This window comes from Streptomyces sp. NPDC025793, from assembly GCF_055558375.1.
On the sequence record NZ_JBVHMR010000002.1, the window covers coordinates 605,182 to 662,563 of the forward strand.

46 protein-coding genes, 1 tRNA gene and 2 pseudogenes (1 of these 49 cut by a window edge) are annotated in these 57,382 nt (G+C 71.7%); 34 read left to right on the forward strand and 15 right to left on the reverse strand.

Annotation, left to right across the window (positions count from 1 at the left end; all coding sequences use genetic code 11):
* Positions 1-147: 147 nt before the first annotated feature.
* Positions 148-2,472: a transglycosylase domain-containing protein gene (locus ACZ4MF_RS06625; RefSeq protein WP_467490399.1), complete on the reverse strand. Its 2,325-nt coding sequence runs from the start codon at positions 2,470-2,472 to the stop codon at positions 148-150.
* 493 nt (positions 2,473-2,965) lie between these two features.
* Here ACZ4MF_RS06625 and wblA point away from each other — a divergent pair, with 493 nt between their 5' ends.
* Positions 2,966-3,304 carry a transcriptional regulator WblA gene (wblA, locus tag ACZ4MF_RS06630; RefSeq protein ID WP_067046754.1) on the forward strand — a complete coding sequence of 113 codons (339 nt, stop codon included), beginning with the start codon at positions 2,966-2,968 and terminating at the stop codon, positions 3,302-3,304.
* Positions 3,305-3,656: 352 nt separating this feature from the next.
* Here wblA and bagB read toward each other — a convergent pair whose 3' ends face one another.
* Both bagB and bagA read right to left on the reverse strand, forming a co-directional pair.
* The gene (gene bagB / locus ACZ4MF_RS06635) at positions 3,657-5,039 is read right to left on the reverse strand and encodes an ATPase BagB (RefSeq protein WP_467490401.1); all 1,383 of its coding nucleotides are present in this window, start codon (positions 5,037-5,039) and stop codon (positions 3,657-3,659) included.
* Positions 5,036-6,013, reverse strand: a complete 978-nt coding sequence (gene bagA, locus ACZ4MF_RS06640) for an ATPase BagA (protein WP_467490403.1) — start codon at positions 6,011-6,013, stop codon at positions 5,036-5,038. The genes bagB and bagA overlap by 4 nt, the downstream gene beginning before the upstream one ends.
* A 96-nt stretch (positions 6,014-6,109) precedes the next feature.
* On the opposite strand from bagA, the gene ACZ4MF_RS06645 reads away from it, so the two are divergent.
* From ACZ4MF_RS06645 to ACZ4MF_RS06660, 4 genes are read left to right on the forward strand one after another with little or no spacing between them, the layout of a single operon-like run.
* Positions 6,110-6,268, forward strand: coding sequence for a DUF4177 domain-containing protein (locus ACZ4MF_RS06645; RefSeq protein WP_356029377.1), 159 nt, complete (start codon positions 6,110-6,112; stop codon positions 6,266-6,268).
* Positions 6,265-6,729: a RidA family protein gene (locus tag ACZ4MF_RS06650; protein ID WP_356029376.1), complete on the forward strand. Its 465-nt coding sequence runs from the start codon at positions 6,265-6,267 to the stop codon at positions 6,727-6,729. The genes ACZ4MF_RS06645 and ACZ4MF_RS06650 overlap by 4 nt, the downstream gene beginning before the upstream one ends.
* Positions 6,730-6,786: 57 nt before the next feature.
* Positions 6,787-7,671, forward strand: coding sequence for an NUDIX hydrolase (locus ACZ4MF_RS06655; protein WP_467490405.1), 885 nt, complete (start codon positions 6,787-6,789; stop codon positions 7,669-7,671).
* The gene (locus tag ACZ4MF_RS06660; RefSeq protein WP_356029371.1) at positions 7,668-8,498 is read left to right on the forward strand and encodes an MBL fold metallo-hydrolase; all 831 of its coding nucleotides are present in this window, start codon (positions 7,668-7,670) and stop codon (positions 8,496-8,498) included. The genes ACZ4MF_RS06655 and ACZ4MF_RS06660 overlap by 4 nt, the downstream gene beginning before the upstream one ends.
* A gap of 18 nt (positions 8,499-8,516) precedes the next feature.
* Here the strand turns inward: ACZ4MF_RS06660 and ACZ4MF_RS06665 are convergent, their stop codons facing one another.
* Positions 8,517-9,359 (reverse strand): nucleotidyltransferase domain-containing protein, encoded by an 843-nt coding sequence (locus tag ACZ4MF_RS06665; protein ID WP_467490407.1) that lies wholly within the window; start codon positions 9,357-9,359, stop codon positions 8,517-8,519.
* Between the two features lie 94 nt (positions 9,360-9,453).
* Positions 9,454-10,128 carry a Crp/Fnr family transcriptional regulator gene (locus ACZ4MF_RS06670; protein ID WP_014674022.1) on the reverse strand — a complete coding sequence of 225 codons (675 nt, stop codon included), beginning with the start codon at positions 10,126-10,128 and terminating at the stop codon, positions 9,454-9,456.
* Between the two features lie 333 nt (positions 10,129-10,461).
* Here ACZ4MF_RS06670 and nth point away from each other — a divergent pair, with 333 nt between their 5' ends.
* From nth to ACZ4MF_RS06685, 3 genes are all read left to right on the forward strand, one after another.
* Positions 10,462-11,259, forward strand: a complete 798-nt coding sequence (gene nth, locus ACZ4MF_RS06675; protein WP_467490688.1) for an endonuclease III — start codon at positions 10,462-10,464, stop codon at positions 11,257-11,259.
* A 76-nt stretch (positions 11,260-11,335) separates the two neighbouring features.
* Complete coding sequence (locus tag ACZ4MF_RS06680; RefSeq protein WP_467490409.1) at positions 11,336-12,031, forward strand: NUDIX hydrolase; 696 nt, start codon at positions 11,336-11,338, stop codon at positions 12,029-12,031.
* Between the two features lie 13 nt (positions 12,032-12,044).
* Positions 12,045-13,244 carry a MarP family serine protease gene (locus ACZ4MF_RS06685; protein ID WP_467490411.1) on the forward strand — a complete coding sequence of 400 codons (1,200 nt, stop codon included), beginning with the start codon at positions 12,045-12,047 and terminating at the stop codon, positions 13,242-13,244.
* 411 nt (positions 13,245-13,655) lie between these two features.
* On the opposite strand, the gene ACZ4MF_RS06690 is transcribed toward ACZ4MF_RS06685, so the two are convergent.
* From ACZ4MF_RS06690 to ACZ4MF_RS06710, 5 genes and pseudogenes are all read right to left on the reverse strand, one after another.
* Positions 13,656-14,588 carry an alpha/beta fold hydrolase gene (locus ACZ4MF_RS06690; protein WP_356029361.1) on the reverse strand — a complete coding sequence of 311 codons (933 nt, stop codon included), beginning with the start codon at positions 14,586-14,588 and terminating at the stop codon, positions 13,656-13,658.
* The gene (locus ACZ4MF_RS06695; RefSeq protein WP_467490413.1) at positions 14,585-15,073 is read right to left on the reverse strand and encodes a phage holin family protein; all 489 of its coding nucleotides are present in this window, start codon (positions 15,071-15,073) and stop codon (positions 14,585-14,587) included. Before ACZ4MF_RS06695 ends, ACZ4MF_RS06690 begins: the two co-directional genes overlap by 4 nt.
* A gap of 125 nt (positions 15,074-15,198) precedes the next feature.
* Positions 15,199-16,641, reverse strand: coding sequence for a Na+/H+ antiporter NhaA (gene nhaA, locus ACZ4MF_RS06700; protein WP_467490415.1), 1,443 nt, complete (start codon positions 16,639-16,641; stop codon positions 15,199-15,201).
* 233 nt (positions 16,642-16,874) lie between these two features.
* Positions 16,875-18,830, reverse strand: coding sequence for an acetate--CoA ligase (gene acs, locus ACZ4MF_RS06705; RefSeq protein ID WP_467490417.1), 1,956 nt, complete (start codon positions 18,828-18,830; stop codon positions 16,875-16,877).
* Between the two features lie 116 nt (positions 18,831-18,946).
* Positions 18,947-20,179 (reverse strand): annotated as a pseudogene (locus ACZ4MF_RS06710) (carbonic anhydrase); the annotation flags it as partial.
* A gap of 482 nt (positions 20,180-20,661) precedes the next feature.
* Here ACZ4MF_RS06710 and ACZ4MF_RS06715 point away from each other — a divergent pair.
* Positions 20,662-21,927 carry a polysaccharide deacetylase family protein gene (locus ACZ4MF_RS06715; protein WP_467490419.1) on the forward strand — a complete coding sequence of 422 codons (1,266 nt, stop codon included), beginning with the start codon at positions 20,662-20,664 and terminating at the stop codon, positions 21,925-21,927.
* Positions 21,928-21,951: 24 nt separating this feature from the next.
* Here ACZ4MF_RS06715 and ACZ4MF_RS06720 read toward each other — a convergent pair whose 3' ends face one another.
* A complete protein-coding gene (locus ACZ4MF_RS06720) occupies positions 21,952-22,944 on the reverse strand; it encodes an ATP-binding protein (RefSeq protein ID WP_467490421.1) in 993 nt (330 codons plus the stop codon).
* Positions 22,945-23,044: 100 nt separating this feature from the next.
* On the opposite strand from ACZ4MF_RS06720, the gene ACZ4MF_RS06725 reads away from it, so the two are divergent.
* Complete coding sequence (locus tag ACZ4MF_RS06725) at positions 23,045-23,869, forward strand: Fic family protein (protein WP_467490423.1); 825 nt, start codon at positions 23,045-23,047, stop codon at positions 23,867-23,869.
* Positions 23,870-24,238: 369 nt separating this feature from the next.
* Here the strand turns inward: ACZ4MF_RS06725 and ACZ4MF_RS06730 are convergent, their stop codons facing one another.
* Entirely contained in the window at positions 24,239-25,069 is an 831-nt protein-coding gene (locus ACZ4MF_RS06730; protein WP_467490425.1) for an HAD family hydrolase, read from the reverse strand.
* Positions 25,070-25,663: 594 nt separating this feature from the next.
* Between ACZ4MF_RS06730 and ssd the strand changes: the two genes are divergently transcribed.
* The 7 genes and pseudogenes from ssd to ACZ4MF_RS06765 all read left to right on the forward strand — a co-directional run.
* On the forward strand, positions 25,664-26,770 hold the full coding sequence (ssd, locus tag ACZ4MF_RS06735) for a septum site-determining protein Ssd (RefSeq protein ID WP_467490427.1): 1,107 nt from the start codon (positions 25,664-25,666) through the stop codon (positions 26,768-26,770).
* Positions 26,767-27,984, forward strand: coding sequence for a TadA family conjugal transfer-associated ATPase (locus tag ACZ4MF_RS06740; protein WP_467490429.1), 1,218 nt, complete (start codon positions 26,767-26,769; stop codon positions 27,982-27,984). The genes ssd and ACZ4MF_RS06740 overlap by 4 nt, the downstream gene beginning before the upstream one ends.
* 77 nt (positions 27,985-28,061) lie before the next feature.
* Positions 28,062-28,907 (forward strand): type II secretion system F family protein, encoded by an 846-nt coding sequence (locus tag ACZ4MF_RS06745; RefSeq protein WP_467490690.1) that lies wholly within the window; start codon positions 28,062-28,064, stop codon positions 28,905-28,907.
* A gap of 62 nt (positions 28,908-28,969) precedes the next feature.
* Complete coding sequence (locus tag ACZ4MF_RS06750; protein WP_467490431.1) at positions 28,970-29,749, forward strand: type II secretion system F family protein; 780 nt, start codon at positions 28,970-28,972, stop codon at positions 29,747-29,749.
* A gap of 71 nt (positions 29,750-29,820) precedes the next feature.
* On the forward strand, positions 29,821-30,021 hold the full coding sequence (locus ACZ4MF_RS06755; RefSeq protein ID WP_356029337.1) for a DUF4244 domain-containing protein: 201 nt from the start codon (positions 29,821-29,823) through the stop codon (positions 30,019-30,021).
* Positions 30,022-30,043: 22 nt separating this feature from the next.
* Entirely contained in the window at positions 30,044-30,382 is a 339-nt protein-coding gene (locus ACZ4MF_RS06760; RefSeq protein WP_467490433.1) for a TadE family type IV pilus minor pilin, read from the forward strand.
* A gap of 101 nt (positions 30,383-30,483) precedes the next feature.
* A pseudogene (locus tag ACZ4MF_RS06765) lies at positions 30,484-30,792 on the forward strand (Rv3654c family TadE-like protein); the annotation flags it as partial.
* On the opposite strand, the gene ACZ4MF_RS06770 reads toward ACZ4MF_RS06765, so the two are convergent.
* Positions 30,758-33,334 carry a DEAD/DEAH box helicase gene (locus ACZ4MF_RS06770; RefSeq protein WP_467490435.1) on the reverse strand — a complete coding sequence of 859 codons (2,577 nt, stop codon included), beginning with the start codon at positions 33,332-33,334 and terminating at the stop codon, positions 30,758-30,760. The pseudogene ACZ4MF_RS06765 and the gene ACZ4MF_RS06770 overlap by 35 nt on opposite strands.
* Positions 33,335-33,416: 82 nt before the next feature.
* Between ACZ4MF_RS06770 and bldG the strand changes: the two genes are divergently transcribed.
* The 11 genes from bldG to ACZ4MF_RS06825 all read left to right on the forward strand — a co-directional run bounded on the left by bldG (position 33,417) and on the right by ACZ4MF_RS06825 (position 49,751).
* Positions 33,417-33,758 (forward strand): anti-sigma factor antagonist BldG, encoded by a 342-nt coding sequence (gene bldG, locus ACZ4MF_RS06775; RefSeq protein WP_023547751.1) that lies wholly within the window; start codon positions 33,417-33,419, stop codon positions 33,756-33,758.
* A gap of 158 nt (positions 33,759-33,916) precedes the next feature.
* Positions 33,917-34,345: an ATP-binding protein gene (locus ACZ4MF_RS06780; protein ID WP_467490438.1), complete on the forward strand. Its 429-nt coding sequence runs from the start codon at positions 33,917-33,919 to the stop codon at positions 34,343-34,345.
* 271 nt (positions 34,346-34,616) lie between these two features.
* On the forward strand, positions 34,617-37,019 hold the full coding sequence (locus ACZ4MF_RS06785) for a sodium-translocating pyrophosphatase (protein WP_467490440.1): 2,403 nt from the start codon (positions 34,617-34,619) through the stop codon (positions 37,017-37,019).
* Between the two features lie 268 nt (positions 37,020-37,287).
* Positions 37,288-37,917, forward strand: a complete 630-nt coding sequence (locus ACZ4MF_RS06790; protein ID WP_467490442.1) for a small secreted protein — start codon at positions 37,288-37,290, stop codon at positions 37,915-37,917.
* A 20-nt stretch (positions 37,918-37,937) separates the two neighbouring features.
* Complete coding sequence (locus ACZ4MF_RS06795; RefSeq protein WP_467490444.1) at positions 37,938-39,467, forward strand: DUF7059 domain-containing protein; 1,530 nt, start codon at positions 37,938-37,940, stop codon at positions 39,465-39,467.
* Between the two features lie 276 nt (positions 39,468-39,743).
* Positions 39,744-39,941, forward strand: a complete 198-nt coding sequence (locus ACZ4MF_RS06800; protein WP_467490446.1) for a hypothetical protein — start codon at positions 39,744-39,746, stop codon at positions 39,939-39,941.
* Between the two features lie 268 nt (positions 39,942-40,209).
* Entirely contained in the window at positions 40,210-43,068 is a 2,859-nt protein-coding gene (gene topA, locus ACZ4MF_RS06805; RefSeq protein ID WP_467490447.1) for a type I DNA topoisomerase, read from the forward strand.
* Between the two features lie 156 nt (positions 43,069-43,224).
* Positions 43,225-46,398, forward strand: coding sequence for a dTMP kinase (tmk, locus tag ACZ4MF_RS06810; RefSeq protein ID WP_467490448.1), 3,174 nt, complete (start codon positions 43,225-43,227; stop codon positions 46,396-46,398).
* A gap of 172 nt (positions 46,399-46,570) precedes the next feature.
* Positions 46,571-47,776, forward strand: coding sequence for a DNA polymerase III subunit delta' (locus tag ACZ4MF_RS06815; RefSeq protein ID WP_467490450.1), 1,206 nt, complete (start codon positions 46,571-46,573; stop codon positions 47,774-47,776).
* 163 nt (positions 47,777-47,939) lie between these two features.
* The gene (locus tag ACZ4MF_RS06820) at positions 47,940-49,544 is read left to right on the forward strand and encodes an alpha/beta hydrolase (protein WP_467490452.1); all 1,605 of its coding nucleotides are present in this window, start codon (positions 47,940-47,942) and stop codon (positions 49,542-49,544) included.
* 130 nt (positions 49,545-49,674) lie between these two features.
* A tRNA-Thr gene (locus tag ACZ4MF_RS06825) sits at positions 49,675-49,751 on the forward strand.
* Positions 49,752-49,851: 100 nt separating this feature from the next.
* On the opposite strand, the gene ACZ4MF_RS06830 is transcribed toward ACZ4MF_RS06825, so the two are convergent.
* Positions 49,852-51,045 (reverse strand): tyrosine-type recombinase/integrase, encoded by a 1,194-nt coding sequence (locus tag ACZ4MF_RS06830; protein ID WP_467490454.1) that lies wholly within the window; start codon positions 51,043-51,045, stop codon positions 49,852-49,854.
* The gene (locus ACZ4MF_RS06835; protein WP_467490456.1) at positions 51,026-51,574 is read right to left on the reverse strand and encodes a helix-turn-helix domain-containing protein; all 549 of its coding nucleotides are present in this window, start codon (positions 51,572-51,574) and stop codon (positions 51,026-51,028) included. The genes ACZ4MF_RS06830 and ACZ4MF_RS06835 overlap by 20 nt, the downstream gene beginning before the upstream one ends.
* A gap of 117 nt (positions 51,575-51,691) precedes the next feature.
* Between ACZ4MF_RS06835 and ACZ4MF_RS06840 the strand changes: the two genes are divergently transcribed.
* The 6 genes in view from ACZ4MF_RS06840 to ACZ4MF_RS06865 are tightly spaced (at most 7 nt apart) and all read left to right on the forward strand, a layout consistent with a single transcriptional unit that may run on beyond the window.
* Positions 51,692-51,904: a helix-turn-helix transcriptional regulator gene (locus tag ACZ4MF_RS06840; RefSeq protein ID WP_467490458.1), complete on the forward strand. Its 213-nt coding sequence runs from the start codon at positions 51,692-51,694 to the stop codon at positions 51,902-51,904.
* A complete protein-coding gene (locus ACZ4MF_RS06845; RefSeq protein WP_467490460.1) occupies positions 51,901-52,176 on the forward strand; it encodes a DUF2742 domain-containing protein in 276 nt (91 codons plus the stop codon). Before ACZ4MF_RS06840 ends, ACZ4MF_RS06845 begins: the two co-directional genes overlap by 4 nt.
* Positions 52,166-53,449, forward strand: a complete 1,284-nt coding sequence (locus tag ACZ4MF_RS06850; RefSeq protein WP_467490462.1) for a hypothetical protein — start codon at positions 52,166-52,168, stop codon at positions 53,447-53,449. The genes ACZ4MF_RS06845 and ACZ4MF_RS06850 overlap by 11 nt, the downstream gene beginning before the upstream one ends.
* Positions 53,450-53,456: 7 nt before the next feature.
* A complete protein-coding gene (locus ACZ4MF_RS06855) occupies positions 53,457-53,624 on the forward strand; it encodes a hypothetical protein (RefSeq protein WP_467490464.1) in 168 nt (55 codons plus the stop codon).
* Complete coding sequence (locus tag ACZ4MF_RS06860) at positions 53,621-53,995, forward strand: hypothetical protein (RefSeq protein ID WP_467490466.1); 375 nt, start codon at positions 53,621-53,623, stop codon at positions 53,993-53,995. The genes ACZ4MF_RS06855 and ACZ4MF_RS06860 overlap by 4 nt, the downstream gene beginning before the upstream one ends.
* Positions 53,988-57,382: the 5' portion of a phage tail tape measure protein gene (locus tag ACZ4MF_RS06865; protein WP_467490468.1), read on the forward strand. 1,828 nt of this gene lie beyond the right edge of the window; the window shows 3,395 of its 5,223 coding nt (coding positions 1-3,395); its start codon is at positions 53,988-53,990; the stop codon falls past the right edge of the window. Before ACZ4MF_RS06860 ends, ACZ4MF_RS06865 begins: the two co-directional genes overlap by 8 nt.

The following is a 57,382-nucleotide window of genomic DNA, read 5'->3' on the forward strand; positions in this document are numbered from 1 at the left end:
GCGGGCCGTTCTCGAGGGCTGTGCCGCCCGTTGGCCCGGGGGCCGAAGGCCCGCGGGACCGCGTTCGGCGGGGGGGCGGCGCCCCTTGGCCCGCGGGGTGCGGCCCCGCCGCCGTACGCGTGCACGTACCTGCCGGTCACGGCCCGCCTAGGGCCAGACGCCGCCGTTCCCGGTTCCGTTGTTCCCGCCGTTGCCCTGGCCCTGGATGAAGCCGCCGGGGAGGGAGAAGGTCGGGGCGGGGACGGGGCCGCCGGTCGTGGCGCCCGTGGTGCCGCCGTCAGCCGTGCCGCCGTTTGTCAGTCCGCCGATCAGGCCGCCGATTCCCCCCGTGCTGCCCCCGTTCCTGCCCCCGTTGGCCCCCCCTTGGCCTTTTCCCTGACCGTCCCCCTTGCCCTTGTTGTCGTCGGGGATGTCGATCAGGTTGAAGTCCGGGGCGGGCTTGCCCGCCAGCGCGCCGGTCATCATGTCGCGCCAGATCGGGCCGGGCACCTGGCCGCCGTAGACCTTGTCGTACGGGACGCCGCCGATGGTGATGTTGGTCATCTGGCGCTTGTGGGCCGGGTCGCCGACCCAGACCGCGCCCGCCATGTTCGGGGTGTAGCCGACGAACCAGGCCGCGTAGCGCTGGTCCGTCGTACCCGTCTTGCCCGCGCTCGGGCGGTCGCCGAGGCCGGCCTCCTGGCCGGTGCCGTCCTCGACCACGCCCTTGAGGAGCGTGCTGACCGTGTCCGCGGTCTTCTGGGACATCGCGCGCGAGCAGGCCGTCTTCGGCACCGGCAGCGACTTCACCTCGCTGCCGACCTTCTGGGTGATCGACATGATGGCGACCGGGGTGCAGTACGTCCCGCGCGAGGCGAAGGTGGCGTACGCGCTCGCCATCGTCAGCGGGGACATCTCCTGGGTGCCGAGCGCGATCGAGGGGGCCTGGTCGATCTTGCGGCCGTCGGCGCGGGCCACGCCCATCTTCTGCGCCATCTGCGTCACCGGGCAGATGCCGATGTCGCTGATCAGCTGCACGTAGTAGGTGTTGACCGACTTGGCGGTCGCTTCCTTCATGCCCATCGGGCCGTGCTCCGACTTGTTCTCGTTCGTGAGCTTGTCCGGGTTGTTCGGGTCGGTGCGCCAGACCTTGCCGTCGCACGCCTGCACGGGGCTCGGGTACGGCATCTCGTACGGCGACGAGTACTGCTGCGTCGGGGGCTTGCCGCCCTCGATCGCGGCCGCCGCGACGATCGGCTTGAACGTCGAACCGGGCTGATAGCCGGCGCCGCCGCCCATGCCCTGGTTGACGGACAGGTTGATCTGCGTCTCGTTCTTGCCGAAGCCGTACGGGCGGGACTGGCCCATCGCCAGGATCTTGCCGGTCCCGGGCTCGACGATGGTGGCGGCCGTGGCCACCGGGTCGGTCTGGTAGACGTGGTTCCTGACGGACGCCTGTACGGAGTCCTGGGCCTGCGGGTCGAGCGTCGTACGGATCGTCAGACCGCCCTGGTTCCACAGCTTCGCGCGGGCCTCCTTGGTCTTGCCGAAGGACGGGTCGGTCAGGACGACGTCGCGCACGTAGTCGCAGAAGAAGCCGGCGCCGCGGACCGCGGTGATGCAGCCGTTCTTCGGCTGGCTCGGGTGCAGCCCGAGCGGCTCCTCCTTGGCCTGGTCGGCCTCCTTCTGGGAGATGTCGCCGACCTCGGCCATGCGCTGGAGGACGGTGTTGCGGCGCTTGGTGGCCTCCGCCTCGTCGTTGCCCGGGTCGTAGCGGCTCGGGGACTGTACGATGCCCGCGAGCAGCGCCGACTCCTGGAGGCTCAGGTCCTTGGCGTGCTTGGAGAAGTACCGCTCGGAGGCGGCCTCGACGCCGTAGGCCTGTTCGCCGAAGAAGGTGATGTTCAGGTAGTTCTCGAGGATCTTCTTCTTGCCGAGCTGGTCCTCGATCTGGATCGCGTACTTCAGCTCGCGGATCTTGCGGCCGATGGTCTGCTGGGTGGCCTCGGCGACCTTCGTCGGGTCGTCGCCGGCCTCCTCGATGAAGTAGTTCTTCACCAGTTGCTGGGTGAGCGTGGAGGCGCCCTGGGCGACCCCGCCGCTCTGCGCGTTCTTGTTCAGCGCGCGCAGCACGCCCTTCAGGTCGATCGCGCCGTGCTGGTAGAAGCGCGAGTCCTCGATCGCGACGATCGCCTTCTGCATGTACGGCGAGATGTCCTTGAGGTCGACCACCGTGCGGTCGCGGGAGTAGACCGACGCGATCTGGTTCCCCCGGTTGTCCAGGATCGTCGTGCGCTGGCTCAGCTGGGGGCTCTTGAGGTTGGCCGGGATCTCGTCGAAGCTCTGTACCGACCCCTTGGCCACGAGGCCGAGCGCGCCGGCCGCGGGCAGTGCGATGCCCGCCATCACGGCTCCGGCGAGCACACTGACACCGAGGAACTTGGCGGCCTGCTGTGTTGGCGACAGACCACCGCCCGAGCGCTTCTTTGGCATGAGGGCAGCCTAATCCGTACTTCTGAGCGTTCCGATGGAGCGCCCGCGTCACGGCACGGCAAAGCGAGACGTCTACCTTCTCAATCGCCGGACACGCGCGCAGGCCTTGGCCTAAGCTGCTCTCAACTGTCACAGCAGTGCGGTCACGTATCAATACGTCCGGCGACCCCGAATCGTTCCGGTCGTAACCCGGTTCTTCCACGGGGGCGTGCCCGGTTCTCTGAGGGGCACGTGTCCGAATCCGCCTCGTGTGTCATCTGGTGCCCGATGTAGCGCACCGCAGCTGTCCCGGTTTGCCGGGAGAGTCGCGTATGTCGCCAGCTCACTCCCGCGGGTGATCTGCCGCTTACCCATAGTCCGTTCGGGCCATTCAAGATTGGGCCCGAAGGGGGTGTTGCACTGTCCCCACCTTCCGTAACGTCCTCAACTGGCGGCGGTGAATATGCCGCTGCCGCCGTGGGGGAGCCTCGATTCGGGAGAGGACGGCGCCGGTATGGGCTGGGTAACCGACTGGAGTGCGCAGGCTGCCTGCCGCACTACCGATCCGGATGAACTGTTCGTTCAAGGAGCAGCGCAGAACAGGGCCAAGGCGGTGTGCACCGGATGTCCGGTACGCACCGAATGCCTGGCCGACGCGCTGGACAACCGCGTCGAATTCGGCGTGTGGGGAGGCATGACGGAGCGGGAACGCCGCGCACTGCTGCGCCGGCGGCCCACGGTGACGTCGTGGCGCAGGCTGCTGGAGACGGCCCGCTCGGAGTATGAGCGCGGCACCGGAATCGTGCCCCTCGACAGCGACGAGGTGTACGAGCACTACGCGGCCGTCAGCTGAGGACATGTCCCTCCGGCACACGCCCGGAGGAACAGCGTCGGACCGCGGCCACGGCCATGGCCACTGCCAGGGGGCTGTAGGGCCAGGGGGCTACAGGGCTACGGGGCCGGAAGGTCACGAGGCATAGGGCCGGCAAGCGCCGATCGGGCCTGGACCTGGGGACGCCGCGATCGGCCTGCGGCCCGCCTCGCCGTGAGAGACGCTTCGCGTGGCTGACGTGTGGTCCCGCGCGTCCGCGGACACGGCCCGCGGTCTCGCCGGGTGTCCAGCGGCCACGCCACATCATCCGTATGTGCTCATCTGCCTGTGCGTGTACGTGTCCGCTCGTGTACGACCCCTGTCGCGGGCTCCCTCACCGCTCACCCTCGGCGCCCTGCGCACCCGCCGCCAGCCGGGTGCCGATGTCGCGCAGGCCCGTGAGGTCGTGGACGTCGCCGGGCAGCGCGGGTACTTCGACGACCGCCACCTCGGGGTGACGGGCGGTGAAACGGCCACGCGTGCGCCGCTCGCGCGCGAGCAGCTGCATGCGATCGGCGTGCAGTCTCAGCAGACCCGCGGTGAGCCGGTCGACGGGGCGCTCCGCGTCGGCGGGGGAGCCTTCTTCGGGAGCAGGGGTGCCGCTCGCGGCCTCGGGCGCGGGAGATGATGCGGGAGATTGTGAACTGCCGTACGTGTCGGGAGAGTTACGAAGTCCAGCTTTCCCGCCCCCCTGATCGACAATGCGGGGGTCCTCAAGATTTTCCGCGGCGGCGAGCGCCCGCTCGGCCGACAGCCCGTCGGCCCCGCTCGCGTGGACGCGGTTGAGCACGAGGCCGACCAGCGGCATCCGCTCCGCTGCCAGCCGCTCCACGAAGTACGCCGCCTCGCGCAGCGCGTCCCGCTCCGGCGCCGCGACCACCAGGAACGCCGTACCGGGCGCCTGGAGCAGTTTGTACGTGGCGTCCGCGCGCGTGCGGAACCCGCCGAAGGTGGTGTCCATCGCGGCCACGAACGTCTGGACGTCCTTCAGCAGTTGACCGCCCAGCAGCTTGCCGAGCGTGCCGGTCATCATCGACATGCCGACGTTGAGGAAGGCCATGCCCGCGCGGCCGCCCAGCTTGGCCGGGGCCGTCAGCAGGCGGATGAGGCGGCCGTCCAGGAAGGAGCCGAGCCGCTTGGGCGCGTCCAGGAAGTCCAGCGCGGAGCGGGACGGCGGGGTGTCGACCACGATCAGGTCCCACTCGTCCTTCGCGCGCAGCTGGCCCAGCTTCTCCATCGCCATGTACTCCTGCGTGCCCGCGAAGCCCGCCGAGAGTGACTGGTAGAAGGGGTTGGACAGGATCGCGGCCGCCCGCTCGGGGTCCGCGTGCGCCTCCACGACCTCGTCGAAGGTGCGCTTCATGTCGAGCATCATGGCGTGCAGTTCGCCGTCGCCCTCGGTGCCCTTGACCCGGCGCGGGACGTTGTCGAGGGAGTCGATGCCCATCGACTGGGCCAGCCGGCGGGCCGGGTCGATGGTCAGCACGACGACCTTGCGGCCCCGCTCGGCGGCCCGCAGGCCGAGCGCCGCCGCGGTCGTCGTCTTGCCGACGCCGCCCGAGCCGCAGCACACCACGATCCGGGTCTTGGGGTCGTCGAGCAGCGGGTCGACGTCCAGCACGCGCGCGGGGGCGAGACGGTGGGCCCTGTCGGGCCCCTCGGCGGTCTCGTGCGCCTCGGGAGCCGTCTCGGGGGCCTCGGCCGGGTCCGCACTCATGACAACCCCTGCTTCCGCAGCTCGGTGGCGAGTTCGTACAGCCCCGCCAGGTCCACGCCCTCGGCCAGCAGCGGCAGTTCGCCCAGCGGCAGGCCCAGCTCGCCGAGGACCGCGCGCTGCTCCTGCTCCAGCGCGTACCGCTCGGCGTACTCCGACGCCTGCCGCAGCAGCGGGTCCACCAGTTTCTCTGCGTGACCGCCGCGCCGGGCCCCGCCGAGCCCCGCGGCCGAGAGGGCCTGTGCGACGGAAGAACGTCCCACGGTCCGTACGAGTTCCAGGTCGGCCGCGTCCAGCACCTCGGGCCGGACCATGTTCACGATGACGCGGCCCACCGGGAGCCGGGCCGCGCGGAGTTCGGCGATGCCGTCGGCGGTCTCCTGGACCGGCATCTCCTCCAGCAGCGCCACCAGGTGCACGGCCGTCTCCGGGGACTTCAGCACCCGCATCACGGCCTGCGCCTGATTGTGTATCGGGCCGATCTTCGCGAGGCCCGCCACCTCGTCGTTGACGTTCAGGAAGCGGGTGACGCGGCCTGTCGGCGGGGCGTCCATGACGACGTAGTCGTACGCGAACCTCCCGCTCTTGTCCTTGCGGCGCACCGCCTCGCACGCCTTGCCGGTCAGCAGGACGTCCCGGATGCCCGGCGCGACGGTGGTGGCGAAGTCGATGGCGCCGAGCTTCTTCAGGGCCCGGCCGGCTCCACCCAGCTTGTAGAACATCTGGAGGTAGTCCAGCAGGGCCAGTTCCGGATCGATCGCGAGCGCGTACACCTCCCCGCCGCCCGGAGCGACCGCGATCTTCCGCTCCTCGTACGGCAACGCCTCCGTCTCGAAGAGCTGGGCGATGCCCTGCCGGCCCTCGACCTCCACGAGAAGCGTCCGCTTCCCCTCGGTCGCGAGGGCCAGCGCGAGTGCGGCGGCGACCGTCGTCTTTCCGGTCCCGCCCTTGCCGCTGACGACCTGGAGCCTGCTCACGCCTTCGAGACTAACCAGTCCGGCCGACACTCACGCGAGAGGCTGTGGATAACGCAGGTCACGGCCCCTCCCGGCACAGCGGCTACAGTCGGCCCCATGACCAAGTGGGAATACGCAACCGTGCCACTGCTCGTCCATGCCACGAAGCAGATTCTGGACACCTGGGGCGAGGACGGCTGGGAGCTCGTCCAGGTCGTGCCCGGGCCCAACCCCGAGCAGCTCGTGGCCTACCTGAAGCGGGTGAAGCAGGCATGAGCGCGGTCGAGGCCAAGCTGGCCGCACTGGGCCTGACCCTGCCGGACGTCGTACCGCCGCTGGCCGCGTACCAGCCGGCCGTGCGGACCGGCGTGTACGTGTACACCGCGGGCCAGCTGCCGCTGGTCGAGGGCAAGCTGCCGGTCACCGGCAAGGTGGGCGCCGAGGTGACGGCGGAGGAGGCCAAGGACCTCGCCCGCGTGTGCGCGCTGAACGCGCTGGCGGCCGTGAAGTCCGTCGCCGGTGACCTCGACCGCATCGCGCGCGTGGTGAAGGTCGTCGGGTTCGTCGCCTCCGCGTCCGACTTCACCGGGCAGCCCGGTGTCGTCAACGGCGCGAGCGAACTGCTCGGCGAGGTGCTCGGCGAGAAGGGCGTGCACGCGCGCAGCGCGGTCGGCGTCGCGGTGCTCCCGCTGGACGCGCCGGTCGAGGTCGAGATCCAGGTCGAGCTGCTTCCGTAGGCCCGCTGACCTCGGGTACCTCTCGAACATTCGCCCTACACGGGATAGCCTCCGGCCATGGCGAACGGTCAGTGGTACCCCCCGGAGTGGCCGGACCGCATCCGCGCGCTCGCGGACGGCACCCTCACCCCGGTGTCCCCCCGGCGCGCGGCCACGGTGCTGCTCCTGAGAGACACCGGGGCCGGTCCGGTCGTCCACATGCTGCGCAGACGCGCCTCCATGGCCTTCGCCGGAGGCGCGTACGCGTATCCCGGGGGCGGTGTCGACCCGCGCGACGACGACCGTCAGGTGCGCTGGGCGGGCCCCACGCGCGCGTGGTGGGCGACGCGGCTCGGTGTCGACGAGGCGGGCGCCCAGGCGATCGTGTGCGCGGCCGTGCGCGAGACCTACGAGGAGGCGGGCGTCCTGCTCGCGGGGCCTGACGGGGACTCGGTCGTCGGCGACACCACCGGGGAGGACTGGGAGGCGGACCGGGCCGCGCTGGTCGCGCGCGAGCTGTCCTTCGCCGAGTTCCTCGACCGGCGCTCTCTGGTGCTGCGCTCGGACCTGCTGGGCGCCTGGACCCGCTGGATCACCCCGGAGTTCGAGTCCCGCCGCTACGACACCTGGTTCTTCGTGGCCGTCCTCCCGCAGGGGCAGCGCACCCGGAACGCCTCCACGGAGGCCGACCGCGCGGTGTGGATCCGCCCCGAGGAGGCCGCCGTCGGCTACGACAAGGGCGAGCTGCTGATGATGCCGCCCACCATCGCCACCCTGCGCCAGCTGCTGCCGTACGGCACCGCCGCCGAGGCGCTGGGCGCGGCCCCCGCGCGCGACATGACGCCGGTGATGGCGACGGCGCGTCTGCTGGGCGGCGAGATCGTCCTGTCCTGGCCGGGGCACGAGGAGTTCACCAAGCACGTCCCGACGACCCCCGGTCCGCCCGGAGGAGGCCCCGCATGACCGACGCAAGCACGCTGCCGGGCCAGCCCCGGGGCGCGGTGCTCTCCGGCCCCGCCACCGAACGGGCCGTCAACGTCCTCGCGCCCAACGCCTCCGCGATGACCCTGGACGGCACCAACACCTGGATCGTCGCCGAGCCCGGCTCCGACCTGGCCGTGGTGATCGACCCGGGCCCGCTGGACGACGGTCATCTGCGCGCGGTGGCCGACACCGCCGAGCAGGCCGGCCGGCGCATAGCCCTGACCCTGCTCACGCACGGCCACCCGGACCACGCCGAGGGCGCGGCCCGGTTCGCGGAACTGACCGGCACGCGCGTGCGTGCCCTCGACCCGGCGCTGCGCCTCGGCGACGAGGGCCTGGGCGCCGGGGACGTGATCACCGTCGGCGGCCTGGAGCTGAGGGTCGTCCCGACCCCCGGGCACACCGCGGACTCGCTGAGCTTCCATCTCCCGGCCGACCGGGCGGTCCTGACCGGCGACACCGTCCTCGGGCGCGGTACGACCGTCGTGGCGCACCCCGACGGCCGCCTGGGCGACTATCTGGACTCCCTGCGCCGACTGCGCTCCCTGACGGTGGACGACGGCGTCCACACGGTCCTGCCGGGCCACGGGCCGGTCCTGGAGGACGCCCAGGGCGCCGTCGAGTTCTACCTCGCCCACCGCGCCCACCGGCTCGCCCAGGTGGAGACGGCGGTGGAGGACGGCTACCGCACCCCGGCCGAGGTCGTCGCCCACGTCTACGCCGACGTGGACCGCTCCCTGTGGCCGGCGGCGGAACTGTCGGTGCGGGCCCAGCTGGACTACCTGACCGAACACGGCCTGATCTAGTCCTGTCCCCGGCCCGAGCTAGTCGGGCCGGGGTGCCTTGACGCCGTGCACGCGCGTGTACTCGGCGGCGAGCCAGGGGCCGAGGTCGTCCACGTACGTGCGCAGCACCTCGGGGTCGCCGACGGGTTCGCAGCCGTAGTCCGCCGCCGTGCGCAGCTGCGCGGCGCGCTGTGGGTAGTAGCCGCCGAACGCGTCGGCCATCTCGCGCAGGTCGCTGGTCCAGCCGTTCCAGCGGGGCATGACGAGGGTGAAGGCGGTGCGCACGAGGTGGCGGGAGATGAAGCGCACGAGGGGGCGCCGGGCCTCCTCGGTGTCCTCGGCGCCCGCGATCCGCTCCCGCCAGCGGGGCAGCCACCGGGCCAGGTCGCCGTTGGTCTCGCGGGCGAGCAGGGAGTCGGGCCGGTAACGCGGCAGGTACTCGGCGAGGTCGTCGCCGAGCAGCGGGGTGCACAGACAGGCCACGAACCAGCCCAGGTCGTACCGCTCCAGCTCGCTCAGCAGCCGGTCCCGGCCGTACAGCAGCGTGCCGACCCCGTCGATCTGCGGGAACTCCTTGTCGACGGCCTCGCCGAGCGCCCGTACGGCCGCCCGGTCGGCCTCGCCGGGCTCGTCCCGCAGGGCGATGAGCAGGTCCAGGTCGCTGCGCCCCACGCGCGCGGTGCCGCGCGGGATCGACCCGTAGAGGTACGCGCTGTGCAGGCGCGTGCCGAAGAGGTCCAGCACCCGGTCGCGCGCGACGGCCACGACCGGGCGGAAGGCGCCGGGCACGCGCGCGAGGGAGCCTTCGCGCGCGATGAAGCCCAGGTCGTCGAGGCCGGGACGCAGGGCGTCGAGACGGGGACGACGGATCGTTTCAGCCATGCGGCCACTGTCGCGCGCGTCCCTGTCCGGGGCAGCTGATTTTCGGGTACCGGACGGTGAACACCGCCTGTCCGGCACCCGACACCCACGAGACCTACCGGGAGCGCTTGGCGAGCCGCTCCACGTCCAGCAGGATCACGGCCCGCGCCTCCAGGCGGAGCCAGCCGCGCTGGGCGAAGTCCGCCAGGGCCTTGTTCACGGTCTCGCGCGAGGCGCCGACCAGCTGGGCCAGCTCCTCCTGCGTGAGGTCGTGGACGACGTGGATGCCTTCCTCGGACTGCACGCCGAAGCGGCGCGAGAGGTCCAGCAGGGCGCGGGCCACGCGGCCGGGGACGTCGGAGAAGACCAGGTCCGACATGGCGTCGTTGGTCTTGCGCAGTCGGCGCGCGACGGCGCGCAGCAGGGCGCCGGCCACCTCGGGGCGGGCGTTCAGCCAGGGCTGGAGGTCGCCGTGGCCGAGGCCGAGCAGCTTGACCTCGGTCAGCGCGGTCGCCGTGGCCGTACGGGGGCCCGGGTCGAACAGCGACAGCTCGCCGATCAGCTCACCGGGGCCGACGACGGCGAGCATGTTCTCCCGGCCGTCGGGGGAGGTGCGGTGCAGCTTGACCTTGCCCTCGGTGACGACGTACAGCCGGTCGCCCGGGTCGCCCTCGTGGAACAGCGAGTCACCGCGCGCGAGGGTCACCTCACTCATGGAGGCGCGGAGCTCCGCGGCCTGCTCGTCGTCGAGCGCCGCGAAGAGCGGGTTGCGCCGCAGAACGTCGTCCACGAGTTCTCTCCCTTGTCGACCTGCTCAGGGGATCTTGCTCCCCCGTGTACCAGGGGACCGTGCTCCCCATTTTGCCGGACGGTCCAAACAGTGTGATCTGTCACAAGGATGCCGCACAGGTGTGCCCGGGTAAGCGTCAGGGGTCCAATCGGGGGCCGATCTTCCGGGTCCGGGGCGGATGTCGGTGGCGGGCTCTAGGCTGGCCGGGTGTCCAAATCACCGGTGAGAGCACAGGCCAAGGGGGCATAGCGGGTGGTTGTACGTCGTGATTCCGCTGTGGGCGAACAGAGCTCCGGCGGCAGCAAGAAAACCGGAAAAACGGTCAAAAAGGTCATCCCTGTAAAGCCCGTCACCAAGGAGGAGTCCCGCACGGCCCTGGTCCGCCGCGCCCGCCGCATCAACCGCGAGCTGGCCGAGGTGTACCCGTACGCCCACCCGGAGCTGGACTTCGAGAACCCCTTCCAGCTGCTCGTCGCCACGGTCCTGTCCGCCCAGACCACCGACCTGCGCGTCAACCAGACGACCCCGGCGCTCTTCGCCGCGTACCCGACCCCCGAGGACCTCGCCGCCGCGAACCCGGAGGAGGTCGAGGAGATCCTGCGCCCCTGCGGGTTCTTCCGGGCCAAGACCCGGTCGGTCATAGGCCTTTCCAAGGCCCTCGCCGAGGACTTCGGCGGCGAGGTGCCCGGACGCCTCGAAGACCTCGTCACACTGCCCGGAGTCGGCCGCAAGACCGCGTTCGTCGTGCTCGGCAACGCTTTCGGGCGGCCCGGGATCACCGTCGACACCCACTTCCAGCGGCTCGTACGGCGCTGGCGGTGGACCGAGGAGACCGACCCGGACAAGATCGAGGCCGAGGTCGGCGCGCTCTTCCCGAAGAGCGACTGGACCGATCTGTCCCACCACGTGATCTGGCACGGCCGCCGGATCTGCCACGCCCGCAAGCCCGCCTGCGGCGCCTGCCCGATCGCCCCGCTCTGCCCGGCCTACGGCGAGGGCGAGACCGATCCGGAGAAGGCGAAGAAGCTGCTGAAGTACGAGAAGGGCGGCTTCCCCGGCCAGCGCCTCAACCCTCCGCAGGCGTACCTCGACGCGGGCGGGCGGCCGGCCCCGCCGCTGGGGGCCGCGTGACGGAGCGATCCCGCCGCGTGGCGGAACGATCTCGGGGCCCTCGGGCGTTGTACCGGGCAGGGGCGAGGGGGTGGCGATGACGACGGCTGGTGAGGCGCGGGGCGGTGCGGTGACGCTCAGCAAGGACGGACTGCCGGACTGGCTGGCGCCGGTGGTGAAGGCGGCCGAGACGGTCGAGCCGCTCCAGCTGAGCCGCTTCCTGCCGCCGGAGAACGGCTCGGGGCGGCAGTCCGCCGTGCTGGTCCTGTTCGGCGAGGGCGAGGGAGGGCCCGAGCTGCTGCTCATGGAGCGCGCCGGCTCGCTGCGTTCGCACGCCGGGCAGCCGTCCTTCCCGGGCGGCGCGCTCGACCCCGAGGACGGCGATCCGCGCGCCGACGGGCCGCTCAGAGCCGCGCTGCGCGAGGCCGAGGAGGAGACCGGCCTCGACCCGTCCGGCGTCCAGCTCTTCGGCGTGCTGCCCGCGCTCTACATCCCGGTCAGCGGCTTCGTCGTCACGCCCGTGCTCGGCTGGTGGCGCGAGCCCAGCCCGGTCGGCGTCGTCGACCCGAACGAGACGGCACGGGTCTTCACGGTCCCCGTGGCGGATCTCACGGACCCCGCCAACCGCGCCACCGCCGTCCACCCCAGCGGGCACCGAGGCCCGGCATTTCTGGTCGAATCGGCCCTCGTGTGGGGCTTCACGGCCGGCGTGATCGACCGTCTGCTGCACTACGCGGGCTGGGAGCGCGCCTGGGACAGAGAGAAGCGGGTCCCGCTCGACTGGCGGTCATGACAGGGTGTCGTCCGTGAATGTGCTGGACATCCTGTTGCTGCTCGCGGCCGTGTGGTTCGCGATCGTGGGCTACCGCCAGGGCTTCGTCGTCGGCATCCTGTCGGTGATCGGCTTCCTCGGGGGCGGTGCCGCCGCCGTGTACGCGCTGCCCGTCATCTGGGACGCCGTGACCGACAAGGCGAACGTCGGCACCACCGCGGCCGTGGTCGCCGTGGTCGTCATCATCGTCTGCGCCTCCGTCGGCCAGGCCCTGACCACCCACCTCGGCAACAAGCTGCGCCGGCACATCACCTGGTCCCCGGCCCGCGCCCTGGACGCCACCGGCGGCGCGCTCGTCAACGTCGTCGCGATGCTGCTGGTCGCCTGGGTGATCGGTTCCGCCCTCGCCGGTACGACGCTGCCGACGTTCGGCAAGGAGGTGCGCAGCTCCAAGGTGCTGCTCGGCGTCTCCCGGGCGCTGCCCGCGCAGGCGAACACCTGGTTCGCGGACTTCTCCTCCGTCCTCGCGCAGAACGGCTTCCCGCAGGTCTTCAGCCCGTTCGCCAACGAGCCGATCAACGACGTCCGGCCGCCCGACCCGGCCCTCGCCGGCAGCCCGGTCGCCACCCGGGCCGAGCGCTCCATCGTCAAGGTCACCGGCACCGCGCAGAGCTGCGGCAAGGTCCTGGAGGGCACCGGCTTCGTCTTCGCCGACCGCCGCGTCATGACCAACGCCCACGTGGTCGGCGGGGTCGACGCGCCGACCGTGCAGATCGGCGGCGAGGGCCGCAAGTACGACGCCAAGGTCGTCCTGTACGACTGGAAGCGCGACATCGCGGTACTCGACGTACCGGACCTGAGGGCGACCGCGCTGCGGTTCTCCGGCCAGGAGGCGTCCGGCGGCGAGGGCGCGATCGTCGCGGGCTTCCCCGAGAACGGCTCGTACGACGTGCGCGCCGCGCGCGTGCGCGGGCGCATCACGGCCAACGGCCCGGACATCTACCACCGGGGCACGGTCAGCCGCGACGTCTACTCGCTGTACACGACCGTCCGCCAGGGAAACTCGGGCGGCCCGCTGCTCACCCCCGACGGCCGGGTGTACGGCGTGGTGTTCGCCAAGTCCCTCGACGACGCCGAGACCGGCTACGCCCTCACGGCGGACGAGATCCGCTCCGACGCCGACCGGGGCCGCACGGCGACCGAAGAGGTGGGGACGGACAGCTGCGCCCTGTGAGCCCCGGTGCGCCTCGGCGAGAGGTGCGCCGAGAGGTGCCCGAGGGGTCAGCCGCGCGGGTGGCGAAGGCGTACCGAGACCCAGCGGGCCCGGCGGCGCAGGATGCGCGGGATCCCTACGCGCAGGTCCGCTTCCGCGAGTTGCGGGGCGCCTCGCTGAGGCGTGCTCGGACCGGCGGCCGAGCGGCGGTTGCGGGGTGCGTCACTGTCGTGCGTCCAGCCCATACCCCGACGTGTGCCCCGCCAGAAGGTCGATAACCGCCTCCGCGCCCCCCAATTGGCCTATGCGGCAGGCATGTGGCCGTTCGAGGGACAAGTGTTCAGGAACCGGATACTCCACGCACCGGACCTGTCACCGTACGGTCACTGGCGTACCGTCACCGGCATGCCGTCACCGGTCGGGCCGCGGTCTTCACCGGTCGGGCTCGGGGTCCTTCAGCCAGTTGACGAGTTCCGTGGAGAAGGCCACCGGGTCCTCCTCGTGGGGGAAGTGGCCGAGACCGTCGAACAGCCGCCAGCGGTACGGGGCTTCGACGTACTCGCCGGAGCCGGCCGAGCTGCGGGTGCGGGTCACCGGGTCGAGTGAGCCGTGCAGATGCAGGGTGGGCACCCGAACGGGTCGTTTCATCCGGCGGTTGAACTGGATGCCGTCCGGGCGGGCCAGCGAGCGGACCAGCCAGCGGTACGGCTCGATCGAGCAGTGCGCGGTCGACGGGATGCACATCGCCCGCCGGTACGTCTCCACCGCCTCGTCCTCCGGCGGGCGCGGCCCGGACCACTCCCGGATCAGCCGCCCCACCAGTTCACCGTCGTTCGCGGTGAGTTGACGCTCCGGGATCCACGGCCGCTGGAAGCCCCAGATGTAGGAGCTGGCGGCCGTCTGCCGGGCGTCGCGCAGCATCGCCGCGCGCCAGCGCCGCGGATGGGGCATCGACACCACGGCCAGCCGGCGGACGAGCTTGGGCCGCATCGCCGCCGCCGTCCACGCCAGATAGCCGCCCAGGTCGTGGCCGACCAGCGCCGCGTCGGGCTCGCCGAGCGAGCGGATCACGCCGGTGACGTCCAGCGCCAGGTTGGCGGGGTCGTACCCGCGGGGCGTGCGGTCGCTGCCGCCGACGCCCCGCAGGTCCATCGCCACCGCTCGGTAGCCCGCGTCCGCGAGCGCCACCAGCTGGTGCCGCCACGTCCACCAGAACTGCGGGAAGCCGTGCAGCAGCAGCACCAGAGGGCCGTCGCCGAGCTCGGCGATGTGGAAGCGCGCGCCGTTGGCGGCGACGTCCCTGTGACTCACCTTTTTCCCGTGGGGGACGTCGATCCGTACGGCGGAGGGGGCGGGGTCGGTCATGACGACGAGCGTGCCACAGCTTCGATGGCGGCGGGGGCACGGTCCTCGGGCAGCTCGGCGCGCGGGTGCGGCTTGGCGTTGTGCAGGACGCCCGCCGTCTCCTTCACCGAGGCGACCACCTTCTGCGGGCCCTGGCTCTTCTTGGCCTTCTTCGCGAACGCCAGGCCGATGAGCCCGAGCAGGATCGCGACGAACACGTTGGCCGCGAAGGACAGCACGAAGCAGATCGCCAGGTTCCAGTGGCTCCAGGTCCGGATGCCGTACGCGAGGGCGAAGTTGAGCATCGGCAGGGAGAAGACCAGCACCACGGCCGCCATCGTGAAGGCGCCGCCGCTGACCGCGCCGCGCTTCACGTCCTGCTTCAGCTGGGCCTTGGCCAGCGCGATCTCGTCGTGCACCAGCGCCGACATCTCGGCCGTCGCCGAGGCGAACAGCTGGCCGACGCTGCGTTCGGCGCCGACCGGGCTGCCGTCGGGTGCGCTCATCGCGTTCTCCCTCAAAGGTCTGACGTGCCGCAGGCGTCGGGCCCGGTCCGGCCACCCCGCTCGTGCGGCCGTCCGGCCCGGCCGTCCTGCTGTGTGGCCGTCTTGTTTTGTACCGTCTCGTCAGATCATGCCGGACGGTCGTCCTCCTCGCCTGCCCCGCCCGCCACTTCCGCAAGCCCGTGGCGGGCCGCTGCGGCCCGCTCTGCGGCGATGCGCCGGTGTTCGGCGGCCCTGCGCTCAAGGATCTCGGCCATGCGCAGGTGGTACGCCGGGTCGTCCTGCTCGTACACGTCCGGGATGCCGTCGAGGTCGTCGTCGCGCTCCTCCTCCGCGCACAGCCTGCGGTACCTGGCGTTGCGTATCTTCAGCAGCACCGTCGCACACACCGCCGCGATCAGCGATCCGGTGAGGACGGCGGCCTTCACCTCGTCGGTGAGGACGGCGTCACCGACGAAGGCGAGTTCGCCGATGAGCAGTGAGACGGTGAAGCCAATGCCGGCGAGCGAGGCCACCGCGAAGACGTCGGCCCAGGCGAGGTCGTCGCTGAGCGAGGCGCGGGTGAAGCGGGCGGTCAGCCAGGTGCCGCCGAATATGCCGAGCGTCTTGCCGATGACGAGCCCGAGCACCACGCCGAGCGTCTCCGGCCTGGTGAACACGTCCTGGAGCGCCCCGCCGGAGACCGTCACCCCGGCGCTGAACAGTGCGAACACCGGTACGGCGAGCCCTGCCGACAGGGGGCGCACCAGGTGCTCGACGTGCTCGCCGGGCGAGTGCTCCTCGCCGTCCCGGGTGGTGCAGCGCAGCATCAGCCCCATCGCCACACCGGCGATGGTGGCGTGCACGCCGCTGTTGTACATCAGCGCCCAGATCACCAGTGCGAGGGGCACGTACACGTACCAGCCGCGCACGCCCTTGCGCAGCAGCAGCCAGAAGACCACCAGCCCGGCGACGGCCCCGCCGAGGGCGGCGAAGTTCAGCCGGTCCGTGAAGAAGATCGCGATGATCATGATCGCGAAGAGGTCGTCCACGACCGCGAGGGTGAGCAGGAAGGCGCGCAGGGCGCTGGGCAGCGAGGTGCCGATGACCGCGAGGACGGCGAGCGCGAAGGCGATGTCGGTGGCGGTGGGCACCGCCCAGCCCTGGGTCGAGCCGTGTCCGGTGAGGTTGGTGAGGGTGTAGACGAGCGCCGGTACGGCCATGCCGCACAGCGCGGCGACCACGGGCAGCGCGGCCGCCCTCGGGTCGCGCAGGTCCCCGGCGACCAGTTCGCGCTTCAGCTCGGTGCCGGCGACGAAGAAGAAGACCGCGAGCAGGCCGTCGGCGGCCCAGTGGGCCACGGAGAGGTTCAGGCCGAGCGCGCCGGGGCCCAGCCGGAAGTGGCTGACGGCTTCGTAGCCGTGGCGGAGGGTGGGGACGTTCGCCCAGACCAGGGCTGTGACGGCGGCGATCAGCAGCAGGATGCCGCCGACGGTCTCGGTGCGCAGCGCGTCCGCCACGAAGGACCGCTCGGGCAGGGACAGGCGTCCGAGAACCTTGCGGGCGTTGGTGCGGGCGCGGGGCGCGGTCACGGGGGACCTCCGGTGGGTAGGCAGGACGGCTCACTTCGCCGACCAGACTTCCCGGCACACCTTGTCGCGTTCTTGACGCTTTACTTAGCTTACCTAAGATTGCCCGTTTGCCCAAGGGCGGAGGGATGCGGTCCGGGGCCGGTGATCCTCACGCCGGACACCGAAGGGGCACCCGGCGTGTCGGCCGGGTGCCCCTTCGCGGGCGGTGCGGGTCGGTCCTCGGACCGTGCGGGTCAGTCCTCGCCGGGCGCGGCCGGCAGCTTGGTCTGGATGAGGTCCATGACCGACGAGTCCGTCAGCGTCGTGACGTCTCCGAGCTGGCGGTTCTCGGCGACGTCGCGCAGCAGGCGGCGCATGATCTTGCCGGAGCGGGTCTTCGGCAGTTCGGCCACCGGCAGGATCCGCTTGGGCTTGGCGATCGGGCCGAGCGTGGCGCCCACGTGGTCGCGCAGCGCGCCGATGAGCGTGTCGTCCTCCGAGGCCGTGCCGCGCAGGATGACGAAGGCGACGATGGCCTGGCCGGTGGTCTCGTCGGCGGCGCCGACGACGGCCGCCTCCGCGACAGCGGGGTGCGAGACGAGGGCCGACTCCACCTCGGTGGTGGAGATGTTGTGGCCGGACACGAGCATGACGTCGTCGACCCGGCCCAGCAGCCAGATGTCGCCGTCGTCGTCCTTCTTCGCGCCGTCACCGGCGAAGTACTTGCCCTCGAAGCGGGACCAGTAGGTGTCGATGAACCGCTGGTCGTCGCCCCAGATCGTGCGCAGCATCGACGGCCACGGCTCGGTCAGCACCAGATAGCCACCGCCGCCGTTGGGCACCTCGTGCGCCTCGTCGTCGACGACGGTCGCGCTGATGCCGGGCAACGGGGTCTGCGCGGAACCGGGTTTGGCCTCGGTGACACCGGGCAGCGGCGAGATCATCATCGCGCCGGTCTCGGTCTGCCACCAGGTGTCCACGACAGGGGTCTTGTCGGCGCCGATGTTCTTCCGGTACCAGACCCACGCCTCGGGGTTGATGGGCTCGCCCACCGAACCGAGGACACGCAGGCTGCTCAGATCGAACTTCGCGGGGATGTCGTCGCCCCACTTCATGAACGTCCGGATCGCCGTCGGGGCGGTGTAGAGGATCGTGACGCCGTACTTCTGCACGATCTCCCAGAACCGGCCCTGATGCGGGGTGTCCGGGGTGCCCTCGTACATGACCTGCGTCGCGCCGTTGGCCAGCGGGCCGTAGACGATGTACGAGTGCCCGGTGACCCAGCCGACGTCGGCCGTGCACCAGAACACGTCCGTCTCGGGCTTGAGGTCGAAGACGGCGTGGTGGGTGTACGCCACCTGGGTGAGGTAGCCGCCGGAGGTGTGCAGGATGCCCTTCGGCTTACCCGTGGTCCCCGAGGTGTAGAGGATGAACAACGGGTGCTCGGCCTCGAACGCCTGAGGGGTGTGCTCCGCGGACTGCCGGCCGACGAGGTCGTCCCACCAGACGTCCCGGGTGTCGTCCCAGGCCACGTCCTGCCCGGTACGGCGCACCACCAGCACGTGCTCGACGTTGTCGACCTTGTCGATCGCCTCGTCCACGGCGGGCTTGAGCGCGGAGGGCTTGCCGCGCCGGTAGCCGCCGTCGGAGGTGATGACGACCTTGGCGTCGGCGTCCTGGATGCGGGTCGCGAGCGCGTCGGCCGAGAAGCCGCCGAAGACGACCGAGTGCGCGGCGCCGATGCGGGCGCAGGCCAGCATCGCGATCGCGGTCTCCGGGATCATCGGCATGTAGATGGCGACCCGGTCGCCCTTGCGGACGCCCAGCTCCAGCAGGGCGTTGGCCGCCCTGGAGACCTCGTCCTTCAGCTCCGCGTAGGTGATCGAGCGGCTGTCGCCGGGCTCACCCTCGAAGTGGATGGCGACCCGTTCGCCGAGTCCGTCCTCGACGTGGCGGTCCACGCAGTTGTACGCGACGTTCAGCTCGCCGTCCTTGAACCACTTCGCGAACGGCGGGTTCGACCAGTCCAGCGTCTCGGTCGGTTCCTTGGCCCAGGTCAGCCGACGGGCCTGCTCGGCCCAGAAGCCGAGCCTGTCAGCCTTGGCCTGTGCGTACGCCTCCGCGGTGACGTTGGCGTGCGCGGCCAGGTCGGCGGGCGGCGCGAACCTGCGTTCTTCCTTGAGCAGGTTGGCCAGGCTTTCGTTGCTCACGACATCTCCCTTTCGAAGGGTGTCCGTTGTGTCCCAGCCCACAGCTCATCAGACGCGGGGGCCCGGTGACAAGGGTCGTCGACAAAATTGGTGTAGACCTGTCGACGGCCTGGGACTCACACGGCACCATGTGCCTCCTCTCCTGTGACGACACCCTCGGCGACGTCCTCGAACACCCGGCCGCCCTCCGCTTCCACCAGCAGATACGCCCGCGCCTCGGCCACGTGGAAGTACATCCCGTGCAGCTCCAGCTCGCACCTGGCCAACGCCCGCGCCACCGGCCCGTGCGCTCGCAGGTGCTCCAACTGCTGGACCACGTTGACCAGACACAGTCGTTCCACGGCGTCCATGGCGTGCGCGGCGTCCACCGCGGACCGCCCGGTCAGCCGGGGCCGGGCACAGCGGTCCTCCCGGTCCATCCGCGCGAGACTCGGCAGCCCGTGCCGGAGCCAGCGACGCAGGGGGGTGACCACGGCCTCGGCGGCGCCCGCGGCACCGGCTCCCGTCCCGGCCCCCGCCGTTCCGGAATCACCGCCCCTGCCGCCGTCCCCGCACTCGCCGGAGAGCAGCGCCTGCATCGCCCCGCATCCCGAGTGACCGCACACGGTGATGGAGCGCACCCCGAGCACCTCCACCGCGTACTCGATGGCCGCCGCCACCGAGTCGTCGGCGTGTTCCTCGCCCGGTGGCGGCACCAGATTGCCGACGTTGCGGACGACGAACAGGTCGCCGGGGCCGCTGGCGGTGATCATCGATGTGACGAGCCGGGAGTCGGCACAGGTCAGGAAGAGCTGTGCGGGCCGCTGGCCGTCCCTGGCGAGCCGCGCCAGCTCCGCTCGCACCAGCGGCGCGGTGTGACGCTGGAACGAGCTGATGCCACGCGCGAGTTCCCTCCCCGCCGCCACCTCTCCCGCCGTGTCCTGTCCTGCCGGAGAGGCCGGAGCACCCGTGACGCAGTCCTGGTGGTCACGCCACGGCGTCCAGGGCCGACACCGGCAGAGCGCGGACCGGGCCGAGCCGGTGACGGATCTCGCGGCGGAGCCGGCCGACCGGATGGTGGACGCCATCAGCCCGGTGACGGCTCCGGTCGGCTCGGTGTTGGCTCTGGCCGACTCGGTGCCGGACCAAGTCCGCCCGGCGGCAGGCGGGTTCGGTCCGGCGACGGTCCGGGGTGTGCCGCGTCGGCCCGACAGGTCGGCCGTGCCGCCTCGCGCGATGACGGCGTTCGCGACGGCGTGGGCGCCTTGGGGTATGAGCGGGAAGGCCCCGCCGGGTCGGTGCACCGCGGGAAAGGTCAACTGGCCGTGAATTCCTCCGTGATGGGCTCCTTCCTGCCGGGCATGCGTGATGGGGGCGAGGGAGACGAGCGGGATCTCCTCCAGGATCGGGACCGTCAGCAGCACGGCGGCTACCGCGAGGGGCGCGACGAGGTCCGCGCAGCCGAGTCCGAGAGACGGGGCCAGGGTGATCAGGAGGACCGCGACGGACGTCGACGTCGACGCGGACAGGCCGGCGGGGTGCCGGGTGGGAGGGGATGTGCAGGTGGGCATGGTCCCGTCTCCTCCGGGGCGGCGCGGTCGCGGACTGGGGCAGAATGGGCACTCTCGGTAAATTAAGAGTAACGCAACGTAAAGAAATGGTATAGCTTTGCGGAGCAAATGACTCATTGAATCCCTCGGATGGGCGAAGTAATCATTTGATCGGCTTGTCGTACTAATTCCTTCTCGATCCCGTGCGACGTTGGCGGCGCTGTCGGTTCAAGCCCGGCAGATCGCCAGAAAACGACCTCGCCAGCGTTTACCTGAGAGAAGGAAGAAGGTGGGCGGAACACATGACCGCCACCCAGAGGATCGCCGTCGGCGTCGTGGCTGCCGCGGCCTGTGCCTCGTCACTCGCCGGTTGCGCGACCGGCTCCCACGGTTCGAAGGAAGGGGCGCCCGGCCCCCAGAAGGCGGCACCGCCGCCCCGGAGCCTCGTCCGGCTGATCGGCGACGGATCCACCGCGTACACCGGCGCACAGCCGCATCTGCCCAGGCCCGAGCGGCTGAAGCCCGGTCAGAAGCCGCCCCAGTTCGTCGTCTTCTCCTGGGACGGCGCCGGTGAGGACAGCCAGAAGCTGTTCTCGCACTTCCGTAAGGTCGCCAAGGAGAACCACGCGACCATGACCTTCTTCCTCAGCGGCGTGTACATGCTGCCGGAGGCCAAGCGTGACCTCTACAAGCCCCCGCAGCACTCGCCGGGCCGCTCCGACATCGGCTTCAACGACCAGAAGGGGATCGCCGACACCGTCAGGCAGGCGCGGCTGGCCTGGCTGGAGGGCAACGAGATCGGCACCCACTTCAACGGTCACTTCTGCGGGCCCGACGGCGGCGTCGGCACCTGGTCGGTGGACGAGTGGAAGAGCGAGATCGCCCAGGCCAAGCAGTTCGTGAAGACGTGGAAGACCAACACCGGCATGAAGAACTCGGCTTCGCTGCCCTTCGACTACGACAAGGAGCTGATCGGCGCCCGCACACCCTGCCTGGAGGGTCAGAAGAACTTCACGGAGGCGGCCCGTCAGCTGGGCTTCCGTTACGACTCCAGCGGCGTCGACAACCAGGTCTGGCCCAAGAAGAAGGACGGCCTGTGGGACCTGTCCATGCAACTGGTCCCCTTCCCCGGCCATACCTTCGAGCAGTTGACCATGGACTACAACTTCATGGTCAACCAGTCCGGCACCCAGACCCAGGGCGACCCCGACAAGTTCGACTACTGGGGCGACCAGATGCGCGACGGCCTCGTCAAGGGCTTCTACCGGGCCTACGACGGCAACCGGGCGCCGCTGATCATCGGCAACCACTTCGAGTCCTGGAACGGCGGCACATACATGCGTGCCGTCGAGGACACGGTGAAGGAGGTGTGCAACAAGCCCGACGTGCGCTGTGTGTCGTTCCACCAACTGGCCGACTGGCTGGACGCGCAGGACCCGAAGACCCTGGAGAAACTGCGCACCCTGACGGTGGGCGAGGCGCCCCGCCAGGGCTGGGCGTCCTTCCTCTCCGGTCGTCCGGCTCCGGCGCCCAAGGGCGTACCCGGGGCGCCGGCGGTCAGGCAGTAGGCGGGAGTTGCCGGCCGGATGCTGTCAGGCGGGAGCCGCCACGCCCGCACCGGCGCTCTCGCTGAGCACGAAGCCGGGGTCGATCTGAGCGGCCAGGTCGGCTCCCGTGCGTTCGTTGCCCCACGCCTCGGCGTTCTTCAGGTGGAAGTGCGCCATCTGGCGCGTGTAGCGCTCCCAGTCCCGCAGGGCGTACGTGGCGTCCACGGTGTCCTTGAGGGTGTGCAGGGCGCGGGAGCCGGCCTCCTCCAGGAGATCGAACCGGGGCGGTCGCCCCTTCTCCATGGCGCGCACCCAGTCCGAGTGCCCGACCGTGACGAGCAGGTCGTCCCCGACCTCCGCGCGCAGGAAGTCGATGTCGTCCTGTTCCTGGATCTTGTTGCCGACGACTTTCAGGGCGACGCCGAAGTCGCGGGCGTACTCCTTGTACTGGCGGTAGACGGAGACTCCCTTCCGGGTCGGCTCGGCGACGAGGAACGTCATGTCGAAACGGGTGAACATGCCGGAGGCGAAGGAGTCCGAACCGGCCGTCATGTCGACCACGACGTACTCGTCGGGGCCGTCGACGAGGTGGTTCAGGAACAGCTCCACCGCTCCCGTCTTGGAGTGGTAGCAGGCGACCCCCAGGTCGGCGTCCGTGAAGGGGCCCGTGACCATCAAACGGACGGCGCCGCCGTCGAGTTCCACCGGGCGTGCGCAGGCGTCGTAGATCGGGTTCGGCTCGCTCACCCGGACAAGGCGCGAGCCCTCGCCGGGCGGGGTCGTCTTGATCATCGCGGTGGCGGAGGGGATGCGCGGGTTGGCGCCGCGCAGATGGTCCTTGATCAGCGGCAGTCGCTCGCCCATGGCGGGCAGCGCGGCCGCCTCCGTCTCGTCGAGTCCGAGCGCGGGACCGAGGTGCTGGTTGATGTCCGCGTCGATGGCGACCACCGGGGCACCGGCGGCCGCGAGGTGGCGGATGAAGAGGGAGGAGAGCGTGGTCTTGCCACTGCCGCCCTTCCCGACGAAAGCAATTTTCATGTTCACCAACGGTAGTCAGCAGATAGCTGTATGTGGCGGCCCGAGTGAAGAAGACCACTCCTTCGAGGGGTGGGGCGCCGTGGTGCGTAGTGTCGTACTCATGAGTACGACAGGCGCGACCGCCGATCCGCTCTCCGCCCTGGGCTCGCTGCCCGGTGTGGCTGAGTCCGTGGAGTCCGTGCGCAAGGCCGTGGACCGGGTCTACGGACACCGGATCATGCGGCGCCGCAGCACCGAGATCACCGCCGAGGCGGCCCTGCGCGGCGCCCGCGGCTCCGCCGCGCTCTCCGGCGCCGACTGGGCTCTGGAGGAGGTGCGGCGGCGCACCGACTTCAGCGGTGACGCCGAGGCGCGCGTGATGGGCGCGGCCCTGCGGCTGTCGGCCGAGGCGGGGCAGTTGCTGTCCATCTGGCGGCAGTCGCCGCTGCGGGTGCTGGCCCGGCTGCACCTGGTGGCCGCGGCGAGCAGCGGCGACGAGGTCGGCCGGCCGCGCCTGGCGGGCGAGGCGGTGGACGAGCCGCTGATCGAGCTGCCGCTGCCGGACGCCGCGGAGGTCTCCGGCCGGCTGGAGGGGCTCGCGGACCTGATCATCGCCGGGACGTCCGCGCCCGCACTGGTCACGGCCGCCGTGGTGCACGGCGAACTGCTGGCGCTGCGGCCCTTCGTGTCGCACAACGGTCTGGTCGCGCGCGCGGCCGAGCGGATCGTCCTGATCGGCAGCGGCCTGGACCCGAAGGCGATCTGCCCGGCCGAGGTCGGATACGCCGAACTGGGCCGCGCCTCCTACCTGGCGGCTCTCGGCGGCTACGTCTCCGGCACCCCCGAGGGCATGGCGGCGTGGATCGCCCACTGCGGCAAGGCGGTCGAGCTGGGTGTGCGCGAGTCCACGGCGGTGTGCGAGGCGCTCCAGCGCGGCGCGGCCTGAGGCGCCGGGAGTCGGCGACCCGGGTGCGGGCAGTGCGCGAGAGGCGTCGGACAGGGTTGCGGCGGTACGAATTCTCGTACCGCCGCTGGCATGCTCACCCGGTTACCAAGCGTCCTCGATATGTGCCCATCAGGTCGGGGACTTTGCCCGTCACCTGGTGCGGCTGGCCCGTAATCGACGGGTCGACGTCGCGTGGGTGCCCGGTGTCCATGCGGGGTCCGTGGGCCAAGTGCGTAGTGAAAGGTGATCCTCTCGGATGTCCTTTGGTCTCGCGGGCCTAGGTTCTTTCTACCGCGAGCCCGGAAGAAGCGGAACCCCTGCCCGCACTTCTTTACTTTCAGGTTCAAACAGGGGTGAAACGGGCGAAGTTCAGGCCGTGCTGCGGCGTCGGCTGGCGTACCAGACGAGGCCGGCGGTCGCGGCCGCCGCTCCGACGGCCGCCGCCGCGACGAGCGCGGGGCGGGGCGGTACGGAGAGCGAGGGCAGCCGCTTCTTGAGCGGGACCGGCCGGCGGAACTCCAGGACCGGCCACCCGCGCGCGAGTGCCTCGCGGCGCAGCGCGCGGTCCGGGTTGACCGCGTGCGCGTGTCCGACCGCCCGGAGCATCGGCAGGTCGGTCGCCGAGTCGCTGTAGGCGTAGCAGCGGTCGAGGTCGTAGCCCTCGGACGCGGCCAGCTCGCGGATCGCCTCGGCCTTGGTCGGGCCGTACGCGTAGTACTCCACCTCGCCGGTGAAGCACCCGTCCTCGCCGACGACCATGCGCGTGGCCACCACCCGGTCCGCGCCCAGCAGTTCGCCGATCGGCTCGACCACCTCGGCGCCCGAGGTCGACACGATGACCACGTCCCGCCCGGCCGTGTGGTGCTCCTCGATGAGGGAGGCGGCCTCGTCGTAGATGATCGGGTCGATCAGGTCGTGCAGGGTCTCGGCGACGATCTCCCGCACCTGCTGTACGTTCCAGCCGCGACACAGGGCGGACAGATACTCGCGCATCCGCTCCATCTGGTCGTGATCCAGGCCGCCGGCCAGGAAGACGAACTGGGCATATGCGGTACGCAGCGCGGCCCTGCGGTTGATCAGCCCGCCTTGGTAGAAGGACTTGCTGAAGGTGAGCGTGCTCGACTTCGCAATGACCGTCTTGTCCAGGTCAAAGAACGCCGCTGCGCGGGGCGAGGAGTGGTTTTCCACGCCCCTGAGCATAGGCGCCCACCATTCGGCGTAAGGTGGGGCGCGTGGGTTTGCCTGAGAGGGCTCTCGGGTACACCATGGAAGTCACGGATCGTTCGCGACCGTGCTAACCCGGTCCGACTCCTCCCCCCCCCGAGTCGGCCGTGGGGACGACCCCCGCTCTCCCCCCCGGCGGGGGTCGTCGCATGTCCGGACGCCTTTTCGTCCGCCTCTCCCTTCGTTCCGCGACCGTACGGCCGCCCTCGCGCCGCTGCCGCCGCCGCTCCCGTGTGCCCATGATTCGTTACTCGCGGTAATCGTTGCGCTGCTCTGTGGAAGTCGCACAGGGATCAGCGCGGGCGTCACCGGTATGGGTGATGGAGATATTCACAGGCCCTGAGTTGTCCACAGTTTTCCACCAAGATCCACATTATTTCGCGGATCGCTGCACCGTGATTCCAGCGCGCTGCGGCCGTGGCGAGTTCATGGCCGGATCCGATTGTCGGAGCGCGTATGGCCGGTTTCCGTCGGCCGTTCATATGGAGGGCCGCTTGTCGGTTCTCCGCATCTTTGGGAATCGCGGGGCCGCAGGGGCTGCGCGGCCCATGCAGCGAAGGGGGAACACCCGTGACCGGAACCGTCACCCACGACCCACCGCCCGGCGCGCCGGGACGCCCGGGACGGCCGCTCATCGTCACCGAGGACGCCGAACTTCTTGACGACCTGTTGCGCCTGTGCGCGGCCGCCGGAGCCACACCCGAGGTCCATCACGGGGTGCCGGACCACGGCGTCGGCTGGGAGACGGCCCCGCTCGTCCTGGTCGGCGACGACGCGGCCCGGCGGGTCGGCGGGGCCGCGCGCCGACGCGGAGTGGTCCTGGTCGGCCGCGACCAGGACGACTCGGGGGTGTGGAAACGCGCCGTGCAGATCGGCGCCGACCACGTCCTGATGCTCCCCGACGGCGAGCAGTGGCTGGTCGACCGCATCGCCGACGTCGCCGAAGGGGTCGGCCGTCCGGCCCTCACCGTCGGGGTGATCGGCGGCCGGGGCGGGGCCGGCGCCTCCACGCTCGCGTGTGCCCTCGCCGTCACCTCCGCGCGCGAGGGCCTGCGCACCCTCCTGGTGGACGCCGATCCGCTCGGCGGCGGACTCGACGTCCTCCTCGGCGGGGAGAGCGCCGAAGGGCTGCGCTGGCCGGCTTTCGCCGCCTCGCGCGGCCGGGTCGGCGGCGGCGCGCTGGAGGAGTCCCTGCCGGAGCTGCACGCGCTGCGCGTGCTCAGCTGGGACCGCGGCGACTGCGTCGCCGTCCCGCACCAGGCGGTGCGGGCGGTGCTCGCCGCCGCCCGGCGGCGCGGCGGCACGGTCGTGGTCGATCTGCCCCGCCGCCTCGACGACGGCGTCGCCGAAGCCCTCGCCCAGCTCGATCTGGCCCTGCTCGTCGTCCCCGCCGACCTGCGGGCGGTCGCGGCCGCCGGACGGGTGGCGTCCGCCGTCGGCATGGTCGTCCGCGACGTGCGCGTGGCGGTCCGCGGGCCGTACGCGCCCGGCCTGGACGGCCGTGAGGTGGCCCGGCTGCTCGGCCTGCCGCTGGCCGGCGAGGTCCCGGTCGAGCCGGCGCTGCTGCGTCCCCAGGGCGGCGCGAAACCGCCCGGGGCCACCCGTCGCGGCCCGCTCGCCCGCTTCTGCACGGCCTTCTGGGAGCGTGCGCTGGTCGAGGCGGGAGGCGCCCGATGACACTCCCCGGACTCGCCCGGGCCGACGGCGCCGCCCTGCTCGACGGCGTCCGGCGCTGGCTCGCCGAGAGCGGCGGCGAACCCACTCCCGCGCGCGTGGCCCAGGCCCTGCGCGAACAGGGCCGCGTGCTCGGCGACGCCGAAGTCCTCGGCGCGGCCGCACACCTGAGGAGCGAACTGGTCGGCAGCGGCCCGCTGGAGCCCCTCCTCGCCGACCAGGACGTCACCGACGTCCTGGTCTGCGCCCCGGACCGGGTCTGGGTCGACCGTGGCCGCGGCCTGGAACCGACCTCGGTGACCTTCCCCGATCCCGCGGCGGTGCGACGCCTCGCGCAGCGGCTGGCCGCCGTCGCCGGACGGCGCCTGGACGACGCCCGGCCGTGGGTGGACGCCCGGCTGCCCGACGGCACCCGGCTGCACGCGGTGCTGCCCCCGGTCGCCGTCGGCTGCACCTGCCTGTCCCTGCGGGTCGTACGGCCCCGGGCGTTCACCCTGGAGGAGCTGGTCGCGGCCGGCACGGTGCCGCCCGGCGGCGACCGGATCCTGCGGGCGCTGCTCGCGGCCCGGCTGTCCTTCCTGATCAGCGGCGGCACCGGATGCGGCAAGACGACCCTGCTCAGCGCCCTGCTGGGCCTGGTCGGAGCCGGCGAACGCATCGTCCTCGCCGAGGACTCGGCCGAGCTGCGGCCGGACCACCCGCACGTCGTGCGGCTGGAGACCCGGCCCGCCAACCAGGAGGGCGCCGGTCTGGTCACCCTGGAGGACCTCGTCCGGCAGGCGCTGCGGATGCGGCCCGACCGGCTGGTCGTCGGCGAGGTGCGCGGCCCCGAGGTCGTGCATCTGCTCGCGGCCCTCAACACCGGTCATGAAGGCGGTTGTTGCACGGCCCACGCCAACACCGCGGCGGACGTCCCGGCCCGGCTGGAGGCGCTGGCCACGGCCGCCGGGCTCGACCGGGCCGCGCTGCACAGCCAGCTGGCGGCCGCGCTCTCCGTGGTCCTGCACCTCGTACGGGACCGGTCCGGGCGGCGCCGGATCGCCGAGGTGCACGTGCTGGAGCGGGACGGCGCGGGCCTGGTGCGGACGGTACCCGCGCTGCGCTGGGGAGAGCGGGCGTTCGTCCGCGAACGGGGCTGGGGGCGACTGCGGCAACTGCTCGGCGCGGCCGGCGAATTCGAGGGTGACCTCGGAGACGAGCGGGAGGGGGACCGGTGAGAGAGGGAACGGACGTGGTCGGTGGGGTCGCAGGAATCGGCGGGATCGGCGGGATCGGTGGGCTGTCCGGGATGTCCATGGGCGCGGCGCTGGCCTGCCTCGTCGCGCTGGTCTGGCTGCTGGGCGGGCGGCACTACGGGATGCGGCGGGCGCGGCTGCTGCTCGCGGACGGCGGAGTCGTGCCGACCGGGCCGCCTCCGTGGGACCGGCTGAGCGTGGAACTGCGGCGGCTGGGCGGCAGGTTGGGGGCCGAGTGGTGGGCGCTCGCGGCCGGTCTGCTGCTGGCGGTGCTGGGTGCCTCGCTGATTCCGGTCGTCGCGGGGGCGGTCGGGGTCCCGGTGCTGCGCAGGGTCCGGCGGGCGCGGCAGGCCGCACGCGACCGTGAGCGGCGGGCCGACGCGGTGATCGCCCTGTGCGGCTCCCTCGCCGGGGAGGTGCGTGCCGGACGACAGCCGGGCGAGGCGCTGCCGCGGGCGGCCCGGGACACCGGAGGGCTCGGCGACGCGCAGGGGGCCGTGGTCGCGGCGGCGCGGTTCGGCGGGGACGTGCCCGGCGCGCTCGCCGCGGCGGCCCGGCAGCCGGGCGCCGAGGGCCTGCTGGGGCTGGCCGCGTGCTGGCGGGTGGCGGTGGACCAGGGCGCCGGACTCGCGGTCGGCCTGGACCGGCTGGACGCGGCTCTGCGCGCCGAGCGGGACCAACGCGCCGACCTGCGCGCGCAGTTGTCGGGTGCCCGGGCGACCGCCGTACTGCTCGCCGCCCTCCCCGCCCTCGGCCTGCTCCTCGGCACGGCCATGGGCGCCGACCCGCTCCACGTCCTGCTCCACACCGGCGCGGGCCTGGGCTGCCTGACGGTCGGCGCGGCCTTCGAAGCGGCGGGGACGGCGTGGGCGGCCCGGATCGTGCGGGGAGCGGAGACGGTGTGAGGGGGGAGGCCAGGAAGGCGAGAGGCGCGGAGAGACGAGGAGAGACGAGGGGAACGGGCGGTATGGGTGCGGAAGTTGTCCACAGGGTGGGGATGGCCGTGGTCGTGGTGCTGGGCCTCGGGTGGGCGGTCCGACGGCTGGAGCTGGTGCGGCGGCGACGCCGGTCGCGGCGTCGAATGGCCGAGCTGCTGGGGCTGGACGTGCCGGTGCTGAGGCGGTCCTTCGAGGTCGCGGGCGCGCTGCGGCGGTGGCTGCCGCCGGCCGGGGCCGGGTGCGGCGCGTGGGCGCTGGTCGGTGGCCTGCCCGGGGCCGCCCTGGGGCTGGCCGTCGGTGCGGGGCTGTGGCGGTGGCACAGCCGACGGGCGGCGGCCGCCGGGATGGAGTCCGCGGACGGGGCCGAGGCCGCACGCCGACTCCCGCTCGCCGCCGATCTGCTGGCCGCCTGTATCGCGGCCGGTGCCGGTCCGGTGATCGCGGCCCAGGCGGTGGGAGAGGCGCTCGGCGGGCCCGTCGGCCAAGCGCTGGCGCGGGGCGCGGCGGAGGTCCGCCTCGGCGGTGAACCGGCCGACGCGTGGCGTCGGTTGGCCGCGCTGCCCGGCGCGGCGGCGCTGGCGCGGCTGCTGGCGCGGGCCGACGAGTCCGGGCTGCCGGCGGCCGCCCCGGCCGCGCGCCTCGCCTCGGACGCCCGCGCGCAGTGGACTCGCGGGGCCACCGCCCGGGCCCGGCGCGCCGCCGTACTGATCTCGGCGCCCGTGGGCCTGTGCTTCCTGCCCGCCTTCATCGCCGTCGGCGTGCTCCCCGTCGTGATCGGACTCGCGGGCGGCGTGCGAGGAGGGAGGTGAGGCGTACGGGGGCGAACGAGAGCGACTAGACGTACATGAACACAAAAGACCTAAATCTCACGGGGGTTGGAATGAACAGGAAGATCAAGGAAGTCGTGGTACGGCTGCGGGGCAGGGGCCGCAGGGACGCCGGCATGGTCACGTCGGAGTACGCGATGGGGATCCTGGCGGCCGTCGGATTCGCGGTGCTGCTCTACGAGGTCGTCACCAGCGGCCAGGTCCGGGCCGAGCTCCAGTCGATCGTGAAGAGGGCCCTCAGTGCGCGGATGTGAGCGAGGGGCGGACCGGGGGTTCGTGACGGCCGAGGCGGCCGTGGTGCTCTGCGTGCTGGTGGCGTTCACGATGGCGCTGGTCTGGGGGCTGCTCGTGGTGGCGGCGCAGATCCGGTGCGTGGACGCGGCCCGCACGGGCGCGCGGGCCGCCGCCCGGCAGGACCCGGCCGACGCGGTGGTGACGGTGACCCGGGAGGCGGCACCGCGCGGGGCACGCGTGACCGTGGAGCGCGTGGGCGACCAGGTCCGGGTGACGGTGACGGCCAGACCGCCGGTGCTCGGCGGGCTGCCCTTCGAGGTCCGCGAGCAGGCCGTGGCGCTGGCCGAGGAGACGGTGGGAGCGCGGGAGGAGGGGCCGTGACAGGCGAGGTCGGGCGAACCGGCGGCCCTGCCTGCGGATGCCGGGGGAGAGGCTGCCCGGAGGACCGGCCCTGCGCCGGCCGGGACCGGGGGTCCGCCACCGTGTGGAGCCTCGGGGTGATCACCCTGCTGTGCGTGGTGTTCGGTGCCGTGCTCGCGCTCGGGCACGCCGTCGTCGTCCGGCACCGTGCGGCCGGCGGCGCGGATCTGGCCGCGCTCGCGGCGGCGGACCACTGGGCCGAGGGCGGGGCGGCGGCCTGCGCCCGGGCCGGGCGGGTGGCGGCGGCCCAGGGGGTACGGCTGGTGCGGTGCGCGCTCGTGGGCGAGACCTCGGACGTGACGGCGGCCTCGGGAAGAGGCCCGTTCGCGGCGGAGGTCAGGTCGAGAGCGGGCCCCGCGGGGCCGCTCCCGGCTCCTGCGCCCCCGCCTCTGCCTCCTCCCGCACAGTCCTCGCCTCTGCCCCCGTCTCCCGCACAGTCCGCGCCGCAGCCTCCGCGGACTTCTCCTCCGGTGCCCCTCGCAACAGGACGGTGAGCAGCCGGAGCGCCCCCCGCTTGTGCAACGGGTCGTTGCCGTTGCCGCACTTGGGGGACTGGATGCAGGACGGGCAGCCGGCCTCGCACTCGCAGGAGGCGATGGCCTCGCGGGTGGCGGCGAGCCAGGTGCGGGCGGTGTGGAAGGCGCGCTCGGCGAAGCCCGCGCCGCCGGGGTGGCCGTCGTAGACGAAGACCGTCGGAAGGAGGGTGTCGGGGTGGAGGGGGACGGAGACGCCCCCGATGTCCCAGCGGTCGCAGGTCGCGAACAGGGGCAGCAGGCCGATGGAGGCGTGCTCGGCGGCGTGCAGGGCGCCGCCGAGGATCTCCGGGTTGATCCGGGCCTCGTCCAGCTGGTCGTCGGTGACCGTCCACCACACCGCGCGCGTGCGCAGGGTGCGAGGAGGGAGGTCGAGTTTCGTCTCGCCGAGTACTTCGCCGGTGATGAGGCGCCGGCGCAGGAAGGAGACCACCTGGTTGGTGACCTCGACCGAGCCGTAGCACAGACGGCCGGCGCCCCAGGGGATCTCGGTGTCCGTCTCCAGGACGGAGATCGAGGTGGTGTCGCGGGCGACCGTGGAGTACGGCGGGTCGGCCTGCTCGACCAGGGCCACCGAGTCCTCCAGGTCCAGCCGGCGCACCAGATAGGTGCGGCCCTGGTGGAGGTGGACCGCGCCCTCGTGGACCGTGGAGTGCGCGGCGCCCGCGTCGACCGTGCCCAGCAGGCGGCCGGTGCCCTCCTCCACGACCTGCACCGGGCTGCCCCCCGCGCCGCGGATGTCGGTCAGGTCGGCGGCCCGCTCCCGGCGGGTCCAGTGCCAGGCCCTGGTGCGCCTGCGCAGCAGCTTCGCGGCCTCCAGCTGGGGCAGCACGTCCGCGCAGGCGGGGCCGAAGAGGTCCAGGTCCGGCTCGGTCAGCGGGAGTTCCGCCGCGGCCGCGCACAGGTGCGGGGCGAGGACGTAGGGGTTGTCGGGGTCGAGGACCGTCGACTCCACCGGTTGGTCGAACAGGGCCTCCGGATGGTGGACCAGGAACGTGTCCAGTGGGTCGTCGCGGGCGACCAGCACGGCGAGCGCGCCCTGCCCGGAGCGGCCCGCTCGGCCCGCCTGCTGCCACAGGGACGCACGCGTGCCCGGATAGCCGGCGATCACCACCGCGTCCAGGCCGGAGACGTCCACGCCCAGCTCCAGGGCGGTCGTGGCGGCGAGGCCGAGGAGGTCGCCGGAGTGCAGGGCGCGTTCCAGGGCGCGCCGCTCCTCGGGGAGGTAGCCGCCGCGGTAGGCGGCGACCCGCCGGACCAGGGAGCGGTCGACCTCGGCGAGTCGCTCCTGGGCGATGACCGAGATCAGCTCGGCGCCGCGCCGGGACCGTACGAAGGCGACCGAGCGCACGCCCTGCACGGTCAGGTCGGTCAGCAGGTCGGCGGTCTCCGCGGTGGCGGTGCGCCGGACGGGGGCGCCCTTCTCGCCGTGCAGCTCGGTGAGCGGGGGCTCCCAGAGGGCGAAGACGACCTCACCGCGCGGGGAGGCGTCGTCGGCGACCTCGACCACCGGCAGACCGGTCAGCCGGCGGGCGGCGACGGACGGCTCGGCGGCGGTCGCCGAGGCCAGCAGGAAGACGGGCGACGCGCCGTAGCGGGCGCAGAGCCGGCGCAGGCGGCGCAGCACCTGGGCGACGTGCGAGCCGAAGACGCCGCGGTAGGTGTGGCACTCGTCGACCACGACGTACCTGAGCGACTTCAGGAAGGAGGACCAGCGCGGGTGGGACGGGAGTATCCCGCGGTGCAGCATGTCGGGGTTGGTGAGGACGTAGTTGGCGTACTGGCGGATCCACTCCCGTTGCTCGACCGGGGTGTCGCCGTCGTACACGGCGGGGCGCACGGCGTTGCCAAGGGGTTGTGAAAGTTCCTTCACCGACCGGCACTGGTCCGCCGCGAGCGCCTTGGTGGGGGACAGGTACAGCGCGGTGGCCCCGCGTCCGTTCGGAGCCTCGGAGCCGTCCAGCAGCATGGACAGGACGGGCACGAGGTACGCGAGGGACTTGCCGGAGGCGGTGCCGGTGGCGACGACCACCGAATCGCCGTCCAGGGCGTGCTCGGCGGCCAGCGCCTGGTGTGCCCATGGATGCTCGATCCCGGCCGCCCGCACGGCCGCGATCACTTCCGACCGAATCCGGTCAGGCCAGACGGCATGGCGGCCCGCGCGCGGGGGCAAGTGCTCCGTATGAGTGATGCGCGCAGCCCGGCTCGGCCCGGAGGCGAGCCGGTCCAGGACCACGCCCGGAGACGGGCGGGACGCCGGGTTCGCCGGGGATCGATCGGATCGGAGATTCTTGGCCATCGGCACCGAGTGTGTCACTGGCGTGACGGACAATGGAGCCAAGGCGTCGTGCACGCCTGCCGGTAAGTGATTGAATGCCATCGCGGCTGGCGAAGCGTCCCGGGGGCCGCAAGCCGAGGTGCCCGAGGGGCGACCCGCTCGATAGCAAGGTGCTGGAGGATCCGTGGACCTGTCCCTGTCGACCGAGACCGTAGGCGATCGTACGGTCGTCCGAGTCGGTGGCGAAATCGACGTGTATACCGCGCCCAAGCTGCGCGAGCAGCTGGTCGAGCTGGTGAACGACGGGAATTTCCACCTCGTCGTCGACATGGAGGGCGTGGACTTCCTCGACTCCACCGGGCTCGGCGTGCTGGTCGGCGGCCTGAAGCGTGTGCGTGCCCACGAGGGCTCGCTGCGCCTGGTCTGCAACCAGGAGCGCATTCTCAAGATCTTCCGTATCACCGGCCTCACCAAGGTGTTCCCGATCCACACCTCGGTCGAGGAAGCGGTGGCGGCCACCGACTGACCTGGATCGTCCGTCGGCGTCGGGCTCCTGCCGGGAGTCCGGCGCCGGGTGGTCCCGTCCGGGCCGATGACGTGGCCCGGACACCGACGTACATCTGGGGTGCGGGCGCTCGGTGGCCCCGCGTCCCGACCGCACGCCCATAGCCGCGAGGGGGATGCATGGCCACTGTCGAACTCCGCTTCAGCGCGCTGCCCGAGCACGTCCGGACCGCCCGGTTGGTGGCGGCCGCGGTGGCACGCAGGGCCGGAGTGGACGAGGCCGTCCTGGACGAGGTCCGGCTCGCCGTGGGCGAGGCCTGCTCCCGTGCCGTCGGGCTGCACCAGAGCAGCGGCATCTCGGCACCCGTGAAGGTGGCGCTGATCGAAGAGGAGAAACAGTTCTCCATCGAGGTCGGCGACGAGGCCCCGCACGCCACCCCGGACGCGCCCGGCGGGGCGCAGGACGGCGAGGCGGACGTCGAGGAGGACGAGATGGGCCTCGCGGTCATCAGCGGCCTCGTCGACGACGTGGAGGTCACCACCGGGCAGGACGGCGGCCTGATCCGCATGACCTGGCCGACCACACCGCCGGCGGCGGTCGTGCTCTGAAAGCCGTCGCACCACTTCACGAGGGCCCTGCCGAGTAGGGCCCTCGGTGTTTTTCCGGCACGAACAGAGATCCTTCCGAATTCGTGAAGGAATTCACGATCACCGTCAATGCCCCGGGGGCATTACTCCATTCAGGTTGTCTGGCGCGGTCTCGATCATTTGCCGATGAGCCGGTTAGGCTAATTCCGTTTACCGCGCTCTGTTGAGATCACTCCGAGGTACCTAGAATCCGTCCACATCTTGAGCTCAGTCCAAGCGTCAAGGAGGACGAATGGCGGGGCTTTCTACTTCTCCATCGGTTCACTCGACCGACCTCGCGGCCGCGGTCCTGACCGACCACAACCGCATCCTCGTGGCCGTCGTCGCCGTGGTCGCCCTGGCCGCATTGGTGGTCGCGGCGATCCTGGTGCGCCAGGTGCTGGCCGCGGGCGAGGGCACCGACAGCATGAAGCGGATCGCCGAGGCGGTCCAGGAAGGCGCGAAGGCGTATCTCGCCCGGCAGTTGCGCACACTCGGCGCATTCGCCGTCGTCGTCTTCTTCCTGCTCATGCTGCTGCCCGCAGACGACTGGAATCAGCGGGCCGGACGATCGGTGTTCTTCTTGATCGGCGCGGTCTTCTCCGCGGCCACCGGCTATATCGGCATGTGGCTGGCCGTGCGCAGCAATGTGCGGGTCGCCGCGGCCGCCCGGGAAGCCACACCGGCGCCGGGCGAGACGGAAAAGGATCTCACCACCGTCTCGCACACGGCGATGAAGATCGCATTTCGCACGGGCGGCGTCGTCGGCATGTTCACGGTGGGCCTCGGCCTGCTGGGCGCCTCCTGCGTGGTGCTCGTCTACGCGGCCGACGCGCCGAAGGTGCTGGAGGGCTTCGGCCTCGGCGCCGCCCTGATCGCCATGTTCATGAGGGTGGGCGGCGGCATCTTCACCAAGGCCGCCGACGTCGGCGCCGACCTGGTCGGCAAGGTCGAGCAGGGCATTCCGGAGGACGATCCGCGCAATGCCGCGACCATCGCCGACAACGTGGGCGACAACGTCGGCGACTGCGCGGGCATGGCGGCCGACCTCTTCGAGTCGTACGCCGTGACCCTGGTGGCCGCGCTGATCCTCGGCAAGGTCGCCTTCGGCGACTCCGGGCTGGCGTTCCCGCTGCTCGTGCCGGCCATCGGCGTCGTCACCGCGATGATCGGCATCTTCGCGGTCGCCCCGCGCCGCGCGGACCGCAGCGGCATGAGCGCGATCAACCGCGGCTTCTTCATCTCCGCGGTGATCTCCCTCGTGCTGGTGGCGGTCGCGGTCTTCGTCTACCTGCCGTCGTCGTACTCCGACCTGCACGGCGTGACGGACGCGGCGATCCGGGGCAAGGCCGGCGATCCGCGGATGCTCGCCCTCGTCGCGGTCGCCATCGGCATCCTGCTCGCCGCCGTCATCCAGCAGCTCACCGGCTACTTCACCGAGACCACCCGGCGCCCGGTGCGGGACGTCGGCAAGACCTCCCTCACCGGCCCGGCGACGGTCGTGCTGTCCGGCATCTCGCTCGGTCTGGAGTCCGCCGTCTACACCGCGCTGCTCATCGGGCTGAGCGTGTACGGCGCGTTCCTGCTCGGCGGTACGTCGATCATGCTGGCGCTGTTCGCGGTCGCCCTCGCCGGCACCGGTCTGCTCACCACGGTCGGCGTGATCGTCGCCATGGACACGTTCGGACCGGTCTCCGACAACGCCCAGGGCATCGCCGAGATGTCCGGTGACGTCGAGGGCGCGGGTGCCCAGGTGCTCACCAACCTGGACGCGGTCGGCAACACCACCAAGGCCATCACCAAGGGCATCGCCATCGCCACCGCCGTCCTCGCGGCCTCGGCGCTGTTCGGGTCGTACCGGGACGCCATCACCACCAACGTGCAGAACGTGGGGGAGAAGCTCACCGGGCCCGGTTCACCGCTGAGTCTGTCGCTGGACATCTCGCAGCCCAACAACCTCGTCGGCCTCATCGCGGGCGCCGCGGTCGTCTTCCTCTTCTCCGGACTGGCCATCAACGCCGTGTCGCGCTCGGCGGGTTCGGTGGTGTTCGAGGTGCGGCGGCAGTTCCGCGAGCACCCCGGGATCATGGACTACACCGAGAAACCCGAGTACGGGCGTGTCGTCGACATCTGCACCAAGGACGCCCTGCGGGAGCTGGCCACCCCGGGTCTGCTCGCCGTGATGGCGCCCATCTTCGTCGGCTTCACATTGGGCGTCGGCGCGCTCGGCTCCTATCTCGCCGGCGCGATCGGCGCGGGCACGCTGATGGCGGTGTTCCTCGCCAACTCCGGCGGCGCCTGGGACAACGCCAAGAAGCTGGTGGAGGACGGCCACCACGGCGGCAAGGGCAGCGACGCCCACGCGGCCACGGTGATCGGCGACACCGTCGGCGACCCGTTCAAGGACACCGCCGGCCCGGCCATCAACCCGCTGCTGAAGGTCATGAACCTGGTCTCGCTGCTCATCGCGCCCGCGGTGATCAAGTTCTCCTACGGCGCCGACAAGAACATCGGCGTACGGATCCTGATCTCGGCCCTCTCGCTCGCCGTGATCGTCATCGCCGTGTACGTCTCCAAGCGGCGCGGCATCGCCGTGGGCGACGACGAGAGTGCCGAGCGGGTCGCCAACTCGGCCAGTACAGCGGTGGCTTCGTAGCCGTACCGCTGGTTCGTTCCAGTAGCCCTGCGCAACGGGTGGGCGGGCGGCGCGTGTTGACGTGCCGTCCGCCCACCCGCGTCTGCGGGGGAGTGTGCGGGACGTCCGCGGGTCGGCTGCGGGCCCGCCCGCGTGGTGAGCCTTCTCTCTCTCGGCTCTCTTGGTGCAAAGCGTCATAAGGGGCGCTTTAGGGGGCGTACGGGATGTGAGGGGTGTGCGCCCGACGTGTAGGGTCCGTGGGCCGAGAGCCATGGAAGGGACCGATCCGGTGAACAAGAAGCTCGCGGCCGCACTGTCCGGCGGTGCGGTACTGGTAGTGGCGCTGACGGGATGCACCGGCAGCGGCAGCGGCAGCAGTGGCGCCAAGGGGCCCGACCCCAAGATGGTCGCCTGGGCCAAGTCCGTGTGCCAGCCGCTGCCCGCGCAGCAGGCGAAGATCTCGGGTGCCTACGACGCGCTGTCGAAGGTCGCCAAGGACGGGCCGCCGAAGGACGTCCAGCAGACCGACTCCCAGGCCTTCCAGGACCTGGCCGACGGCTTCAAGGCGCGCGCGGCCACCCTGGACGGCGCCGGGGCGCCTCCGGGCGTCGAGGGCGGCGCGCAGAAGCAGCAGGACGCCGTCAAGAAGCTCACGGCCCTGTCGGCCGCGTACGCCGACCTGAAGAAGCGGGTGGACGGGCTCGACACCAAGGACCAGACGAAGTTCGCCTCCGGCCTGAGTGACCTCTCGGACCGGATGAAGGTGGTGCTGACGCAGTACGACAGCGTGATCACCGCCTTGAAGAACCTGGAGAAGGGCGACGTCAACGAGGCGGTGGCCAAGCAGGCGGGCTGCACGAAGACCTCCGGGTCGAGCTCCGCGTCGAGCTCGGCCTCGCCGACGTCCGCCAACGGCTGAGTCGTCCGTCGCGGGCCACAATGGGGGGCGTGACTGACACCGGACTCGCCCCCCTGCCCGCCTCCGACCGGCCGGGCGCCGCCGCGCGCCTGCGGGAGGCGCTGCTGGCCGCCTCCTTCACCGCCGACGGGCTGCTCGACCTGCTCGGCGCCCCCGCGTACGCGGCGCTGGCCCGCAGCGAGACCGTGCCCGCTCTGCGGGCGACCCGCGGCGACACGCCGCTGGAGACGCTCGTACGGCTCTTCCTGCTCCAGCAACCGGTGCCGTACGCGCGCGTGGCCGCCGTTCTGCCGGCCGAGGAGGCCGTGCACACCGGGTGGCTCACGCGCGTGGGCGGCGACGAGGTGGCCGCCACCGTGGACGTACGGCCCTACGGCGGCCCCGCCGGCGAGGACTGGTTCATCGTCTCCGACCTGGGCTGCGCGGTGGGTGGTGCGGGCGGCATCGGGCAGCACGAAGAGGGCGTCGTCCTGGGCGTCGGCGGCGCCTCCACGACCCTCGCCGGCATCACCGTCCGTACCCCGGTCGCCTCGGCCCTGGACCTCGGTACCGGTTCCGGCATCCAGGCGCTGCACGCCGCCCAGCACGCCACGCGCGTGATTGCGACGGATCTCAACCCGCGCGCGCTGCACATCACCGCGCTCACGCTGGCGCTGTCCGGCGCACCGGCGGCCGAGCTGCGTGAGGGCTCGCTCTTCGAGCCGGTCCGGGACGACGAGACGTACGACCTGATCGTCTCCAACCCGCCCTTCGTCATCTCTCCCGGCGCCCGGCTGACGTACCGGGACGGCGGGATGGGCGGGGACGATCTGTGCCGCTCGCTCGTTCAACAGGCGGGGGAACGGCTGAACGAGGGCGGGTTCGCGCAGTTCCTCGCCAACTGGCAGCACGTGGCAGGGGAGGACTGGCAGGACAGACTCAGGTCGTGGGTGCCGCGCGGGTGCGATGCCTGGATCGTGCAGCGCGAGGTGCAGGACGTCACGCAGTACGCCGAGCTGTGGCTGAGGGACGCCGGTGACCACCGCGGGGATCCGGCGGAGTACCAGGCGCGTTACGACGCCTGGCTCGACGAGTTCGAGGCGCGCAAGGTCAAGGCGGTCGGCTTCGGCTGGATCACCCTGCGCCGGACGGGTTCCGCCGAGCCCGTCGTCACCGTGGAGGAGTGGCCGCATCCGGTCGAGCAGCCTCTCGGGGACACGATCCGGGCGCACTTCGAGCGCCTCGACTATCTCCGCGAGCACGACGACGCGGCGCTGCTCGACGGCCACTTCAGGCTGACCGCCGAGGTGGTCCAGGAGCAGGTCGGCCTGCCCGGCGCCGAGGACCCGGAGCACGTGGTGCTGCGCCAGCACCGCGGCATGCGCCGGGCCACGAAGGTGGACACGATCGGCGCGGGCTTCGCGGGTGTGTGCGACGGCACGCTCAGCGCGGGCCGGATCCTGGACGCCATCGCCCAGCTCATGGACGAGAACCCGGTCCTGCTCCGCGACCGCACCCCGGCCCAGATCCGCCTGCTCGTGGAACAGGGCTTCCTGGAGCCGGTGCGCTGACACCGCCCCGGAGCGTCCCGGCGGTCGGCGGAAGCCGAAAGACCGGGGTCCACCGGGCGGCGACCGTGCCGTGCCGGGGCCCCGGCACGCCGCTCGGCGCGGTCGGATGCAAAAAGGCCGGAAAATGCGGATGGCATGTGTGCCCGAGCAGAATTCGATCGCATGTTCGATCGCAAGGGGGTCCGCCGTTCACCCCGATGTCGCCCGCCCGTCTCCCGCGCGTGCCACCCTCCCCGCGCTGGGCGGAGCCGGAGACACGGAAGGGGAGCGCGGGGGATGGAAAGCGGGCCGGCGATCTTCGCGGGAGTGGTGTTCGCCCTGTTCGGAGGCGCCCTGCTGGCCTGGACCGGCACCCGGGTCCGGCGCGGGGAACCGGTGGCCCACGGTGTGAACCGAGTCGCATCGGCCACCCTCGCGAGCGTCGCCGGAACGGCCGCGCTCGCCCTCGGTGTGTACTGCCTGACCCGCCTCTGACGTCGGCAGGCGTCCCCCCGACGGCCTGTCGCGGGAGTAAGGGGAGCGTCACGCTCCGGACATGGGGCACGGGGCCGCGGGACGGTCCGGGCGGCAGGAATGCCGGTAGTCGGGTTACCGTTCGAGTGGCCGTTGTGGGCTTTTCCCGTTTGACACGGGGGCGGGATGTACCGTCACACTCCGCAGCGTCACACGTGCCAGCAGTACGCCGCGACCCCGGGACGAAGGCCTGGGGAGGCCACAGCGTCGACCGGAGAGAAGAGCGAAGTTGTCCCCGACCAGCGAGACCGCACAGGGCGGCCGCCGACTCGTCATCGTCGAGTCGCCTGCCAAGGCGAAGACGATCAAGGGCTACCTCGGCCCCGGCTACGTCGTCGAGGCGAGCGTCGGGCACATCCGTGACCTTCCCAACGGCGCCGCCGAGGTGCCCGAGAAGTACACCGGCGAGGTCCGCCGCCTCGGTGTGGACGTAGAACACGACTTCCAGCCGATCTATGTCATCAACGCGGACAAGAAGGCACAGGTCAAGAAGCTCAAGGACCTGCTGAAGGACTCCGACGAGCTGTTCCTCGCCACCGATGAGGACCGGGAGGGCGAGGCGATCGCCTGGCACCTCCAGGAGGTCCTCAAGCCGAAGATCCCCGTCAAGCGGATGGTCTTCCACGAGATCACCAAGGACGCGATCCGCGAGGCCGTCGCCAACCCGCGCCAGCTCAACCAGAAGCTGGTCGACGCCCAGGAGACCCGCCGCATCCTCGACCGCCTCTACGGCTACGAGGTCTCGCCGGTCCTGTGGAAGAAGGTCATGCCCCGGCTGTCGGCCGGCCGCGTCCAGTCCGTCGCCACGCGACTCGTCGTCGAGCGGGAACGCGAGCGCATCGCTTTTCGTTCCGCCGAGTACTGGGACCTGACGGGCACCTTCGCGACCGGCCGCGCGGGAGACCCGTCGGACCCGTCGTCGCTGGTCGCCCGCCTGCAGACCGTCGACGGCAGGCGGGTCGCGCAGGGCCGCGACTTCGACTCCCTGGGACAGCTCAAGAGCGAGAACACCCTCCACCTCGACGAGGCGACCGCCCGCGCCCTCGCCGCCGCCCTGGAGAGCACCCGCTTCTCCGTGCGCTCGGTCGAGTCCAAGCCGTACCGCCGCTCGCCGTACGCCCCGTTCCGTACGACGACGCTCCAGCAGGAGGCGTCCCGCAAGCTCGGCTTCGGCGCGAAGGCCACCATGCAGGTGGCCCAGAAGCTGTACGAGAACGGCTACATCACGTACATGCGTACGGACTCCACGACGCTGAGCGACACGGCGATCGCGGCGGCCCGCGCACAGGTCACGCAGCTCTACGGCGCCGACTACCTCCCGCCGCAGCCGCGTACGTACGCCGGCAAGGTCAAGAACGCCCAGGAGGCGCACGAGGCGATCCGCCCCTCGGGTGATCGTTTCCGCACCCCGGCCGAGACCGGCCTGACCGGCGACCAGTTCAAGCTCTACGAGCTGATCTGGAAGCGGACCGTCGCCTCCCAGATGAAGGACGCGACCGGCAACAGCGTGACCGTGAAGATCGGCGGCACCGCGGCCGACGGCCGGGACGTCGAGTTCAGCGCCTCCGGCAAGACGATCACCTTCCACGGCTTCCTGAAGGCCTACGTCGAGGGTGCCGACGATCCGAACGCCGAGCTGGACGACCGCGAGCGCCGGCTGCCCCAGGTCGCCGAGGGCGACGCGCTGTCCGCCGAGGAGATCACGGTCGACGGCCACGCCACCAAGCCCCCGGCCCGCTACACCGAGGCCTCCCTGGTCAAGGAGCTGGAAGAGCGCGAGATCGGCCGCCCGTCGACGTACGCGTCGATCATCGGCACGATCCTCGACCGCGGCTACGTCTTCAAGAAGGGCACGGCCCTGGTGCCGTCCTTCCTGTCCTTCGCCGTGGTCAACCTCCTGGAGAAGCACTTCGGGCGGCTCGTCGACTACGACTTCACCGCCAAGATGGAGGACGACCTCGACCGCATCGCCGCCGGTCAGGCGAAGGCCGTGCCGTGGCTGAAGCGCTTCTACTTCGGCGAGACCCTGTCCGACAGCGGCTCCGCCGCGGGCGGCCACGGCACCGCGGCCGACGCCGGCAACGGCGACGGGGACCACCTCGGCGGCCTCAAGGAGCTGGTGACCGACCTGGGCGCGATCGACGCGCGCGAGGTGTCGTCGTTCCCGGTGGGCAACGACATCGTGCTCCGCGTCGGCCGCTACGGCCCCTACGTCGAGCGCGGCGAGAAGGACACCGAGCAGCACCAGCGCGCCGACATCCCGGACGACCTGGCGCCGGACGAGCTGTCCGTCGAGCTGGCCGAGGAGCTGCTGGCCAAGCCCAGCGGCGACTTCGAGCTGGGTGCCGACCCGGTCACGGGCCACCAGATCGTCGCCAAGGCCGGCCGCTACGGCCCGTACGTCACGGAGATCCTCCCCGAGGGCACCCCGAAGACCGGCAAGAACGCGGTCAAGCCGCGCACGGCCTCGCTCTTCAAGTCCATGTCGCTCGACACGGTGACGCTGGAGGAGGCGCTGCAGCTGATGTCGCTGCCGCGCGTCGTCGGCGTCGACGCCGAGGGCCAGGAGATCACCGCGCAGAACGGCCGCTACGGCCCGTACCTGAAGAAGGGCACGGACTCGCGCTCGCTCCAGTCCGAGGACCAGCTCTTCACGATCACGCTGGAGGAGGCGCTGGCGATCTACGCCCAGCCCAAGCAGCGTGGCCGCGCGGCCGCCAAGCCGCCGCTGAAGGAGCTGGGCACCGACCCGGTCAGCGAGAAGCCGGTCGTGGTCAAGGACGGCCGCTTCGGTCCGTACGTCACCGACGGCGAGACCAACGCGACCCTGCGCTCCGGCGACAGCGTCGAGACGATCACCCCGGAGCGCGGCTTCGAGCTGCTCGCCGAGAAGCGCGCGAAGGGGCCCGCCAAGAAGACCGCGAAGAAGGCGCCGGCCAAGAAGACGGCCCCGGCGAAGAAGACCGCGGCCAAGAAGACGGCGGCGAAGAAGACGACCGCGGCCGCGAAGAAGACCACGGCGGCCAAGAAGACCACCGCCAAGAAGGCCACCGCCGCCAAGGCGACGGCTTCCGGCACGGAGGACTGATCCGCCGCGCGGTTTCGCCTCCGGGTTTCCGTTCGGCTTCGCGAAGCGCCCCGCCCGGTGTCACTTGGGTACGCCCCGGCATCACTTTGGTGTCGGGGCGTGCCCATGCCAGGGCAGGAGACGTGTCCTGTCGGTGGCTGCCGATAGGCTGAACGCATGACGCGAGCCGAGCAGCCAACGGCCCCCACCACAGAACCGGACGAAGCCCTGGTCGCGGACTCCCGCGAGCGTGCCGTCCGCTCCCTGCTGCGCCGACCGGAACTGCGGCGCCTGTGGAGCGCACATCTGGTCGGCGGCACCGGTGACGCCCTCGCCCTTCTCGTCCTGGTCGTCCTCGTCCTCCAGGCGGCGATCGCCCAGGGCGCGTTCGGCGGGGGATACCGAGGCGTGGCGTTCGCAGTGGCGACCGTCTTCGCCGCGCGCGTGCTCGCCACCCTGCTCTTCGGCGCCGTCCTGCTCGGCCCCCTGACCTCGCTCACCAGCCAGGAGGGCCCGCTCGACCGGCGCTGGACCATGGTCGGCGCCGACGCCGTGCGCGCCCTGCTGCTGATCGTCGCGCCCCTGTGGATCGACTGGACGCCGGACAACGCCCTGGCCGTCCTGCTCGTCACCGCCTTCGTCACCGGCGTCGCCGAGCGCCTGTGGACGGTGTGCCGGGAGAGCGCGGCCCCCGCCCTGCTGCCCGGCCCGCCCCCGGAGGGCGCCACCGTACGGCCGCTGCCGGACCACATGGACGCCCTGCGCCGGCTGTCGCTGCGCACCGGCTTCCTGGCCGTCCCGCTGGCCGCCGCCGCCCTGGTCCTCGCCGGACTGCTCAACAACCTGCTGGGCACGGGCGTGGCCTGGTTCGACCAGCACCACGCGGCCCTCGGCTCGTACGTCGCGGCGGGCCTGTTCGCCGCCTCCCTGTCCGTGCTGACCTCGCTCGAACTGCCTGGTGTGCGCACCCCGCGCGCGCGGTCCCCGCTGGAGGGCCTGCGTCGCCCGCGCACCGGCACCGGCGTCGACAAGGGCCGTACGGGCGCGATCCCGCTGCTGGTCCCGGCCTGCGCCGCCGTCGCCGGCGCCATCGCCGCCGCCGTCTCGGTGTGCGTGCTGCACGCCACCGACCTGGGCGGCGGCCCGGTCCTGTACGGCCTGCTGGTCCTCGGCCTGACCGGCGGCGTCGCCGTCGGCATCCGTACGGCCCCCGCGCTGCTGCCCTCGCTCTCGCGCCGCCGGCTCCTCGCCCTCGCGATCGCCTTCACCGGCATCGCCCTGCTGGCCGCCGGCCTGGTCCCGGACGTCACCACGGTGCTGCTGATCGTCGCCGGCGCCGGCGTCACCGCGGGCGTGGCGGCGAACACCGGGCACGCCCTGCTCGACCAGGAGACCGAGGACTTCCGCCGGGCGCGCGTCACCGAGCACCTGCACGCCGTGGTGCGCGTCTCCATTGCGCTCGCCGTCCTGATCGCGCCCGTCGTCGCCGGGCTCATCGGCCGCCACCGCCTGGAGAACGGCCGGTTCGTCTTCGCGCACGGCGGAGCCTCCTTCACGCTGATGCTGGTCGGCGCGCTGCTGCTGCCGGTCGCCGCGCTGGTGCTCGCCAAGGTCGACGACCGCTCCGGCATCCCGCTGCGCCAGGACCTCAAGGACGCGCTGCTCGGCGGCGACGACCCGGTCGAGGCACCGGCCACGAGCGGCTTCTTCATCGCCCTGGAGGGCGGCGACGGCGCCGGCAAGTCCACCCAGGCCGAGGCCCTCGCCGAGTGGATCCGCGCCAAGGGCCACGAGGTCGTGCTCACCCGCGAGCCGGGTGCCACGCCGGTCGGCAAGCGGCTGCGCTCGATCCTGCTGGACGTGTCCTCGGCGGGCCTGTCGCACCGCGCGGAGGCGCTGCTGTACGCCGCCGACCGCGCCGAGCACGTCGACACGGTCGTACGCCCCGCCCTGGAGCGCGGCGCGGTCGTCATCTCCGACCGCTACATCGACTCGTCCGTCGCCTACCAGGGCGCCGGCCGCGACCTGTCCCCGACCGAGATCGCCCGCATCAACCGCTGGGCCACCGACGGCCTCGTCCCGCACCTCACCGTCCTGCTGGACGTCTCCCCGGAGACGGCCCGCGAGCGGTTCACCGAGGCGCCTGACCGGCTGGAGTCGGAGCCGGCGGAGTTCCACGCGCGCGTGCGGGCCGGTTTCCTCACGCTGGCCGCCGCCGACCCCGGCCGCTACCTGGTGGTGGACGCCGGTCAGGAGCCCGAGGCCGTCACCACCGTGATCCGGCACCGGCTCGACACCGTGCTGCCGCTGTCCGAGGCCGAGATCGAGGCCCAGGAGGAGGCGCGGAAGAAGGCCGAGGAGGAGGCTCGCCGCAAGGCCGAGGAAGAGGCCGCCCGCAAGGCCGAGGAGGAGCGCCTGGAGCGGGAGCGCCAGGAGCAGCTCGCCAAGCTGCGTGCCGAGGAGGAGGAGCGCAAGCGCCGCGAGCTGGAGGAGGCGCAGCGCCGCGAGGCCGAGCGGCAGGCGGAGGAGGCCCGGCAGCGGGCCGAGGAGGCCGCCCGGCGCGCGGAGGAGGAGCGCCTGCGGCTGCTCGCCGAGGAGAAGGCCCGCGCCGAGGAGGAGGCCCGCCGCAGGGCCGAGGAGGAGCGGCGCCGCAAGCAGGCCGAGGAGGAGGCCCGGCTGCGCGCCGAGGAGGAGGCGCGGCGCCTGGAGAAGCAGCGCAAGGCCGAGGAGGCGCTGCTGCGTGCCGAGGAGGCACGCCGTCAGGCGGCCGAGGCAGCGGCGGCGGCCGACACGGCGGCCCGCAGGTCCGGCACCCGCCTGCCGGCGGCGCCGGGTGTGATGCCGGAGGCGTCGACGGTTCCCACGCCGGTCGTGTCCCCGGCGCCGCGCGGTACCGAGGAGACGGTCCCGACGCCGGTGGTGCCGCTCGGCAAGGACGAGCGCGGTGCCGACGCGGATGCCCGTCCCACACGCGAGTCCGGGACCGGCACCGGCTCCGAGTCCGAGGTGACCGCCGAGCTGCCGCAGCCGCCGTCCGCCGCCCCGGGCGCGGCGGACGAGACGGCCGTCCTGCCGCCGGTGACCCCGGGCGCGGTCGACGAGACGGCCGTCCTGCCGCCCGTACGGCCCGGCGCGGGCCCCGACGGCTCCGAGGACCGTACCCGCGAGATGCCCCAGCTCGACGCCGACGGCACACCGCGCCGCCGCCCGCGCCCCGACTGGGCCGAGGAGACCCCGCTGGACGACCTGCCGTCGTTGGCGGACGAACTGCTGGGGTCGTACGACGAGCGGGAGTACGGCGACCGGGACGAGGAACAGGGCGGCAGCCGGGGCCGGGGCCGACGCGGCTGACGGCGGGCCCCGGCGGGGTCCGGCGAGGCGGAGGGCGGCGCGGGTCGGAGGGATCGACCGGCCGCCCTCGCGCTTTCCCGATGGCCGCCGGGGCGGCCGGGCGGCGTTGTCAGTGCCCGCCCGCACAATGGAGGGCAGGAACGCGGAGTGCGACGGAAGGGCGGCGTGACCCATGACCGTGTGGGACGACCTCGTCGGGCAGGAGAAGGTGAGCGCGGTGCTCGGCGCCGCCGCGCGGGACGCCGACGCCCTCGTCACGGCCGCCGCGGCCGACGAGCCGCTGCCCGAGGCGTCGAAGATGACGCACGCCTGGCTGTTCACGGGCCCGCCCGGCGCGGGCCGGAACCAGGCGGCGCGGGCCTTCGCCGCGGCCCTGCAGTGCGTGAGCCCCGACCGCGCCCTCGGCGGCTCCCCCGGCTGCGGCTTCTGCGACGGCTGCCACACCGCCCTGCTCGGCACGCACGCCGACGTCAACACGGTCGCCGCGGTCGGCTCCGAGATCCTGGTCAAGGACATGCGGGACACGGTCCGCAAGTCGTTCACGTCGCCGGCGAACGGCCGCTGGCAGATCATCCTGGTCGAGGACGCCGAGCGGCTGAACGAGAAGTCGGCCAACGCCGTCCTCAAGGCCGTGGAGGAGCCCGCCCCGCGCACGGTCTGGCTCCTGTGCGCCCCCTCCGTCGAGGACGTCCTGCCGACGATCCGCTCCCGCTGCCGCCACCTGACCCTGCGCACGCCCTCCGTCGACGCGGTCGCCGACATGCTCGTACGGCGGGACGGCATCGAGCCGCAGGTCGCGGCGGCCGCCGCCCGCGCCACGCAGGGCCACGTGGACCGGGCCCGGCGCCTGGCCACCGACCCGGCGGCCCGCGAGCGCCGGGCCGCCGTGCTGAAGCTGCCCCTGCGGCTCGACGAGGTCGGTGCCTGTCTCCGGGCCGCCCAGGAGCTGGTGGACGCGGCCGCCGAGGACGCCAAGCAGCTCGCCGAAGAGATGGACGGCAAGGAGACGGAGGAGCTGAAGGCGGCGCTCGGCGCGGCCCAGGGCGGCCGCCTGCCGCGCGGCACGGCGGGCGTGATGAAGGACCTGGAGGACATGCAGAAGCGCCGCAGAACCCGCACGCAGCGCGACAGCCTCGACGTCGCCCTCGGCGATCTCACCGCCTTCTACCGCGACGTGCTCGCCCTCCAGCTCGGCTCCCGCGTGGCGATCGCCAACGCCGACGCCGAGGACGCCCTGGACCGGCTGGCCCGGGGCAGCAGCCCGGAATCCACCCTCCGCCGCATCGAGGCGATCGGAGCGTGCCGCGAGGCCCTCGACCGCAATGTGGCCCCGCTGCTGGCGGTGGAGGCGATGACGATGGCGCTGCGGGCGGGGTGACGGCCGTGCGGGCGCCGCGGGAGACGGGATGAGCGGCGGGCGGGTGCCGCCGGGGTGGGCGCGGGACGCCCGTGACACCACTCGCAGTCCCGCATGTCCCCCGTACGAGCACATCACCCGCACGGGCCGCGCCCGATCCGTAGCACAGCGTTACGCTCGCCGAATGCACACCAGGCCATCCCCCCGCCGGACCAGGGGCTCCCGCAGCCGGACGACGGCGCGCCTCGCCGCCAGCCTGCTGGCGGCCGCCGCCCTGCTCGTGTCCGCCTGTTCCCCCGGCAGTTCGACCACCCCGGCCGGCGACACGGCGGACGCGGCGCTGGCCGCGCTGCCGCGGGCGACGCCGCCGGCGCTGTCGTCGTACTACGGCCAGCGGCTGCGCTGGCAGAGCTGCGGTGCCCCGGGCTTCCAGTGCGCGACGATGAAGGCCCCGCTGGACTACGGCAACCCCGGGGCCGGTGACGTGCGGCTCGCCGTCGCCCGCAAGAACGCCACCGGCAAGGGCCGGCCGATCGGTTCACTGCTGGTCAACCCGGGCGGTCCGGGCGGCTCGGCGATCGACTACCTCCAGAGCTACGCGGGCGTCGGCTACCCGGCGGGCGTCCGCGCCCGCTACGACATGGTCGCGATGGACCCGCGGGGCGTGGCCCGCAGCGAGCCGGTGAAGTGCCTCGACGGCCGCCAGATGGACACGTACACGCAGGCGGACATGACCCCCGACGACCAGCGGGAGCGGAACGCGCTGGTCGCGGCGGACAAGAAGTTCGACGAGAGCTGCGGGGCGCACTCGGCGCGACTGCTGCGGCACGTCTCCACCGTCGAGGCGGCGCGGGACATGGACATCCTGCGGGCGGTCCTGGGCGACCGGAAACTGAATTACGTGGGGGCGTCGTACGGCACGTTCCTCGGTGCGACGTACGCGGGCCTGTTCCCCGACCGGGTCGGGCGGCTGGTCCTGGACGGCGCGATGGACCCCTCCATCGACGCCCGCACGCTGAACCTCGACCAGACGGCGGGCTTCGAGACGGCCTTCCAGGCGTTCTCGAAGGACTGCGTACGGCACTCCGGTTGCCCCCTCGGCGGCAAGGGCACGACGCCGGCACAGGTCGGCGACCACCTCAAGGCGTTCTTCCGCACGCTGGACGCGCACCCGATCCCGACGGGCGACGCGGACGGCCGCAAGCTCAGCGAACCGCTGGCCACGACCGGCGTGATCGCGGCGATGTACGACCAGGGGGAGTGGGAGCAACTGCGCGAGGCGCTGACGTCGGCGATGAAGGAGCACGACGGCGCGAGCCTGCTCGCGCTCTCCGACAGCTACTACGAACGGGACGCGGGTGGCCACTACAGCAACCTCATGATGGCCAACTCCGCCGTGAACTGCCTGGACCTGCCGCCCGCCTTCACCGGCCCCGACCAGGTGCGCCAGGCTCTCCCCGCGTTCGAGAAGGTGTCCCCGGTCTTCGGGGACACCCTGGCCTGGGCCGCGCTGAACTGCGCGTACTGGCCGGTGAAGGCCACGGGCAAGCCGCACCGCATCGAGGCGAAGGGCGCGGCGCCGATCGTGGTGGTCGGCACTACCCGCGACCCGGCGACCCCCTACCGCTGGGCCCAGTCGCTGTCCCGACAGCTGTCCTCGGGACACCTGCTGACCTACGTCGGCGACGGCCACACCGCCTACGGCCGCGGCAGCACCTGCATCGACACCTCGATCAACACCTACCTGCTGAACGGCACCCCGCCGACCCCGGGAAAGCGCTGCTCGTAACCCGGGAAACCCCTGCTCACACCCCCTGCCACCCGCCCCGGACCCCGCGCATCCGGGGCGTGGTCGGAGCACTCTCGGAAACTGTGTAGACTTACCGACGTTGCCGATCGCACCATAGTGCGGACGGCGCGCCGCCTTAGCTCAGATGGCCAGAGCAACGCACTCGTAATGCGTAGGTCTCGGGTTCGAATCCCGAAGGCGGCTCCATGGTAAATCCGCTGGTCATCAGCGGTACGCGACAGGCCCCCGGCAAGATCACTGCCGGGGGCCTGTACGCATTTTGTACACCCTGTTTCAGGCGGGTGATCTACGTGAGCGGCGCATCGGCCAGCGCCAGTGCGACGGCTCGCCCCGCATCGAGCGCGTCGGCGACCTCGTCCAGCCGGTCCGGGAACAGGTGGCCGTAGATGTTCAGCGTCATGCTGGCGTCCTTGTGGCCGAGCATGAGCTGAACGACCTTGACGTCAGCGCCGGCCGCGATGGCAAGCGAGGCGGCGGTGTGCCGCAGCTTGTGCGGTGTGATGCCCAGTCCCGCGAGGCCCGCTTCCTTCACCGCGGGATCGAAGACCCGCGAGCGGAAGTTGGAGTAGCGGAGCGGACCGCCCTCGGCGGCGGTGAACAGCAGGTCGTCGGCCTTCCTGCCCTTGCCCAGGTTGCCCAGCTCGTTCGCGAACGATCGGGGCAGCGGCACAGACCGTTTCTCGTGGTTCTTTACCGGCCCCAGGGCGAGGACGCCTTTGACGTCGGTGTAGTTCTGCACGATGCGGATGCGCCGCTGCGGAACCTGTAGCCGGCCGACTTTCACGGCGGACGCCTCCGCCCACCGGATGCCGCAGTACCCGAGCGTGAGGATCAGCAGCCGGTACTCGCCCGCGGCCAGCGCGAGCCGTTCCAGCTGCTCATAGGTCAGATAGATGTGCTCGTCCTCGTCGTCTGGCCGCGGCAGCTCGTGATCGTGGCAGGGGCTCATGGCGATCCGCTTCGAGAACACCCCGTGCTTCATCACCATCGACAGCACGCGGTACGTCTTGACGATGCGTGTCGCTCCGAGCACCCGGCCGGACTTCCCTGGGTTCGTCTCCAGCTCGGTCAGCCAGGCGTTGACGTCCTCCCACTGGACGGCGCCGATCTGCCAGTCACCCCACTTCGGGATCACGTACAGGTCCAGCAACTCCCGGTAGTCCCGCTTCGTCGTCCGGCCGATCTTCCGCTTCGACGCGAACCACTCCTCGGCCACCACCTTCACCGGCGCCTTGGCCGACTTCGGGTCTCGGTAAGAGCCCTTGTCCAGACGAGCCGTGATGGTGTCCTTCTCGGCCTCGGCCTGGGGCAACTTAGCGAACGTCTTGGCCTTCGGCTTGCCGTCCGGCCCGTACCAGCGGACCCGCCACCGGCCTGGAGGCTGCCGCTTGCCGCCTTCCTTCTTCGCCGCCTGCCACTTCTCCAGGGCTGCCTGGTAGTCCGCGTGGTTCGCGCGGTCCTCAATCCACACTCGGGCCATCTGCGTCCCCCTCCGTTCGTTCCGGGACCCCTAGGATCCGGCGCGCCTCGGCCCGCTCCTCCTCGGTCGACTCACGGATCGGTGTCTCGTGCAGACGCCGGCGCAACGGGCGCGAGTACAGGTCGTACTCCAGCAGCTCCGTCTCTTCGTTGCCGCGAGTCAGCCGCAGCGGACGCTTCCCGTCCATCCAGTCCCACGCCACATCCGCGTGGACGGGCGGGTCACCGGCGCCGGTGATCTCTACGACCCTGTTCGGATTGTCCTCAAGGGGAAGCAGCAGCGCCGAGGGCGAAACGCCGAAGACGATCGCCAGCGTCGCCAGGTCGTCCACGGTGACCTGCCGCTGTTGCCGCTCGATCTTCCCGACAGCCGAGGGCGTGATGGGGCGGCCGGCCTTCCGCAGCAGGGCGGACAGCTGGTAGATCGACAGGTCCCGCCGCTTGCGCAGGCGCTGAACGTTCGCCGCCACGGTCTCAGCCGTGGGTCCGTACTGGGTTGCGGGCCTCGCCCGGCGCTGCTCGTCACTCATGCCCCACAGCGTAGGCCGAAGGTGTGTCCATTTCGGCCCTTGGGGTGCTACGGTCGTCTCTGTCATGTGCTCACTGTAGCCACATTGGTATTCGAGTTGAATACCAAAGAAGGGAAAATGATGTCAGACCAACTACTCACGCCGAAGCAGGTCGAGGCGGAGTACGGGTTCCACCCGCGGACGCTGGCTCAGTGGCGGTGGATGGACGTCGGCCCGGACTACATCAAGCAGTCGCCAGGGCGGGGCGGCCGCATCAAGTACAAGCGCAGCGCCATCGAGGCATGGCTGGACGCCCAGACCGTCAAGACCGGAGGTCAGCGCGCAGCATGACCCGAAACGCAGAAACGCCCCGGAGGGTAGCCGGGGCGTTTCCACAAGACTCCGCAGCGGGCGGTAAGTCCGCTGCCAACGTACAGCACGGCGCCGACACGACGGAAGCCGCCGCAATCGCCGACTGGTGGTCGCGCGCCGAGACCGTCTGGGCGATGAGCGACTTCCCCCAGTACGGCAGCCCCGCATGGGACGCCCTCGACGACAGCGACCCCCGCAAGCTGGCCGCCATGCTCAGCGCGGCCGAGAAGTGGAGGCAACGTGGGAAGTAACCTGCGTCGCCAGCTGCGGGAAGCTCTGCCGCCGAGCATCAAGGGCCTGCAGCGGGCCGTCGCGCTGGAGATCGCCGACGACGCCCGGTATGACGACGATTGGAACTACTCGCCAGAGCACGGACGCCGCAGCAAGGTGCGTCTCGCCGACCTGGTGCGCTGGACGGCCGCCAAGGACGAGCTGAGCGTGCGCGAGATGCTTCGCCGCTTGTCCGTGGCCGGCTGGGAGTTCCGTATCCCGATCGGCAAGGACAGGAACGGCAAGGTGATGTACGCCGTCCCGGGCAAGGCGATGACCTTCCGGGTGCCCGACTTTGAAGGCCCAACGGTGGTTGGGCCTTACGTCGAGACGGAGACAGAAGGCCCAACCACCGTTGGGGGTACCCCCAACCAGGGTTGGGTCATGGCCCAACCACCGTTGGGGGTACCCCCAACCAGGGTTGGTGCAGGGCCAACCACCGTTGGGCCCCCATCTCCTATCTCTTCTATCTCTTCTCAAGAATCTCCCTCCTCCTCCCCCGTGGCTGAGGACCAGGAGGACGGTTCCGTCGTCGACTCCGACGGAACAGAGGGAGGTGGAGGAGGAGAGTCCTTTTCTTCAGAAGATCAAGAACAAGACAAGCCGATCGCGCGCGCCGAGTCGTTCGTCGACAGCCTCGACTACCGAGGCAAGCAGCTAGGACAGACACGGCGAGCCAAGCTGAGCATCCGCGTCGTTGCCGCCTTCAAAGCCGGGTGGACCGAGAACGGGCTACGCCGCTATCTCGACATCAGCGACGACCCCAACATCCGCTCCGCTGCCGCCGTGTACGAGCACCGGCTCGCCGACGATGAACTACCCCTGGCCGTTGTCGAGCCTGAACTCCCGGCCGCCGGGCAGACGAAGCTGCCGCCAGCCTGCGAGTCCTGCCTCGCCTTCAACCACGGCGCCGCCACGAACGTGCGGATGCGCAGCGACCACCTCAGCTTCCACGGCGGCCCGTGCCCTCGCTGTCACCCGTCGATGGTCCCGGGTGACTGGTACTGGCCCGGCATGGACACCGCCGACGGCGGCATGTGGGACCGAGCCATGGCCCGCGCGCAGGCCCGCACAGCCAGCGGCAACTGGAAGGGCGCCAGCACCGACGAACGCGTGCTCGGGTGGATGGCCATCGCTGGCAAGGGCGTCGACTCGAACGAGCGAGAGTTCGCTCCCCGGCCGATGATCGCCCCGCCGCAGTACGAGCCGTACAAGGACCCCATCGACCAGTCCGTCTACGACGAGCCGCTTTAGGAGACCCATGACATCCCACGTTGAGGAGCAGATACAGGCTCGTATCGCGGCTGTCGCCGCAAAGACGCAGCAGCGGCGAGAGGAGCGTGTCGAGTTCGCCCGGCGGCGCGCTGCGGGTCTCAGGGCCCGGTATGCGGCGAAGCTGGCCCGCCAGCGGGGGGAGGCCGACCGGTGAAGCGTCTGTTCTGTGCGTCGTGCGCGCGTCCGTTGCGGCGTGGCACGTACAACCGGTGCCCGCTCGGGTGTGGTGCCCGCCTGTGCAAGCGGGGATCCGGCTGCGGCAACAACCATCTGCCCTACAACTGCCCGACCTACCAGGAGAACCACGGTGTGGCCGAGGGGCCGGTAGAGGTCCGGACGCACACCGTGCACCGGGGTGTCGAGTCGTTCGTCGCCCCTGATGGGGACGGCGTCGACCGGCTGTGGGTCGACGAGGACGCGATCCGCCGGCTCGCCGAGCGTTCGCCGATGGGTCCGGTGGCCGCGCATGCGGTAGTCGACCAGATCTTGGCCGCTTGCCGTGAGGGGAGGGTCTGGAATGGCTGACCGCACAGTTCGTGTACGGGTCGTCGCCGAACTCCCCGGCGTCGCCGCGGCGATGAACGGCGGCGCGGCATCCATCGCACGCGTCGGAGAGGCCGCGGTGGTCGCAGGGCGCAGCGTGCGCGTCCTGGGTGAGGATGCGGTGCTGGCCCGTGGCGGCATGGCCACGATGGCGACGGGCGCCCGCGGGGGTGCGGCCGGCCTGCGCGAGGCAGAGGTGGCCGCGACCCGCGCCGGTGCGGCGGCCCGTACCGGGTTCGGCGGGATCCGCTCGGGTGTCGAGTCGGCGCTCGGCCCGGTCAAGGAACTGGGGACGCTGCTGGCGGGCGGGGCGATCCTGTACGGGATCCACGACATCGTGCACATGGGCAACGACTACAACGACTCGATGCAGAAGTTCCTGGAGGTCACCAGGGCTTCCGGCGTGCAGATGTCCGCCGCGGGCAAGGAAGCCCAGTCTCTGGGTGCCGACATGAAGCTGCCGTCCGCGAGCGCTGCGGAGGCGGCGGACGCGATGGTCGAGTTGGCGAAGGCCGGCCTGTCGGCCGGGGATGCGGTGAAGGCCGCGCGGGGCACGATCCAGCTGGCGTCTGCTGCCCGGACCGACGTCGCTACGGCGGCGAAGATCGAGGGCGACATCATGGACCAGTTCGCCCTCAAGTCCTCGGATGCGGCGAAGGTCGCGGACGTCCTCGCGAACACGGCGAACAGCTCCAGTGGTGAGCTGATGGACCTGTATTACGCGATGAAGTACGTGGGCCCTACCGCGCACTCGATGGGGATCTCCATCAACGACGCTGCTACCGCCGTCGGGTTGCTGGGCAAGTCCGGCATCATCGGTGAGACGGCGGGCACGAGCCTGCGGGGCGCCCTGGTGAACATGGCGCATCCGGCGAAGCAGGCCCAGGAGGGGCTGCACGCCCTCGGCATCGAGGCGTTCGATTCGCAGGGCCGGTTCAAAGGTCTCCAGTACGTCATCACGCAGTTGCACGACGCGCAGGAGCATCTGACAACCCAGCAGTTCACCGCAGCTGCCGCTATGGCGTTCGGGAAGCCGGCCCTGTCGGCGATGACCGCGCTCGCCCACCAGGGCGGCGAGGCGTTCCAGATGTTCGGAACCCAGGTCGGCCGCGTCGGCGGCGCCGCAGCGCTGGCCGCGGCGGAGTCGAAGGGGCTCGGCGGTGCGATGCGCACCATGGGCAAGGAACTCCAGTCCGCGTTCCTCCAGATCTACCTCGGGGTGTCCCCGATGCTGGAGGGCATCACCCGCGAGATGGCCCAAGGTGTTTCCACGGCGATCCCGTACATCAAGTCGGGGATCCGGGTCGCCGGGGATCTGTGGGACATCTACGGGCCGTCGGTCGAGGCGAAGCTGAAGGCGGCCGAGGGCGGCATCGTCCGGGAGGCGGCAGGGTTCGCCGCGCCGCTGAAGGCGGCCCTGGCCGGTGTGGCGGTCTCCTCGGTGCCGCTCGCGATCTCCGGTATCCACGCGGTCGAGGTGGCCTTCGGCAACGCCACGGCCGCATCGCAGCCGCTCATCGGCGGACTGCAAGCCGTGTTCTCGTCGGTCACCTCCGGCGCCGGTGCGCTCGGCGTCCTCACCGGCCGCCTGCAAGTCGGCGTCGGTCTCCTCGGCGACATGACCGGCGTCCTACGGCCCATCGGGGAACTCGTCGGCGCCCTCGGGCACGCCTTCGCGGCCCTGCCCGGACCCATTCAGCTGTCCGTGCTGGCCATGCTCGCCATGCGCCCGTTCCGCGGGCAGATCCAGGGCATACAGCAGGCCGTCGTCGACTTCGGCCGCAACGGCATCAACGCCTTCCGCGGCATCGGTGACGCCGCGCTGTATCAGCGGGTCCTCGCCGCGCAGGCCGGCGTCACGCTGACCCAGTTCGGCGGCATCATCGAGGAACTCTCCCGCCGTTCGCCGACGTTCGCCGCGATGGCGACCAGCTTCCGCAGCGTCTCCAGCAGCATCCAGGACGCCGGCGGCCGGCTGTCCGGCTTCCGGGCCGCTGCGGGCGGCGCAGCCGCCGCCCTGGGTACCGGCATCGGGCGGGGCCTCCTCGGCGCTGCACGGTCCCTGTGGGCGTTCCTGGGCGGCCCCTGGGGGATTGCCATCGGTGCGGCCATGGTCGGGCTCGACATGCTCGCCAAACGCCAGCAGGAAGCGGCAGCAGCCGCCGCCGCGCATCAGCAGCGGATCAGCAGCCTCGCGCAGGCCCTCGCCGAGTCCAACGGCATCGTCAACGGCTCCGTCCGCGCCGCCGCCGTGCAGACCCTCGCGGACACGAAGCTGAAGGACGGCAAGACGCAGTTGCTGGACGTGATGAAGACGGCCGGCGTGTCCGCGACGCAGCTGACGAACGCCTACCTCGGGCAGGGTTCCAGCGTCGATGCGCTGCGGAAGAAGCTGATGGCGGCGGCCGACGAAAACCGCAGGTGGATCACCAACGGGCGCACAACCCAGCAGGTGTACACGCCGCAGGGCGAGATGTACAAGAAGGCCGCGGACGCGCTCGGCGGTCTGTCGGGGGAGTTCCCGGACGCCATCCAAAGGCAGAAGGATCTCGCGGCCGCCATCAAGGGCGGTTCGGACGCCACGAAGAACGCCACCGACCCCACCGGCCGGCTCAGCAGTCTCCTCGCCACCCTCGGCAGCGCCGAATCCGACGCCAGCACCAAGGCGGACGCCCTGCACAACGCCCTGCAGCTGCTGTCCGGCGGGGAGCTGGACGTCGAGGCGGCCACGGCGACGATGAACTCGGCGATGCTGGAGCTGAACTCGGCGTGGAAGGACGGCGTCGACCACTCCGCGGGCTACGGCAAGGCCCTGTTGCAGGTCGACGGCAGCCTCGACACGACGTCGCAGAACGGCCAGACCTTGTGGAACAAGCTGCAGGCCCTCAACACGGGTGCTGCGGACGCCGCGCAGGCCACCTACGACTTCAAGAAGAGCACCGAGGGCACCGTGCCCGCGCTCCAGGACGCCGAGGGCGCCATGCAGAAGTCATGGCAGGCCGCGGTCACGGCTGGCGAGAAGTTCGGGCTCACCGCCGGCCAGGCCAAGGAGCTGGCCGCGCAGATGGGGTTCATCCCGTCGAACCTGGCCATCACCCTCGCGGTGAACGACCTCACTCCCACCGAGCAGGCCCTTCTGTACGTGCAGGGGCTCGCCGACCACCTTCCCCAGGGTGCGACGGTGAAGGTGGCCGCGCTGACCGCGGACGCGGTGAAGGATCTCGAATCGGTCGGCATCAAGGTGCGCACCCTGCCCGGCGGCCGCCAGATGGAGATCACGGCGCCGACGGCGAAGGCCCAGGCCGCCCTGGACGCGCTGATAGCGAAGAAGCTTCCGGGCAAGACGGTGGCCGTCGACGCAAACACTCA

Excerpts from the sequence above, each read along its gene's own strand:
- ACZ4MF_RS06660 (WP_356029371.1), top strand. The coding sequence starts at position 7,668 with ATGACCGACGCAAGCACGCTGCCGGGCCAGCCCCGGGGCGCGGTGCTC.
- ACZ4MF_RS06770 (WP_467490435.1), bottom strand. The coding sequence starts at position 33,334 with ATGGCATTCAATCACTTACCGGCAGGCGTGCACGACGCCTTGGCTCCA.
- ACZ4MF_RS06755 (WP_356029337.1), top strand. The coding sequence starts at position 29,821 with ATGAACAGGAAGATCAAGGAAGTCGTGGTACGGCTGCGGGGCAGGGGC.
- ACZ4MF_RS06815 (WP_467490450.1), top strand. The coding sequence starts at position 46,571 with ATGACCGTGTGGGACGACCTCGTCGGGCAGGAGAAGGTGAGCGCGGTG.
- ACZ4MF_RS06835 (WP_467490456.1), bottom strand. The coding sequence starts at position 51,574 with ATGAGTGACGAGCAGCGCCGGGCGAGGCCCGCAACCCAGTACGGACCC.
- ACZ4MF_RS06740 (WP_467490429.1), top strand. The coding sequence starts at position 26,767 with ATGACACTCCCCGGACTCGCCCGGGCCGACGGCGCCGCCCTGCTCGAC.
- ACZ4MF_RS06655 (WP_467490405.1), top strand. The coding sequence starts at position 6,787 with ATGGCGAACGGTCAGTGGTACCCCCCGGAGTGGCCGGACCGCATCCGC.
- ACZ4MF_RS06650 (WP_356029376.1), top strand. The coding sequence starts at position 6,265 with ATGAGCGCGGTCGAGGCCAAGCTGGCCGCACTGGGCCTGACCCTGCCG.
- ACZ4MF_RS06645 (WP_356029377.1), top strand. The coding sequence starts at position 6,110 with ATGACCAAGTGGGAATACGCAACCGTGCCACTGCTCGTCCATGCCACG.
- ACZ4MF_RS06820 (WP_467490452.1), top strand. The coding sequence starts at position 47,940 with ATGCACACCAGGCCATCCCCCCGCCGGACCAGGGGCTCCCGCAGCCGG.
- ACZ4MF_RS06680 (WP_467490409.1), top strand. The coding sequence starts at position 11,336 with ATGACGACGGCTGGTGAGGCGCGGGGCGGTGCGGTGACGCTCAGCAAG.
- ACZ4MF_RS06695 (WP_467490413.1), bottom strand. The coding sequence starts at position 15,073 with ATGAGCGCACCCGACGGCAGCCCGGTCGGCGCCGAACGCAGCGTCGGC.
- ACZ4MF_RS06795 (WP_467490444.1), top strand. The coding sequence starts at position 37,938 with ATGGGGGGCGTGACTGACACCGGACTCGCCCCCCTGCCCGCCTCCGAC.
- ACZ4MF_RS06725 (WP_467490423.1), top strand. The coding sequence starts at position 23,045 with ATGAGTACGACAGGCGCGACCGCCGATCCGCTCTCCGCCCTGGGCTCG.
- ACZ4MF_RS06720 (WP_467490421.1), bottom strand. The coding sequence starts at position 22,944 with ATGAAAATTGCTTTCGTCGGGAAGGGCGGCAGTGGCAAGACCACGCTC.
- ACZ4MF_RS06665 (WP_467490407.1), bottom strand. The coding sequence starts at position 9,359 with ATGGCTGAAACGATCCGTCGTCCCCGTCTCGACGCCCTGCGTCCCGGC.
- ACZ4MF_RS06830 (WP_467490454.1), bottom strand. The coding sequence starts at position 51,045 with ATGGCCCGAGTGTGGATTGAGGACCGCGCGAACCACGCGGACTACCAG.
- ACZ4MF_RS06840 (WP_467490458.1), top strand. The coding sequence starts at position 51,692 with ATGATGTCAGACCAACTACTCACGCCGAAGCAGGTCGAGGCGGAGTAC.
- ACZ4MF_RS06715 (WP_467490419.1), top strand. The coding sequence starts at position 20,662 with ATGACCGCCACCCAGAGGATCGCCGTCGGCGTCGTGGCTGCCGCGGCC.
- ACZ4MF_RS06780 (WP_467490438.1), top strand. The coding sequence starts at position 33,917 with ATGGCCACTGTCGAACTCCGCTTCAGCGCGCTGCCCGAGCACGTCCGG.
- ACZ4MF_RS06785 (WP_467490440.1), top strand. The coding sequence starts at position 34,617 with ATGGCGGGGCTTTCTACTTCTCCATCGGTTCACTCGACCGACCTCGCG.
- wblA (WP_067046754.1), top strand. The coding sequence starts at position 2,966 with ATGGGCTGGGTAACCGACTGGAGTGCGCAGGCTGCCTGCCGCACTACC.
- ACZ4MF_RS06845 (WP_467490460.1), top strand. The coding sequence starts at position 51,901 with ATGACCCGAAACGCAGAAACGCCCCGGAGGGTAGCCGGGGCGTTTCCA.
- ACZ4MF_RS06690 (WP_356029361.1), bottom strand. The coding sequence starts at position 14,588 with ATGACCGACCCCGCCCCCTCCGCCGTACGGATCGACGTCCCCCACGGG.
- ACZ4MF_RS06750 (WP_467490431.1), top strand. The coding sequence starts at position 28,970 with ATGGGTGCGGAAGTTGTCCACAGGGTGGGGATGGCCGTGGTCGTGGTG.
- ACZ4MF_RS06625 (WP_467490399.1), bottom strand. The coding sequence starts at position 2,472 with ATGCCAAAGAAGCGCTCGGGCGGTGGTCTGTCGCCAACACAGCAGGCC.
- ACZ4MF_RS06855 (WP_467490464.1), top strand. The coding sequence starts at position 53,457 with ATGACATCCCACGTTGAGGAGCAGATACAGGCTCGTATCGCGGCTGTC.
- tmk (WP_467490448.1), top strand. The coding sequence starts at position 43,225 with ATGACGCGAGCCGAGCAGCCAACGGCCCCCACCACAGAACCGGACGAA.
- ACZ4MF_RS06730 (WP_467490425.1), bottom strand. The coding sequence starts at position 25,069 with ATGCTCAGGGGCGTGGAAAACCACTCCTCGCCCCGCGCAGCGGCGTTC.
- ACZ4MF_RS06800 (WP_467490446.1), top strand. The coding sequence starts at position 39,744 with ATGGAAAGCGGGCCGGCGATCTTCGCGGGAGTGGTGTTCGCCCTGTTC.
- ACZ4MF_RS06745 (WP_467490690.1), top strand. The coding sequence starts at position 28,062 with ATGGGCGCGGCGCTGGCCTGCCTCGTCGCGCTGGTCTGGCTGCTGGGC.
- bagB (WP_467490401.1), bottom strand. The coding sequence starts at position 5,039 with ATGAGTGCGGACCCGGCCGAGGCCCCCGAGACGGCTCCCGAGGCGCAC.